The sequence below is a fragment of the Micromonospora sp. DT201 genome, assembly GCF_049841575.1.
In the GTDB taxonomy this organism is placed as follows: Bacteria; Actinomycetota; Actinomycetes; order Mycobacteriales; family Micromonosporaceae; genus Micromonospora.
Genome location: NZ_JBNCKP010000002.1, coordinates 280218 through 336363, shown reverse-complemented (window position 1 = coordinate 336363; position 56146 = coordinate 280218). Strand labels below are relative to the sequence as shown.

56 protein-coding genes, 1 tRNA gene and 1 riboswitch (1 of these 58 running past the window's edge) are annotated in these 56146 nt (G+C 70.0%); of the genes, 32 read left to right on the top strand and 25 right to left on the bottom strand.

All coding sequences use genetic code 11. The features are described from left to right. On the top strand, positions 1-380 hold the 3' portion of the coding sequence (locus ACLQ28_RS05355; protein WP_425685063.1) for a GTPase. Its footprint begins 1306 nt before the window's first position; the window shows 380 of its 1686 coding nt (coding positions 1307-1686); its start codon lies off the left edge, out of view; its stop codon occupies positions 378-380. A 56-nt stretch (positions 381-436) separates the two neighbouring features. Next, entirely contained in the window at positions 437-1660 is a 1224-nt protein-coding gene (locus ACLQ28_RS05350) for a hypothetical protein (protein WP_425685062.1), read from the top strand. A gap of 82 nt (positions 1661-1742) precedes the next feature. Here the strand turns inward: ACLQ28_RS05350 and ACLQ28_RS05345 are convergent, their stop codons facing one another. Then, complete coding sequence (locus ACLQ28_RS05345) at positions 1743-1946, bottom strand: phosphatase PAP2 family protein (RefSeq protein WP_425685061.1); 204 nt, start codon at positions 1944-1946, stop codon at positions 1743-1745. A 29-nt stretch (positions 1947-1975) separates the two neighbouring features. Further along, the gene (locus ACLQ28_RS05340; RefSeq protein WP_425685060.1) at positions 1976-2365 is read right to left on the bottom strand and encodes a hypothetical protein; all 390 of its coding nucleotides are present in this window, start codon (positions 2363-2365) and stop codon (positions 1976-1978) included. 523 nt (positions 2366-2888) lie between these two features. Between ACLQ28_RS05340 and ACLQ28_RS05335 the strand changes: the two genes are divergently transcribed. The 8 genes from ACLQ28_RS05335 to ACLQ28_RS05300 all read left to right on the top strand — a co-directional run bounded on the left by ACLQ28_RS05335 (position 2889) and on the right by ACLQ28_RS05300 (position 13525). Next, a complete protein-coding gene (locus ACLQ28_RS05335) occupies positions 2889-3161 on the top strand; it encodes a hypothetical protein (RefSeq protein WP_425685059.1) in 273 nt (90 codons plus the stop codon). Positions 3162-3803: 642 nt separating this feature from the next. After that, positions 3804-4979 carry a pyruvate dehydrogenase (acetyl-transferring) E1 component subunit alpha gene (pdhA, locus tag ACLQ28_RS05330; protein ID WP_425685058.1) on the top strand — a complete coding sequence of 392 codons (1176 nt, stop codon included), beginning with the start codon at positions 3804-3806 and terminating at the stop codon, positions 4977-4979. Next, on the top strand, positions 4979-5968 hold the full coding sequence (locus ACLQ28_RS05325; protein ID WP_425685057.1) for an alpha-ketoacid dehydrogenase subunit beta: 990 nt from the start codon (positions 4979-4981) through the stop codon (positions 5966-5968). Before pdhA ends, ACLQ28_RS05325 begins: the two co-directional genes overlap by 1 nt. Positions 5969-5973: 5 nt before the next feature. Then, complete coding sequence (locus tag ACLQ28_RS05320; RefSeq protein WP_425685343.1) at positions 5974-7446, top strand: dihydrolipoamide acetyltransferase family protein; 1473 nt, start codon at positions 5974-5976, stop codon at positions 7444-7446. Between the two features lie 217 nt (positions 7447-7663). Then, the gene (locus tag ACLQ28_RS05315) at positions 7664-7801 is read left to right on the top strand and encodes a hypothetical protein (RefSeq protein WP_425685056.1); all 138 of its coding nucleotides are present in this window, start codon (positions 7664-7666) and stop codon (positions 7799-7801) included. Positions 7802-8145: 344 nt separating this feature from the next. Continuing rightward, a complete protein-coding gene (locus ACLQ28_RS05310; protein WP_425685055.1) occupies positions 8146-10908 on the top strand; it encodes an LppU/SCO3897 family protein in 2763 nt (920 codons plus the stop codon). An 85-nt stretch (positions 10909-10993) separates the two neighbouring features. Continuing rightward, positions 10994-11380, top strand: a complete 387-nt coding sequence (locus tag ACLQ28_RS05305; protein ID WP_425685054.1) for a hypothetical protein — start codon at positions 10994-10996, stop codon at positions 11378-11380. A gap of 306 nt (positions 11381-11686) precedes the next feature. After that, positions 11687-13525, top strand: a complete 1839-nt coding sequence (locus tag ACLQ28_RS05300) for an NHL domain-containing thioredoxin family protein (protein WP_425685053.1) — start codon at positions 11687-11689, stop codon at positions 13523-13525. A 33-nt stretch (positions 13526-13558) separates the two neighbouring features. Here the strand turns inward: ACLQ28_RS05300 and ACLQ28_RS05295 are convergent, their stop codons facing one another. From ACLQ28_RS05295 to ACLQ28_RS05285, 3 genes are read right to left on the bottom strand one after another with little or no spacing between them, the layout of a single operon-like run. Continuing rightward, positions 13559-14308 carry a LamB/YcsF family protein gene (locus ACLQ28_RS05295; protein WP_425685052.1) on the bottom strand — a complete coding sequence of 250 codons (750 nt, stop codon included), beginning with the start codon at positions 14306-14308 and terminating at the stop codon, positions 13559-13561. Continuing rightward, the gene (locus ACLQ28_RS05290) at positions 14292-15155 is read right to left on the bottom strand and encodes a biotin-dependent carboxyltransferase family protein (protein ID WP_425685051.1); all 864 of its coding nucleotides are present in this window, start codon (positions 15153-15155) and stop codon (positions 14292-14294) included. Before ACLQ28_RS05290 ends, ACLQ28_RS05295 begins: the two co-directional genes overlap by 17 nt. After that, on the bottom strand, positions 15152-15808 hold the full coding sequence (locus tag ACLQ28_RS05285; protein ID WP_425685050.1) for a 5-oxoprolinase subunit B family protein: 657 nt from the start codon (positions 15806-15808) through the stop codon (positions 15152-15154). Before ACLQ28_RS05285 ends, ACLQ28_RS05290 begins: the two co-directional genes overlap by 4 nt. 107 nt (positions 15809-15915) lie before the next feature. Here ACLQ28_RS05285 and trhA point away from each other — a divergent pair, with 107 nt between their 5' ends. After that, positions 15916-16593 (top strand): PAQR family membrane homeostasis protein TrhA, encoded by a 678-nt coding sequence (gene trhA, locus ACLQ28_RS05280; RefSeq protein ID WP_425685049.1) that lies wholly within the window; start codon positions 15916-15918, stop codon positions 16591-16593. Positions 16594-16664: 71 nt separating this feature from the next. Here trhA and ACLQ28_RS05275 read toward each other — a convergent pair whose 3' ends face one another. Beyond that, positions 16665-16952, bottom strand: a complete 288-nt coding sequence (locus tag ACLQ28_RS05275; RefSeq protein ID WP_425685048.1) for a DUF6458 family protein — start codon at positions 16950-16952, stop codon at positions 16665-16667. A gap of 112 nt (positions 16953-17064) precedes the next feature. Between ACLQ28_RS05275 and ACLQ28_RS05270 the strand changes: the two genes are divergently transcribed. Beyond that, positions 17065-17604 carry a SixA phosphatase family protein gene (locus ACLQ28_RS05270; RefSeq protein ID WP_425685047.1) on the top strand — a complete coding sequence of 180 codons (540 nt, stop codon included), beginning with the start codon at positions 17065-17067 and terminating at the stop codon, positions 17602-17604. A gap of 56 nt (positions 17605-17660) precedes the next feature. Here ACLQ28_RS05270 and ACLQ28_RS05265 read toward each other — a convergent pair whose 3' ends face one another. The 4 genes from ACLQ28_RS05265 to ACLQ28_RS05250 all read right to left on the bottom strand — a co-directional run bounded on the left by ACLQ28_RS05265 (position 17661) and on the right by ACLQ28_RS05250 (position 22142). Continuing rightward, positions 17661-17930, bottom strand: coding sequence for a DUF6458 family protein (locus ACLQ28_RS05265; protein ID WP_030487564.1), 270 nt, complete (start codon positions 17928-17930; stop codon positions 17661-17663). Between the two features lie 364 nt (positions 17931-18294). Beyond that, positions 18295-20151, bottom strand: a complete 1857-nt coding sequence (locus ACLQ28_RS05260) for an acyl-CoA dehydrogenase (protein WP_425685342.1) — start codon at positions 20149-20151, stop codon at positions 18295-18297. A 129-nt stretch (positions 20152-20280) separates the two neighbouring features. After that, positions 20281-21405, bottom strand: a complete 1125-nt coding sequence (locus tag ACLQ28_RS05255) for a PP2C family protein-serine/threonine phosphatase (RefSeq protein WP_425685341.1) — start codon at positions 21403-21405, stop codon at positions 20281-20283. A 104-nt stretch (positions 21406-21509) separates the two neighbouring features. Next, positions 21510-22142 carry a septal ring lytic transglycosylase RlpA family protein gene (locus tag ACLQ28_RS05250; protein WP_425685046.1) on the bottom strand — a complete coding sequence of 211 codons (633 nt, stop codon included), beginning with the start codon at positions 22140-22142 and terminating at the stop codon, positions 21510-21512. A gap of 187 nt (positions 22143-22329) precedes the next feature. On the opposite strand from ACLQ28_RS05250, the gene ACLQ28_RS05245 reads away from it, so the two are divergent. The 3 genes from ACLQ28_RS05245 to ACLQ28_RS05235 all read left to right on the top strand — a co-directional run bounded on the left by ACLQ28_RS05245 (position 22330) and on the right by ACLQ28_RS05235 (position 23840). Further along, the gene (locus ACLQ28_RS05245) at positions 22330-22881 is read left to right on the top strand and encodes a phosphoribosyltransferase family protein (RefSeq protein WP_425685045.1); all 552 of its coding nucleotides are present in this window, start codon (positions 22330-22332) and stop codon (positions 22879-22881) included. Positions 22882-22988: 107 nt separating this feature from the next. Then, positions 22989-23351, top strand: a complete 363-nt coding sequence (locus tag ACLQ28_RS05240) for a hypothetical protein (RefSeq protein ID WP_425685044.1) — start codon at positions 22989-22991, stop codon at positions 23349-23351. Between the two features lie 57 nt (positions 23352-23408). Continuing rightward, on the top strand, positions 23409-23840 hold the full coding sequence (locus tag ACLQ28_RS05235) for an ASCH domain-containing protein (RefSeq protein ID WP_184180261.1): 432 nt from the start codon (positions 23409-23411) through the stop codon (positions 23838-23840). 31 nt (positions 23841-23871) lie between these two features. Here the strand turns inward: ACLQ28_RS05235 and ACLQ28_RS05230 are convergent, their stop codons facing one another. Further along, a complete protein-coding gene (locus ACLQ28_RS05230; protein WP_425685043.1) occupies positions 23872-24753 on the bottom strand; it encodes an LLM class flavin-dependent oxidoreductase in 882 nt (293 codons plus the stop codon). 56 nt (positions 24754-24809) lie between these two features. Here ACLQ28_RS05230 and ACLQ28_RS05225 point away from each other — a divergent pair, with 56 nt between their 5' ends. The 8 genes from ACLQ28_RS05225 (at position 24810) to ACLQ28_RS05190 (ending at position 30063) form a co-directional block, all read left to right on the top strand. Next, on the top strand, positions 24810-25004 hold the full coding sequence (locus ACLQ28_RS05225) for a hypothetical protein (RefSeq protein ID WP_425685042.1): 195 nt from the start codon (positions 24810-24812) through the stop codon (positions 25002-25004). Positions 25005-25122: 118 nt separating this feature from the next. Continuing rightward, on the top strand, positions 25123-25827 hold the full coding sequence (locus tag ACLQ28_RS05220; protein WP_425685041.1) for a dihydrofolate reductase family protein: 705 nt from the start codon (positions 25123-25125) through the stop codon (positions 25825-25827). 145 nt (positions 25828-25972) lie between these two features. Beyond that, positions 25973-26731, top strand: coding sequence for a hypothetical protein (locus ACLQ28_RS05215; RefSeq protein ID WP_425685040.1), 759 nt, complete (start codon positions 25973-25975; stop codon positions 26729-26731). Next, positions 26728-27093 (top strand): transcriptional regulator, encoded by a 366-nt coding sequence (locus ACLQ28_RS05210; RefSeq protein ID WP_425685039.1) that lies wholly within the window; start codon positions 26728-26730, stop codon positions 27091-27093. The genes ACLQ28_RS05215 and ACLQ28_RS05210 overlap by 4 nt, the downstream gene beginning before the upstream one ends. 195 nt (positions 27094-27288) lie before the next feature. Continuing rightward, on the top strand, positions 27289-27792 hold the full coding sequence (locus ACLQ28_RS05205) for a SigE family RNA polymerase sigma factor (protein ID WP_425685038.1): 504 nt from the start codon (positions 27289-27291) through the stop codon (positions 27790-27792). Continuing rightward, the gene (locus ACLQ28_RS05200) at positions 27789-29183 is read left to right on the top strand and encodes a TolB family protein (RefSeq protein WP_425685037.1); all 1395 of its coding nucleotides are present in this window, start codon (positions 27789-27791) and stop codon (positions 29181-29183) included. Before ACLQ28_RS05205 ends, ACLQ28_RS05200 begins: the two co-directional genes overlap by 4 nt. A gap of 9 nt (positions 29184-29192) precedes the next feature. Next, positions 29193-29441: a hypothetical protein gene (locus ACLQ28_RS05195; RefSeq protein ID WP_425685036.1), complete on the top strand. Its 249-nt coding sequence runs from the start codon at positions 29193-29195 to the stop codon at positions 29439-29441. A 184-nt stretch (positions 29442-29625) separates the two neighbouring features. Continuing rightward, the gene (locus ACLQ28_RS05190) at positions 29626-30063 is read left to right on the top strand and encodes a GyrI-like domain-containing protein (RefSeq protein ID WP_425685035.1); all 438 of its coding nucleotides are present in this window, start codon (positions 29626-29628) and stop codon (positions 30061-30063) included. 12 nt (positions 30064-30075) lie between these two features. On the opposite strand, the gene ACLQ28_RS05185 is transcribed toward ACLQ28_RS05190, so the two are convergent. Next, the gene (locus tag ACLQ28_RS05185; protein WP_425685034.1) at positions 30076-30879 is read right to left on the bottom strand and encodes a hypothetical protein; all 804 of its coding nucleotides are present in this window, start codon (positions 30877-30879) and stop codon (positions 30076-30078) included. Then, positions 30876-31463, bottom strand: coding sequence for an RNA polymerase sigma factor (locus ACLQ28_RS05180; protein WP_425685033.1), 588 nt, complete (start codon positions 31461-31463; stop codon positions 30876-30878). The genes ACLQ28_RS05185 and ACLQ28_RS05180 overlap by 4 nt, the downstream gene beginning before the upstream one ends. 136 nt (positions 31464-31599) lie before the next feature. Here ACLQ28_RS05180 and ACLQ28_RS05175 point away from each other — a divergent pair, with 136 nt between their 5' ends. Together ACLQ28_RS05175 and ACLQ28_RS05170 are read left to right on the top strand one after the other, a co-directional pair. Next, the gene (locus ACLQ28_RS05175; RefSeq protein ID WP_425685032.1) at positions 31600-32544 is read left to right on the top strand and encodes an ATP-binding cassette domain-containing protein; all 945 of its coding nucleotides are present in this window, start codon (positions 31600-31602) and stop codon (positions 32542-32544) included. Continuing rightward, positions 32541-33290 carry an ABC transporter permease gene (locus ACLQ28_RS05170; protein WP_425685031.1) on the top strand — a complete coding sequence of 250 codons (750 nt, stop codon included), beginning with the start codon at positions 32541-32543 and terminating at the stop codon, positions 33288-33290. The genes ACLQ28_RS05175 and ACLQ28_RS05170 overlap by 4 nt, the downstream gene beginning before the upstream one ends. Here ACLQ28_RS05170 and ACLQ28_RS05165 read toward each other — a convergent pair. The 4 genes from ACLQ28_RS05165 to ACLQ28_RS05150 form a co-directional block, all read right to left on the bottom strand. Then, positions 33274-36411: a BTAD domain-containing putative transcriptional regulator gene (locus ACLQ28_RS05165; RefSeq protein ID WP_425685030.1), complete on the bottom strand. Its 3138-nt coding sequence runs from the start codon at positions 36409-36411 to the stop codon at positions 33274-33276. The genes ACLQ28_RS05170 and ACLQ28_RS05165 overlap by 17 nt on opposite strands. 185 nt (positions 36412-36596) lie before the next feature. Then, positions 36597-37700: a DUF6461 domain-containing protein gene (locus ACLQ28_RS05160; protein WP_425685029.1), complete on the bottom strand. Its 1104-nt coding sequence runs from the start codon at positions 37698-37700 to the stop codon at positions 36597-36599. A 330-nt stretch (positions 37701-38030) separates the two neighbouring features. Next, complete coding sequence (locus tag ACLQ28_RS05155; RefSeq protein WP_425685028.1) at positions 38031-38456, bottom strand: NUDIX domain-containing protein; 426 nt, start codon at positions 38454-38456, stop codon at positions 38031-38033. Between the two features lie 320 nt (positions 38457-38776). Next, complete coding sequence (locus ACLQ28_RS05150; protein WP_425685027.1) at positions 38777-39070, bottom strand: DUF7336 domain-containing protein; 294 nt, start codon at positions 39068-39070, stop codon at positions 38777-38779. A 298-nt stretch (positions 39071-39368) separates the two neighbouring features. Between ACLQ28_RS05150 and ACLQ28_RS05145 the strand changes: the two genes are divergently transcribed. From ACLQ28_RS05145 to ACLQ28_RS05125, 5 genes are all read left to right on the top strand, one after another. Next, positions 39369-41156 carry a carboxypeptidase regulatory-like domain-containing protein gene (locus ACLQ28_RS05145; protein WP_425685026.1) on the top strand — a complete coding sequence of 596 codons (1788 nt, stop codon included), beginning with the start codon at positions 39369-39371 and terminating at the stop codon, positions 41154-41156. Between the two features lie 491 nt (positions 41157-41647). Beyond that, on the top strand, positions 41648-42145 hold the full coding sequence (locus tag ACLQ28_RS05140) for a SigE family RNA polymerase sigma factor (protein WP_425685025.1): 498 nt from the start codon (positions 41648-41650) through the stop codon (positions 42143-42145). Then, on the top strand, positions 42142-43200 hold the full coding sequence (locus ACLQ28_RS05135) for a hypothetical protein (RefSeq protein ID WP_425685024.1): 1059 nt from the start codon (positions 42142-42144) through the stop codon (positions 43198-43200). The genes ACLQ28_RS05140 and ACLQ28_RS05135 overlap by 4 nt, the downstream gene beginning before the upstream one ends. Before the next feature lie 328 nt (positions 43201-43528). Next, entirely contained in the window at positions 43529-44065 is a 537-nt protein-coding gene (locus ACLQ28_RS05130) for an alpha/beta hydrolase (protein ID WP_425685023.1), read from the top strand. A 151-nt stretch (positions 44066-44216) separates the two neighbouring features. Next, a complete protein-coding gene (locus ACLQ28_RS05125) occupies positions 44217-44552 on the top strand; it encodes a tyrosine-type recombinase/integrase (protein WP_425685022.1) in 336 nt (111 codons plus the stop codon). An 89-nt stretch (positions 44553-44641) separates the two neighbouring features. On the opposite strand, the gene ACLQ28_RS05120 is transcribed toward ACLQ28_RS05125, so the two are convergent. Both ACLQ28_RS05120 and ACLQ28_RS05115 read right to left on the bottom strand, forming a co-directional pair. After that, positions 44642-44715: transfer RNA gene (locus ACLQ28_RS05120), tRNA-Gly, on the bottom strand. A gap of 134 nt (positions 44716-44849) precedes the next feature. Next, positions 44850-45407, bottom strand: coding sequence for a pyridoxamine 5'-phosphate oxidase family protein (locus ACLQ28_RS05115; protein WP_425685021.1), 558 nt, complete (start codon positions 45405-45407; stop codon positions 44850-44852). A gap of 99 nt (positions 45408-45506) precedes the next feature. Between ACLQ28_RS05115 and dcd the strand changes: the two genes are divergently transcribed. Continuing rightward, positions 45507-46085 carry a dCTP deaminase gene (dcd, locus tag ACLQ28_RS05110; protein WP_425685020.1) on the top strand — a complete coding sequence of 193 codons (579 nt, stop codon included), beginning with the start codon at positions 45507-45509 and terminating at the stop codon, positions 46083-46085. Positions 46086-46144: 59 nt separating this feature from the next. Here the strand turns inward: dcd and ACLQ28_RS05105 are convergent, their stop codons facing one another. After that, positions 46145-47122 (bottom strand): NlpC/P60 family protein, encoded by a 978-nt coding sequence (locus ACLQ28_RS05105; RefSeq protein WP_425685019.1) that lies wholly within the window; start codon positions 47120-47122, stop codon positions 46145-46147. A gap of 76 nt (positions 47123-47198) precedes the next feature. Continuing rightward, positions 47199-47334, bottom strand: a riboswitch (cyclic di-AMP (ydaO/yuaA leader). Between the two features lie 234 nt (positions 47335-47568). Between ACLQ28_RS05105 and ACLQ28_RS05100 the strand changes: the two genes are divergently transcribed. Next, the gene (locus ACLQ28_RS05100; RefSeq protein ID WP_425685018.1) at positions 47569-49551 is read left to right on the top strand and encodes an N-acetylmuramoyl-L-alanine amidase; all 1983 of its coding nucleotides are present in this window, start codon (positions 47569-47571) and stop codon (positions 49549-49551) included. Between the two features lie 54 nt (positions 49552-49605). Here the strand turns inward: ACLQ28_RS05100 and ACLQ28_RS05095 are convergent, their stop codons facing one another. The 5 genes from ACLQ28_RS05095 to ACLQ28_RS05075 all read right to left on the bottom strand — a co-directional run bounded on the left by ACLQ28_RS05095 (position 49606) and on the right by ACLQ28_RS05075 (position 55937). Beyond that, complete coding sequence (locus ACLQ28_RS05095) at positions 49606-50619, bottom strand: NlpC/P60 family protein (protein WP_425685017.1); 1014 nt, start codon at positions 50617-50619, stop codon at positions 49606-49608. A gap of 167 nt (positions 50620-50786) precedes the next feature. Then, the gene (locus ACLQ28_RS05090) at positions 50787-51788 is read right to left on the bottom strand and encodes a hemolysin family protein (protein ID WP_425685016.1); all 1002 of its coding nucleotides are present in this window, start codon (positions 51786-51788) and stop codon (positions 50787-50789) included. Then, complete coding sequence (locus ACLQ28_RS05085; RefSeq protein ID WP_425685015.1) at positions 51781-53106, bottom strand: hemolysin family protein; 1326 nt, start codon at positions 53104-53106, stop codon at positions 51781-51783. The genes ACLQ28_RS05090 and ACLQ28_RS05085 overlap by 8 nt, the downstream gene beginning before the upstream one ends. A gap of 103 nt (positions 53107-53209) precedes the next feature. Further along, positions 53210-55465, bottom strand: a complete 2256-nt coding sequence (locus ACLQ28_RS05080) for a (Fe-S)-binding protein (RefSeq protein ID WP_425685340.1) — start codon at positions 55463-55465, stop codon at positions 53210-53212. Between the two features lie 208 nt (positions 55466-55673). Next, positions 55674-55937 (bottom strand): cell division protein CrgA, encoded by a 264-nt coding sequence (locus ACLQ28_RS05075; RefSeq protein ID WP_425685014.1) that lies wholly within the window; start codon positions 55935-55937, stop codon positions 55674-55676. Positions 55938-56146: the final 209 nt, after the last annotated feature.

The following is a 56146-nucleotide window of genomic DNA, read 5'->3' as shown; positions in this document are numbered from 1 at the left end:
GCCGTCGACCGCTGTGGTGGCGGGTCGTCGGCGGTGTGCAGTGGTTGGTCACCCTCGCTGCCGTGGTCGGGCTGGGCTGGCTGGTGCTCGGCTACGCGCTGCGGGCGCTCGGCCTGCCTGCGCTGGACAACCCGATGGTCGGTCAGGTGCCGCTGCCCACCCTGCTGCTGCTCGGTGGCCTGTTGGCCGGGCTGCTGGTGGCGGCGCTGACCCGGCCGGTGGTGCGCTGGGCTGCTCGGCGCGCCCGGGCCCGCGCCGAGGAGCGGCTGACGGCGAAGGTCGCCCGGGTGGGCGAGGAGTACGTCCTGACACCGGTGCGGATCGTGCTCGGCTCGTACGCGCAGGCGCGCGACGCGCTGCGGGACGCCGGCCGCCGCTGACGCCCCCGCGACTCGCTACCGCTCTCCGTACGCCCTGGGCGGCGTAGGGTCGAAGCATGGCCACGCCTGAGACCCCCTACGACGCGGTGCTGCACGCCGCACGCGACGTGACCAAGCTGGAGTCCGCCCTCGACGCCGAGATGCTCGGCAGCGCCCTACTGGGCAGTGTCTATGCGATCGCGGAGACCGACCGCGACACCGCCGTACGGGAGTTCGTCACCGGGTTCCTCGCCGCCACCGCCCGCCGCCGGATCGCGGCGGCGACCACCATCCGGCAGGTCTTCGCCGCGCTCGTCCCGGACGCCGACGGCACCGAGCGCGTGCGTCCGGGCAGCCAGGCGCCCGCCTGGTCCGGGCAGCTCGGCCGGGTGCACCTCACCGGCACCTGGGCGTACGGCGACGTGTACGGCGACCAGACCTCCTACCTCGCTACCTTCGCCTACGACGACGCCTCCGGCGGTGCCGAGCACGCATTGGTGGCCCTCGTGGACCACAACATCGGGATCACCAAGGACATCTTCGTCGGCGGGCCGGCGGAGAGGATCCTGGACCAGGTCCGACAGATGTGCGCCGACGACGAGTTGACCTGGTTCCGTGCCGAAAACCCGGCCCGGCTCCGTGGCGAGGTGGCCCGCCACCTCGCGGTGACCGACGACCTGAGCGAGCTACCCGACGAGGGTTCCCTCTCGACCGACCGGGCGCTGGTCGGTGCCCGGCTGGCGATGCTGCCCACCGCGGCCGGCCCGACCGGCCCGGCCGAGGTCGAGCCGCTCTCCGCTGCCGAGCGCACCGACCTGGTCCGGCGGTTCCTAGCCGCACCGGAGGCCGCCCGTTTCGGGCTGGACACCGTCGACGGCCCGGAACTGGCCTCACTGCACTTCTGTCTGAGCCTGGTGCTGGACCACTCGGCGAGCTTCCCGGACGGCGACCCGATGCGCTGGAGCCCAGCCGTGTCCGGGCTCTTCCTGCTCGACTGGGTGCACCGCCGCGCCGTGCTGGACATGGACGACGCGGCGATGCTGCCCCGGGTGCTGCGCGCCTGGGCACGGTACGCGTCCCGCCAGCGCGGGTTGCCCGAGGCGGCGGCGACGCGCACCGACGAGGCGATCGAGGAGATGGTGCCGGAGTTCGCCCGCCTCTACTCCACGGGTGAGCGGCGTAGCCCGGCGACCGCCGCGGTGGCGCAGCTGATGGCCGACGGGGTGGACCCGGACGACCCGGCCGCCCTGGACGCCTGGATCGAGGCGAACCGGCACCGCCTCGCCGACGACGGGGCCTGACGATGTCCGGGGCGGGCGGCACCGCGCCGCCCACCCCGGGCCCGCCCAAACGCAGCGGGCCTCGATAGAGAGCTGGCCTCGGTCAGCGCAGCGCGCCGAAGACCGTTGCGGCGATCAGCGCGCCGAGCACACCACCGGCGAGCACCTGCGGCACCGTGTGGTCCCGCAGTCGCACCCTGGACCAACCGACCAACGCCAGCAGCGGCGCTGCGACGACCAGCCGGGGCCCGAAGGTCAGCATCAGGATGACCAGCGCGCCGGCGGCCACTGCCGAGTGGATCGACATTTTCCACCAGTGGCTCACCGACACGGCGACTACGAGCCGACCATCCCGGCCACTGCCAGCGCCAGCAGCGGGCGGGGCCCGCCGAGCACGGCGAGCACGGCGAGCCCTCCCGCGACCGCAGCGAGGCCGACCAGCAGCGGCGCCCGGCGCTGTTCCCGGCGGCCGACGTGGTGATCGGTGAGACGGCCACGGCGTACCCCGCCGACGATGTAGGCGAACGGAATGCCGGTGACGACGAGCGTGGCGAGCAGACCCCAGACAAGGCCCTCACCCGGACGGCGTGCGCTGTGCCAGCTCACGGTGAGGATCAGCAGTGACACGAGCACGGCCGGAGCGGTCACCTCGGTCACCAGCCGGGCGATCCGCAGCCCTGGGCCGGGCCGGGTGGTGACCGGGCGGAGTTCCGCACCGCCGCCCACGCCACCCCCTCCGGTATGCGCCTACCGCCGAAACACCGCCGGCACCGGATGAGCCGTGCCTGATCGTCACCGTACCGTCGGGGTCACCGTGGGGTGCGTTGGTCCGTCCAGTGGGGACCCGCTCACCGTGGGCGTTGAAGGGTCGGCCGGGGGCGACGGGACTGCTGGGCTGGGCCGTCTGGTCGGTGCAGCCGGGGTGGCGGGCGGTGCGGGTGTGACGACCGGCACGGACGGGGCACTGCTCGGCACAGCGGTCACAGTCGGGGCGCCCGTCGGCGAGGGTGTCGGGTCCGCCGTGGGCGTCGGGTCCAGCGTGGGCGTCGGATCCGCTGTGGGCGTCGGATCCACCGTCTGGGTCGGGCTCGGCTCGGGTTCCGCCGTGCCAGGATCCGTCGGCTGAGGATCCGCCGGGTCGGTCGGCGGTGGTGGGTCGGGCGGGGGGAAGGCGGGTGTGGTGCCCCGGGTGGGCTTCGGTGCCAGCGGCGGGTAGGTCGCAGGCCAGACGGGCTCCCGGTCGGTCCCCGTGGGCTCCAACGGCGGCCCTCCCGAGGTACGCCGGGGAGCAGCGGGCAACCACCCGCTGGCCGGGCCGACACTGGGTGTGCCCGGTGGCGGGAGCGCCGGCTGGCTGGTCACCGGCAGCGGGATCACGACCGGCCCGACCGACGGGGTCGGGATGAACGGGGTGCTGCTGTCCGGCAGCGCGGTGCTGCCCGGGGTGGCCGAACCCGCGCTGATCGCGGCGAGAATGGGCATCGACGCGGTGCCGGCCAGCAGTGCGACGGTGAGCAGGTAACCCTTGGTGGGACCGCCTGCGCCGGGGGCACGGTGGACACCGACCACCCGGCGGTAGCCACCGGCCGACCGGTGCCGGCCGAGCGCTGGTGTGCCGGGACCGTCGCCTGGCTCGTACACCACTCACCCCTTGTCGTCGGCCGCCGGAGGACATGGATGGACGCCGCTGGGCAGAAAGCCGGCATATGACCCGATAGGCGCGATCCTGCGGGAATCAGCCTGGCCCAGTCACCCTGCGTCAGCCAACCTCCACCGCGTGTCGACACGCGGAGCTGACCGAACGGTGACGAATCGTCACCGGAACGCCCTGGCAACGCAGGCCGGCATGATGGCGACAAACAGCGTCAAAGGGTGAGCGGTCGGAATGCGGGGCAGGCGTACTGTGGGCGCGCTCACCTGCTCTGCGAATATGGAGCACGACGGCAACGCAGCCGTGACCTCCGTGCACCCTCGCGGCAGGCGCGGTTGTGCGCCGGCGCTCCCCGATCCGGTTTCGGCCAGAACCCGGGTCACGCCGTGCGGCAACCCCCACCGGGGCTAGGCGCGGCCGCCAGGAACCGGTCCGGCAGCAGCCGGACAGGCGCACGAGTTGCGTGGCCGGGTGACCCCCCGGTGCCGACGCAGACACGACAGGGAGAGACCGATGGCAAAGGGCGACCCCGGGGGCACCACCCGCAGCAGGCGGGCGACACCCCGCTCCAAGAAGGGCGCGACCGGCGACCCTGACCTGGTGCAGCTACTCACCCCCGAAGGTGAGCGGATCGAGAGCCACACCAGCCCGGACGGCACCGAATACCGCGTCGATTTCACCGACGAGGAGTACCGCGGCCTCTACCGCGACTTGGTGCTGGTCCGCAGGCTGGACGCCGAGGCGACCGCTCTCCAGCGCCAGGGCGAGCTGGGCCTCTGGGCCAGCCTGCTCGGCCAGGAGGCCGCGCAGGTCGGGTCGGGGCGGGCGCTGCGGGCGCAGGACATGGCCTTCCCGACCTACCGGGAGCACGGCGTCCTCTACTGCCGGGGCATCGACCCGATCATGCCGCTCGGCCTGTTCCGTGGTGTCGACCAGGGCGGCTGGGACCCGAACGAGTTCAAGTTCAACATGTACACCATCGTCATCGGCGCACAGACCCTCCACGCGACCGGCTACGCCATGGGGATCACCATGGACGGCAAGACCGGTACCGACGACGGCGAAGCGGCGATCGCCTACTTCGGCGACGGGGCCACCAGCCAGGGCGACGTGAACGAGGCGTTCGTCTGGGCGAGCGTGTTCAACGCCCCGCTGGTCTTCTTCTGCCAGAACAACCAGTACGCGATCTCCGAGCCGCTTGAGCGGCAGACCCGCGTCCCGCTCTACCAGCGGGCCGCCGGCTTCGGCTTCCCCGGCGTACGGGTGGACGGCAACGACGTGCTGGCCTCGTACGCGGTCACCCGCACGGCGCTGGACAACGCCCGCCACGGGCAGGGCCCGAGCCTGATCGAGGCGTACACCTATCGGATGGGCGCGCACACCACCTCCGACGACCCGACCCGCTACCGAATCGCCAGCGAGGTCGAGGCGTGGCAGGCCAAGGACCCGATCACCCGGGTCAAGGCCTTCCTGGAGAAGCAGCAGATCGCCGACGCGACCTTCTTCGCCGAGGTCGAGGAGCAGGCCCGCCGCGAGTCGGTGCACCTGCGCGAGCGGGTGCTCGACATGCCCAACCCCGAGCCGGTGACGATGTTCGATCACGTCTACCCGAACGGGTCTCCGCTGCTCGACGAGCAGCGTGCGAAGTTCAGCCGCTACATGGAGTCCTTCGAAGGGAGCGCCCACTGATGGCCACGGAGACGCTCACCCTCGGTAAGGCCCTCAACACCGGCCTGCGCCGCGCCCTGGAGAACGACCCCAAGGTCATCATCATGGGCGAGGACGTCGGCAAGCTCGGCGGCGTCTTCCGGATCACCGACGGGCTCCAGAAGGACTTCGGCGACCAGCGGGTGATCGACACCCCGCTGGCCGAGTCCGGCATCATCGGCACCGCGGTCGGTCTCGCCATCCGCGGCTACCGGCCGATCTGCGAAATCCAGTTCGACGGCTTCGTCTACCCCGCGTACGACCAGATCGTGTCGCAGGTGGCGAAGATGCACTACCGCTCCGGCGGCAAGCTCAGCATCCCCATGGTGATCCGGATCCCGTACGGCGGCGGCATCGGCGCGGTCGAGCACCACTCCGAGTCGCCCGAGGCGTACTTCGCCCACACGGCCGGCCTGAAGGTGGTGACCTGCGCCAACCCGCAGGACGCGTACGTGATGATCCAGCAGGCCATCGCCTCGGACGACCCGATCGTCTTCCTGGAGCCCAAGCGGCGCTACTGGGAGAAGGGGCAGGTCGACCTGGACGCGCCGCTGTCCGAGGCGTACCCCCTGCACTCGGCTCGCGTGGTGCGGCCCGGCACGGACGTCACCGTGCTGGCCTACGGCCCGATGGTGCGGACCTGCCTGGAGGCGGCGACCGCCGCCGCCGAGGACGGCCGGGAGCTGGAGGTCATCGACCTGCGCTCGCTCTCCCCGCTGGACCTGGCGGCGGCGTACGAGTCGGTGAAGCGCACCGGCCGCGCGGTGGTGGTGCACGAGGCGCCGTCAAACATCGGCCTCGGCGCCGAGCTTGCCGCCCGGATCACCGAGGAGTGCTTCTATTCCCTCGAATCGCCCGTGCTGCGGGTGACCGGCTTCGATACCCCCTACCCGGCCTCCCGGGTGGAAGAGGAATACCTGCCCGACCTCGACCGGGTGCTCGACGCTGTCGACCGCACCTTCGGCTGGTGACCGACATGTCCCGGATCAAGGAATTCAACCTGCCCGACCTGGGCGAGGGGCTGACCGAGGGCGAGATCCTGGCCTGGCTGGTGAAGGTCGGCGACACGATCGAGCTGAACCAGCCGATCGTCGAGGTCGAGACGGCCAAGGCGGCGGTGGAGATCCCGGCGAAGTGGGCCGGGCAGGTGCAGGCGATCTTCCACCCGGAGGGCACCACGGTCGAGGTCGGTACGCCGATCATCGCGATCGACACGGACCCGGGTGCCGGCCCTCTGGAGGCGCTGTCGACCACGGCCACGGCCAGCGGCAACCTGCCCACCCCGTCGGCGGCGTCGCTGGCGGCGGTGGAGGTGGCACCGGCCGAGGGCATGGTGGAGCCGGGACTGATCGGCGGCCCGGCCCCGGGTGGTCGGACGGCGGTGCTGGTCGGCTACGGCCCGCGGACGACCGCCGCGAAGCGTCGCCCCCGAAAAGGCACCGTCCCCACCCAACCCCCTGCCCCCACCCCGGCGGTCGATCATGGAGTTGTGGTGGGTGACAAACCAGCCGCAACCTCCACGATTCCGGCACCACAACTGCATGATCGACGCGATGGGGCGAGCGGCGGCCCGGTGCTGGCCAAGCCACCGGTGCGCAAGCTCGCCAAGGACCTCGCGGTCGACCTCGGCACGTTGACCGGGTCCGGGCCCCTGGGCTCGATCACCCGGGAAGACGTGCAGCAGGCAGCGAGCGGTGCCGTGGCCGTGGCCGAGCCGATCGTGGCGACGGCCGCCCCCAGCTTCGGTGCGGACCGGGAGCAGCGAATCCCGGTCAAGGGGGTCCGCAAGCTCACCGCCGAGAACATGTCCCGCTCGGCGTTCACCGCCCCGCATGTGACGGAGTTCCTGACCGTCGACGTGACCCGGGCGATGAAGGCACTGGACCGGCTGCGCGGCCGGCGGGAGTGGCGCGACGTACGGGTCTCGCCGCTGCTGCTGGTGGCGAAGGCGGTGTTGCTGGCGGTGAAGCGTCACCCGATGGTCAACTCGACCTGGGCCGGCGACGAGATCGTGGTGAAGGATTACGTGAACCTCGGCATCGCGGCGGCCACCGAGCGTGGCCTGATCGTGCCGAACGTCAAGGACGCCGGCCGACTCTCGCTGCGGGAGTTGGCGGACTCGCTGACCGACCTGGTGCAGACGGCGAAGTCCGGCCGTACCTCGCCGGCGGCCATGTCGGGTGGCACCTTGACCATCACCAACGTCGGCGTGTTCGGGGTGGACACGGGCACGCCGATCCTGCCGCCGGGTGAGTCCGCGATCCTGGCCTTCGGCGCGGTGCGGGAGATGCCCTGGGTGCACAAGGGCAAGGTCAGGGTGCGTCAGGTCACCACGCTGGGGCTGAGCTTCGACCATCGGATCATCGATGGCGAACTGGGCTCGAAGTTCCTGCGCGACATTGGTGACTTCCTCACGGATCCGGAGGCGGCGCTGCTCGCCTGGACCTGATCTTCGAGACGCCAGCCACGGCCGGTGTGCCACGGGTTAACGCCCGGCACACCGGCCGTGTCGTTCAGGCGACGGAAGCGTCGGCCAGATGACCTCTTGACCTTTGATTGTTAGGCAGGTGTCCCAGCTCACCTAATAATCGATGGAAGTTGGCGGGGTTCTGCGGTTGAATAGACGCATCAGGGGCTGACAACCGAATAGCTAGGGGGACCCACCAATGAGCATGATCGAGCGAATCCGCAACCACCGCGACGCCACCCGCCGCGCCCGTGCCATCGAGCACGCGCTGCGCTCGGCGAACTCGCCGGCAGTTCGCGAGGAACTCCTCGTCATCGCCCAGCGTCACATGGGCTGACGCTCCACAACTTTCTTCATCTCCTCCAGATCGATGGCCCGCCCGGCCCACCGGGTGGGCCATCGGCGTTTCCCAGCCACCCGCCACCGGGATTCCGCCCTGCCGCAGCGCCCGGTACGGTGGGCTTCGGTCACCGCCCGCCGACCCGGCAGAGGCCGAGCCGACTAAAGCAGCTCGACACCGACCGGCCACGGGGAGTGACGACCAGTGCTCCTTGGACGTGCCGTGCCACCACCCGATACCGTGCGGGGAGCCGGCACAGCGGTACGCCGGTGACGCCGGCAGCCACGCCGAGGAGACCGATCGGCACCGGCGAGCCGACATGTGATGGAGGAGGCGCACCCATGACGTCCGAGGGCCCGCACCGCACCGGCCAAGAGCCGGACGAGGTGTCACCGGGCGCCGGCGGACCGGCGCCGTACGGCGACCGCCCGGCGCAGCCGGACAACACCGCCGGCCCCGACCTGGGCTGGGCGCCCCCACCACCGGCGCGACCCAACCCGTCGACGCCTGCGTGGGCTACCCAGTCCGAGCAGCCGGCGGCCCCCGCCTGGGGTGCCGCCGCTGCCCCGCAGCCCAACGACCCGGCACAACCCGCCTGGGCCGCCGGCGGTGGCGCAAGCGAGCCGCCGCAGCAGCAGCCCGGCACATGGCCCGGCAACGATGGCGCACCAGCTCCGGCGCAGCCGGCTTGGGCCGCACAGCAGCAGGGCTGGACGCCTGCCGAGCCGAGTGCACCCGCACCCACCTGGAACCCGAGCGGCGCTGAGCAGCCCGACTGGGTGCAGGCCCAGCCGAGCGCACGGGGCGCCGCGCAGGTGGCTCCGGCCACCGCCGCCTGGCCCGCCCAGGAAGACCCGGCCCGCTCTGGCGGCTGGGGTGGCCCGGCGCAGGCCAACCCGTCCGCCGGAGACTGGCGCGGGGCCGAGTCGCAGCAGCCCGAGCCGCAGCAGGCTGCCAACTGGTCCGGCGGCGCTCAGCAGGACGACGCGTCCGGCAACGGTGGCTGGCCCGCCAGCGCCGCCGCGCGCGACGACCAGCCCGTGTGGGCCCCGGCGGAGCAGTCGCCGCCGACCTGGGGCCAGCCAGCCGAACCGGCCGAGCAGCCCGCACCCGGGTGGGGGCAGGCCGCCCAGCCCAACGCCGCCCGTGGCGCGGCCCAGGTGCCGGCACCGACGACGAACTGGCCCGCGCAGGACGACCCGGCCCGCTCCGGTGGGTGGGCCGCACAGCAGCAGGCGCAGCCCGCAGGGTGGGGCGACGGTGACGCGCGACAGGACCAAGCCGCGCAGCCGGCCGCCTGGGGCGATGCCGATAGCCGTCCGCAGCAGCCCGACTGGGTGCTCGCGCCGCAGGACCAGCCCACCGAGCGTCCGGACCCGGTGGGGTGGACCCCGGCGGAGCAGAGCGGCCCCCCCGCCCGCGCCAGTGTCAGCGTGCCCGGCAACGACGGCGCGCCCGGTTGGCCCGCCAGCCCGGACAACGCCGCGCAGGGCAACACCGGCGTGCCGGAGGTCGAGCCGTGGGCACCCGGTGAGGTGTGGGGTCGTGCCGAAGCGGAAGCTTCCGCCCAGTCCCGCGGTGGTTGGGAGGCAGACCGGGGCGACGAGGCGCCGGCCTACCAACCCGGGCCCGCGCCGGGCATCTCGCCGGCGAACGCGGTGCCGCTGCCTCCGCAGGAGCAGCGCGTGCCGGGCGCCAGCCTGGCCGCAGCCCCGCCGGCCGACTACGCCCCCCAGGCCAAGTTCGCCCCGATCCCGGAGCAGCCCGCCTACGCCGAGCGGGAGACCCCGGACACCGCCGCGCAGTACGAGGCGGACCCGGCCGGCTGGGGCCGCGCCGAGGATGCGCCCGCGAGTGGCGCGTTGGTGCCTGCCCCGCGTACCTCTCCGGAGTCCGGAGCGGGCCGCGCGGTCGTGCCGGTGTCGGACGCCGAGTCGGCAGCCGGCGCGGCGGCCCGGGCCACGGCGAGCGCTTCGGTGCCGTTGGCCAGCCGGGTGATGCCCCCGACCGACCAGGCCATCCGACCGACTGGCACGGCCACACCACAACCCCGGGTGTACGGCCGTCCGGCTCGACCTGAGCCGGAGAATGAGCCGGAGCCGGAGGCATTCCAGGTCGACCCGGGTGCCGAGCGCCAAGGTGCACCGGAGTGGCAGAACGACGCGCCACGCCAAGGTGCACCAGAGTGGCAGAACGACGCGCCACGCCAAGGTGCACCGGAATGGCAGGACGACGCGCCACGCCAGGTCGTACCCGACTGGCAGAACGAGCCGCAGCGGCAGGTTGGCCCCGGCTGGGGTGGCGAACCCGCCGCCGAGCCCCGCTTCGACGACCGACAGCTCGCGCCGAACGCGTTCAATGAGCCCCCGTCGGCACCTCCGGCGTTCCCGCCTGGCGTGCCGTCCTTCGTCGACGCGCCGGCCAACAACCGGCCGTTGAACGGCACTCGGCCGCACTCCGGCGCCGAGCGGCCGGTCGACCAGTTCGGCGGCCCCGGGTCGCCTGCCGCCGGTGCCGCCACGGGAAACGGGACGTCGACCTTCGGTGGCCCGAGCTTCGGCGGGCCGGGTGCCGTCGGGTCCGGCTTCGGCGGGCCGGGTGCCGCCGGGTCCGGCTTCGGCGGGCCGGCAACCGAGTCGGTGCCGGGCGGCGGCTTCCCGCCGGCCTTCCCGCCACCGCAGCAGCCCGCGCCGTCTTGGGGCCAGGAGGCCGGGCAATCGGACCAGGGCCGGTTCGACGCGTTCAAGCCGGACGCCGACGAGCCGAAGGCGGAGCCACCGACGCCGAAGGTACGCAACGGCCGGGTGCTGGCCGCGGTGCTGATCGCCGCAGTGCTCATCCTGGCGGTGCCGCTCGGCCTGCTGATGCTGCTCGGCAAGTTCGGCGGGGACGACTCGCCGGCCTTCGACCCGGCGGTCGGCACCTGCGTCAAGCAGTCCGGCGAGGGTGGCGCCTCTGCGGCTGACTGCGGCGAGGCGGACGCTTTCACGATCGTCTCGAAGGTGGACGCGAAGGAGAAGTGCACCGACCCGACGCAGCCCCACGTGGTGCTGACGGGTGACGGCACCAACCGGGTGCTCTGCCTCAAGAAGGCCACGAAGTAGCTCCACCGGAGGCGGGGTCACGGACAACCGTGGCCCCGCCGCCGTCGTACCACTCGGGCATCAGCATCTCGGGCACAATCCAGTTGTGGAACGTGAGTTGGCGGCGGCGCTGGAGCCGATCCTGGCCGATCTTGGGCAGCCTGGCGGGGTGCCGCCCGATCTTCGCGATGAACCGTGGCGAGAGGACCCACAGACCGCCAGCGCCTTCCTCTACGCTTCCGACGGTTCCGGCCAGGGAATCTCGATCGACCTCGGACTACCCGCTGTGACACAGGTCGTCGCGCTCGCCGACCAGGTTCAGGACTGGGCGGTGGAGGCACTTTGGTCGCTGGGCCGTGCAACCAACTGGCCGCCCTGCCCCCACCATCCCGAGAGCCATCCCCTGGCAGCGGTGGTGCGCGCCGACCGAGCGGTCTGGGCCTGTCCCACCCTTGGGACCGAGATCGGCGAAATTGGGACGTTAGCCAGCTAGGGCCTGTGTCCGAGTCCTCGGTCGAGCAGAGGCGAGTCCAGATGTCGGTCCGGCGTCGTGACTCGCCCCTTGATCGTTGGCAGCTGAGCAACTCGACACGCCGAGCACCGCCCTGCTGAGCTGTCAACGATCGCCACGACGATCCCGAGCAAGGTGAACAGGCTTGCCGATGGGTTATGGCGAGTCATGTCGGCCGCTTCCTCGGGCACGAAGGTGGCGCGGGCTAGAACGGGGCTGGAACTCTCCCTGTTCGTCTGTCGTCCGGGTCACGGCGGCTGAGCCTCGGGGCGTGGCAGGCTGACAGGCATGGGAACGACAGCGCGTGTACGTGCGCCCGAGCTACACGGCCGGCAGTGGCTCAACACCGGCGGACGCGACCTCAAGCTCGCCGACCTTCGTGGCAAGATCGTGGTGGCAGATTTCTGGACATTCTGCTGCATCAACTGCCTCCACGTGCTCGATGAGTTGCGCCCGCTGGAGGAGAAGTACGGCGACGTGCTCGTCGTGATCGGCGTGCACTCGCCGAAGTTCGAGCACGAGAAGGACGCCGACGCGCTCGCTGCCGCCGTCGAGCGGTACGGGGTGCACCATCCCGTACTCGACGATCCCGAAATGGACATGTGGCAGCAGTACGCGGCCCGGGCCTGGCCGACCCTGTCGGTGATCGACCCCGAGGGTTACGTGGTGGCCACCATGGCCGGCGAGGGCCATGCCGAGGGTCTGGCCCGACTGATCGACGAGTTGATCGCCACCCACGAGGCCAAGGGCACCCTGCACCGGGGTGACGGCCCGTACGTTCCGCCGCCGGCGCCGGAGACCGCGCTGCGCTTCCCGGGCAAGGCGGTGCTGCTGCCGAACGGCAACCTGTTGGTCTCGGACTCGGCTCGACACTCCCTGGTCGAGGTGGCAGCGGACGGCGAGACGCCGGTGCGCCGCATCGGCTCGGGCGAGCGGGGCCGAGCCGATGGGCCGGGTGGTGCGGCGACGTTCTCCGAGCCGCAGGGGGTATGCCTGCTGCCCACAAATGTCGCCGAGGTCGCCGGCTACGACCTGGTGGTGGCAGACACGGTCAACCACCTGCTGCGCGGCGTACGGCTGGATTCCGGCGAGGTGGTCACCGTGGCCGGCAGCGGTCGGCAGTGGCGCGCCGAGGTCGACGACCACGCGCACGACGCGCTCGCCGTGGATCTCTCATCGCCGTGGGACCTGGCCTGGTACGACGACAAGCTGATCATTGCGATGGCCGGCATCCACCAGCTCTGGTGGTTTGACCCGATCAAGCGGACCGCCGGAATGTACGCCGGCACCACGGTCGAGGCGCTGCGCGACGGCCCGCTGGCCGAGGCGTGGATGGCGCAGCCGTCGGGGCTTTCCGTCTCCGCCGACGGCACCCGGCTCTGGATCGCCGACAGCGAGACCAGCGCCGTCCGGTTCGTCGAGAACGGTGTGCTGGGCACCGCCGTCGGGCAGGGCTTGTTCGACTTCGGGCACGTGGACGGTCCGGCGGAGTCGGCACTGCTGCAGCACCCGTTGGGCGTGTGTGCGCTTCCGGACGGCTCGGTGCTGATCGCGGACACGTACAACGGCGCGGTGCGTCGCTTCGACCCGGCCAGCAACCAGGTCTCTACCGTCGCCGACGGGTTGGCTGAGCCGAGCGACCTGGTGCTCACGCCGGCCGGTGAGGTGCTGGTGGTGGAGTCCGCCGCCCACCGGTTGACCCGGCTCGCCCCGGGTGCCCTGTCGGCGGCGGGTGCCAGCACGGTGGACGGCCCCCGGCACCGCACCGAGCGCAAGCCGACCGACGTCGCGGCCGGTGAGGTCACCCTGGACATCGTCTTCACCCCCGCGCCGGGGCAGAAGCTCGACGAGACGTACGGGCCGTCGACCCGGTTGGTGGTTTCCGCCTCTCCGCCGGAACTGCTGGTGGAGGGTGCTGGCACGGGCACCGAACTGTCCCGTCGGCTGGTGCTCAGCGGCGACGTCACCGCCGGGGTGCTCCAGGTGACCGCCCAGGCGGCGACCTGCGACGCGGACGTCGAGCACGCGGCGTGCCACCTGACCCGGCAGGACTGGGGCGTACCGGTCCGGGTGGTCGACGGCGCGGTGACCCGTCTCCCGCTGGTACTCCGCGGCTTGGACGCCTGACTGTCCCCCAGGGGCCTCATGAGGCCCCTGGGGTCACGCGAACGGGGCCAGGGGGATGTTGGCGTCGATCAGGGTTGCGCGGACCAGTTCGGCGGCGGAGACCGCACCAGGGGTGTCGCCGTGCACGCAGATCGAGTCGACCGAGCAGGGGATGACGGTGCCGTCCACCGCCACCACTGTCCGCTCGGTGGCCATCCGCGTCGCCCGTTCGGCCACCTGCTCCGGGTCGGTGATCACCGCACCGGCGGTGCCGCGCGGCATCAGCGCCCCGTTGGGCAGGTAGGCGCGGTCGGCGAAGGCCTCGGCGACGACCGGCAGGCCCGCGCCGACGGCGAGTTGAGCGAGGGTCGAGCCGGGCAGGCAGAGCACGGGCAGCTCGGGGTCGTAGCCGGTGACTGCGGCGACCACCGCCGCCGCCTGGGATTCGTCGGTGCTGGCCGCGTGGTAGAGCGCGCCGTGCGGCTTGAGATAGCGGACCCGGGTGCCGAACAGCTGGCAGAACGCGTCCAGCGCCCCCAACTGGTAGGTCACCTCGTCGCGTAGTTCGGCGAAGTCGTACGCGATGCGCCGCCGGCCGAAGCCGGCCAGGTCCCGGTAGCCGACCTGCGCGCCCACGGCGACCCCGCGCCGCGCGGCGCCCTCGCAGACCCGCCGCATGGTGGACGGGTCGCCGCCGTGGAAACCGCAGGCGACGTTGGCGGAGGTGACGAGGCTCAGCAGCGCCTCGTCGTCGCCGAGCCGCCAGATGCCGAATCCCTCGCCCAGGTCAGCGTTGAGGTCCATGGAATCTGACGGTAGTCCCTGGCCGGGCCTGCGCGAGCGGGGTCACGTCGGTGACCACCCCGATGACGGGGTATCCGCCGGTGGTCGGATGGTCGGCGAGGAAGATCAGGGGTTGTCCGTCCGCAGGCACCTGCACCGCTCCGAGCACGATGCCCTCGCTGGGAAGTTCGCCGGCGACCGCGCGGGGCAGCGTCGCGCCGGCGAGCCGCGCGCCGACCCGGTTGCTCACCGGGCTGACGGTGTACGCGGTGCCGAACAGCCGGTCGAGTGCGGTCGGCGTGAACCAGTCGTCGCGAGGGCCGGGACGCAGCATCAGGTGCAACTCCGGCTCCGGCGCGCGGCTGACGGCCAGGTCCACTGGCGCGGGTGCGCCGAACGGCTCGCCGAGCGGTAGCTGGTCGCCGTCGCGCAGCGGAGACGGGCCGAGCCCGGACAGGGTGTCGGTGGCCCGGCTGCCGAGCACCGGCGACACGTCGATGCCGCCCGCCACCGCCAACCAACTCCGTACGCCCCGTCGGGCGGGACCGATCCGCAGCACCGTCCCGGCCGGCACGCTCAGCGGGCGTCCGGTGTCACCGGGCCGATCGCCGGCGTGGATCGTCACTTCGGCGCCGGTGACCGCCACCGTGGTGGCCCTGGTCAGCCGCAGTGTGCAGCCGGACAGAGTGATCTCCAGGCCGGCGGTGTGCTCCGGATTGCCGACGAGCCGGTTGGCCAGCCGCAGAGCCGACGGGTCGAGGGCACCGGACCGGGGTACGCCCAGGTGCGCCCAGCCGGGGCGGCCCAGGTCCTGCACCGTGGTGAGCGCGCCGGCGCTGAGCACCTCGATGGTGGCCGGGTGGGTCATGCCGCCGCCATCCGGACTGAGGTGCCTGGACCGAGTTGGGACGGCGGGTCGGCGTACACGTCGAAGAGGACCAGGTCGGTCCGGCCGACCAGCAGCCAACCGCCAGGGGATGCGCCCGGGTAGATGCCGGCGTACGGGCCGGCCAGTGCGACCGAGCCGGCTGGCACCCGGGGGCGGGGGGTGGCCAGCCGGGGCAGCGCCAACTCGGCGGGCAGCCCGGTCAGGTAGGGGAACCCGGGGGCGAAGCCGCAGAACGCGACTCGGAACCGGGTGCTGGTCAGCCGATGCAGCACGGTTGGCACGGCCACGCCCCAGTGCTCGGCAACCGTCGGCAGGTCCGGCCCGTCGAACTCGACCGGAACAACCACCTCCGTGCCGTCGCCGCGCTCGCCGTCGATGGGACGGACGGTGGCGGCGTTCGGGAATCCAGACGCCCATCGGGTCAGCTGCTCGGCCGTGGCGGTCGGGTCGGGCAGGCCGTCGAGCAGGACAGTGCTGGCAGCCGGCACGATCTCTACGGCGATCAGTTCGCCCTGCTCGCGACGCCGCCACAGCTCGGCCCGCCACGCTTCGACCAGCGCCGCTTCGGCAACGTCGGTGGGGGCGGTGCAGTCGAGAAGCAGGGCGTGCGCCCCGACGGGTCGGATCCGCATCCGCTCATCCTCGCCGATGTCGTGCCGATCTGGCGTTCACGATGATGGTGCCAGGTGTCATCAACGCCACTACTTCTAGGTAACCTACGGTGCCGTAGCCTGACGGGGTGAGCACCTCCGCCCCGCTTCGCCTGAAGCCGGTCGACATCGGTAAGCCCCGGATGCGCGGCTGGCTACACACGTACGCCTTCTTTGTCGCCCTGGTCTGCGGCATCGTGCTCTGCTCGATCGCCGCCAACCGGCCGGGGTGGGCACCCCTCGTCAGCTGTCTCATCTACAGCCTGACGGTGTGTGGGCTCTTCGGCACGAGCGCGCTGTACCACCGTCGTGTGTGGTCAGAGCGCGGCTACCAGGTGATGCGCCGGATGGACCATTCGATGATCTTCGTGTTCATCGCCGGCACGTACACGCCGCTCTGCACGATGCTGCTCAAGCCCCGGCCGGCCACGGTGATGCTGGCCCTGGTCTGGGGTGGCGCTCTGGCCGGCGTGGCGATCAAGGTGGTCTGGCCGCATGCGCCGCGCTGGGTGTCCGCGCCGCTCTACCTGGCGCTGGGCTGGGTCGCGGTGGCCATGCTGCCGCAGATCCTGCATGGAGGTGGCGTCGCGGCACTGGTGCTGCTGATCGTCGGTGGCGCGATGTACAGCGTCGGTGCGGTCTTCTACGCGTTACGTCGGCCCAATCCGTGGCCGACTGTCTTCGGTCACCACGAGTTCTTCCACGCCTGCACGCTGCTGGCTGCGCTCTGCCATCACATCGCGATCTACTTCGCGCTGTTCGCCTGATCTTCAGGCCGGATGCAGATGCGAGCCGGGGCCCCGCGACGCTGCGGGACCCCGGAGTGTGTGAAGGCGAATCAGACCGGCCGGCCCGGCCGACGCACCTCGCGGACCTCCCGCACGACCTGGTCGTCCTGCACCGGCACCACCCGGTCGGCCACCACGCGCTCCGCACGGACCGGCGCGGCGACCACCGTGCGACGGCGGCTGTTCCAGAAGTAGAGGGTGGCGAGCAGACCGGCGACGCCGGCCAGCATCAGCACCCAGCCGACCACGGACAGGTCCAGCCAGCCCAGGTCAGCCTCCACGGCGAATGCGAGGATCGCGCCCAGCGCGATCAAGAAGATGCTGCCACCAATGCCCATGTCTCGCTCCTCGGCTCTAACCTGGCGTACGACGCGCCGCGGCCGTCGGTAGGGGTGCGGCATCCATCGACTTACCCCGGCACAGAGATCGCCAATCGGGCAAGCTGAGGACATGACGGACGCCCACCCCGAGACACGGACACTGGTGTTGCTGCGGCACGCGAAGGCCGAGCAGGGCAGCGACTCGGCGGATGATGCCGAGCGGCCGCTGAGCGCACGCGGGGAAGCCGACGCGGCAGCGGCCGGTGCGTGGCTGGCGCAGCACGGGTTGCTACCCGACGTGGTGATCTGCTCGACGGCCAGACGTACCCGGCAGACCTGGCATCAGGTGGCGGTGGGGATGACCGGTTCGCCGCCGGAGGGTGGCCCGTCCGGTCCTCGCCCGACCGTGCGTTACGAGCCCGGCGCGTACGACGCCCACCCCGAGGAGTTGTTGGCGCTGGTCCGCACGGTCGACCCGGCAGCCCGCACAGCGCTGCTGATCGCCCACAATCCGGGCATCTCGCTGCTCTCCGCCCTCCTCGACCCGGAGGGGGCGACCGAAGAGGGTCTGCGCACCGCCGAACTTGCGGTGCACCGTTGCCCGCTCGACTGGGCGGAGCTGAGTCGGTCGGGAGCGCCGATCACGGCACGGCACACCGCACGCGTCTGAGCCACCCGTCGTCCCTCGACGGGTGGCTCAGGGGTACGCGCCGAGCCCGTGAAGGGCTAGGACGGCGGTGCGGTCGGTGGCGGCGGGTCTGGCGGTGGCGGCATCATCGCCGTCGGATGAGAGAGCCGGTTCTCCTCGACGATGAGGGTCCGTGCCCGCTTGCGCCGGTCCTGCCAGAACCAGACCGTGGTGAGCAGTACGGCCAGCCCGGCCAGGATGAACACCCAGCCGACCGCCCGCACGTCGATCCACCAGACGTTGGCCCTCAGTGCGAAGGTCAGGATCGCGCCGATCGCGATGAGAAAAATGCCGCTTCCTACACCCATGTGCGCTGCACTCCCCCGTGCGGTGGCTCTGGGCGTTCCCTTTCGAGGTCACGTGACGGTTACCCGCCACGCCGCCGGCATACCCGGCCCGGCTCGCCGAATGCGCGGCGCGAGGCAGGGCCGACCGGTGGTCCTTGCTGCCCTTTGCTCTGCTTCAACCCAGGCAACAGTTTTGACCCGGGACTGTTGCCTGGGTTGAAGCAGAGCAAAGGGGGGCGGAAGGGGGTGGCAGGGTTGGAAGCCGGAAGCCCGGGCAGGCCCACCCTCAGACGCGGCGACGGCCGGCGGGGCAGGTGCCCCGCCGGCCGTCGGGTTCGGTCCCAGGTGGTGCGACCCGGAACCGGCCAGCCGTGCCGTGGCACGGTCAGAAGGCCTCCTCCGGGAGGTCCATGATGTCGAGGTCGGCACCCTCGATGATCCGCCGGTCGGCGCCGATGCGGGGCAGCACCTCGCGGGCGAAGAACCGGGCGGCGGCCACCTTGCCGGTGTAGAAGGCCCTGTCGCTGGCGGAGACTTCGCCGCCCAGCGCCTTCAGCGCCACGTCAGCCTGACGCTGGAGCAGCCAGCCGACGATCAGGTCGCCGATCGCCAGCAGGAACCGCCGGCTGCCCAGCCCGACCTTGTAGAGCGAGCGGGTGTCGCCACCCTGCGCCTCGCCCAGCCAGCCGGTCAGCACGCCGAGGATGGTCTGAATCTCGGCCAGCGCCTTGCCGAGCGCCTGCCGCTCCTCCTTGAGCTGGCCGTTGCCCGCCTCGGAGGAGATGAACTCCTGAATCTCGCCGGCAACTGCCAGCATCGCCTTACCGTTGTCCCGGACGATCTTGCGGAAGATCAGGTCGAGGCTCTGGATGGCGGTGGTGCCCTCGTACAGGGTGTCGATCTTGGCGTCCCGAACGTACTGCTCCAGCGGGTAGTCCTGAAGGAAACCGGAGCCGCCGAAGGTCTGCAGGGCCTCGTGCCCGAGCATCTCGTACGCCCGCTCCGAACCGACACCCTTGACCAGCGGGAGCAGCAGGTCGTTGACCCGCTTGGCCAGCTTGGTGGCCTTCTCGTCACCGGCAGCCTCGGAGATCGCGACCCTGTCCTGCCAGGTGGCGGTGTAGAGGACCAGGGCACGAAGACCCTCGGCGTACGACTTCTGCAGCAGCAGCGAGCGGCGCACGTCCGGGTGGTGGGTGATGGTGACCCGCGGGGCGGTCTTGTCCGCCTGCTGGATCAGGTCGGCGCCCTGCACCCGGTTCTTCGCGTATTCGAGGGCGTTGAGGTAGCCGGTGGAGAGGGTGGCGATCGCCTTGGTGCCGACCATCATCCGGGCGTACTCGATGATCATGAACATCTGCCGGATGCCGTCGTGCTTGTCGCCGAGCAGCCAACCCTTGGCGGGCACGCCGTGCTCACCGAAGGTCACCTCGCAGGTGTTGGAGACCTTCAGGCCCATCTTGTGCTCGACGTTTGTGGCGTAGACGCCGTTGCGCTCGCCCAGCTCGCCGGTGGTCTCGTCGAAGTGGAACTTCGGCACCACGAAGAGCGACAGGCCCTTGGTGCCGGGGCCGCCGGCACCCTCGACGCCCACCGGGCGGGCCAGCACGTAGTGCACGATGTTGTCGCTGAGGTCGTGCTCGCCCGAGGTGATGAAGCGCTTGACGCCCTCAATGTGCCAGGAACCGTCCGGCTGTTGGATCGCCCGGGTGCGGCCGGCGCCCACGTCCGAGCCAGCGTCCGGCTCGGTGAGCACCATCGTGGAGCCCCACTGCTTGTCGATGAAGAGCTTGGCCCACTGCTTCTGCCGCTCGTTGCCCTCGACGTGCAGGACGTGCGCGAAGGACGGGCCGGAGGCGTACATCCAGACCGGGGCGTTGGAGCCGAGCACCAGCTCGGCGAGTGCCCACCAGAGCGCGCGTGGCGCGTTGGTGCCGCCCAGCTCCGGCGGGAGGTCCAGGCGCCAGAACTCGGAGTCCATGAATGCCTGGTAGGACTTCTTGAACGACTCCGGCAGCGGCGCGGTGTGCGTGGCCGGGTCGAAGACCGGGGGGTTGCGGTCACTGTCCGTGTAGCTGGCGGCCAGGTCCTCGCGGGCGAGGCGGTCGACCTCCGCAAGGAAGCTGCGGGCGGTGTCGGTGTCGAGTTCTGAGTACGGCTCCTGGCCGAACGCCCGGTCCGCCCCGAAGACCTCGAACAGATTGAACTCGAGATCCCGGAGGTTGCTCTTGTAGTGGGTCATGCTCACTAGCCCCGCTTCCGGACAGGTATTACCGATCAGTAACCCCGACTGTATTACTCACGGGTAGGCAGCGACAAGCGGATCACCCAAGTGACGGCGATTACACACACGCTCGCAACAAGGCGTGGGTCAGCTCTCGGCGGCGCCGACTTCCCAGCTCGGGACGGCCGCCGTCGCGCCGGTACGGGCACCGACGTACTCCATGAGGACCAGGGCGATGTCGTCGTCGAGCCGTCCGTGGACCCACTCGATCAGGGCGGTCTCCAGCGAGGCCAGCCCGTCGGCGACCGTGCCGTGGCCGAGCAGTCGCCAGGCCCGGTCGGCGGTGGGGAAGAATTCGCCGTCCCGCCGTGCCTCACCGAGGCCGTCGGTGAACAGCAGCAGCCGGTCCCCCGGCTCCAGACGTTCGACCCGGGGGCGCACCACCGGCATGAACCCCAGCGGAGGCGCCGGCGCTGGCGGCTCCAGCGGGATCACCGCACCTCGGCGCAGCAGCAGCGGTGGCGGATGCCCGCAGTTGACGATCGTGAGGGTGCCGCCGCGCTCCTCGACCAGGGCCGCAGTCACGAAGTCCTCGTCACCGACGTTGCGGGCCACCGCGCGGTCCAGGTCGGCGACGACGGCGCGCAGGTCGGACCGCTCGTACGCCACGTGCCGGTAGGAGCCGAGGACGATGCTCGCCAGTCGGACGGCGTCCAGGCCCTTGCCACGAACGTCACCGATGATCATGCGTACGCCGTAGGGCGTGTCGATCGCCTCGTACAGGTCTCCGCCGATCTCGGCCCTGGCGGTGGAGGAGATGTAGCGCCCTGCAACCGAGAGTGTCCCGACCTGCGGCCCGAGCGGACGCAGCACCGCCTGCTGGGCCACCGAGGCGAGCTTGGTCAGCTCGACGATCTGCTCCGCCTGCCGCTGCCGAACCGACGCCACCGCCACCGCCAGCCCGGTGGCGAGCGCGACCGCGACCACGTTGACCGAGGTGACCAGCGACATGTCCGGCTCGACCACGGCGAAGCCAGCCCCGGCCAGGGTCGCTGCGACGCCCACCCCCAGCACGACCGGCCAGGACGCAACCGCGGCGGCCAGGAACGGTACGGCCGCCAACAGCGCGACGTAGTGTGCCAAACGGCCGTCCGCCGCCTCCAGTGCCGACACGATCGCGAGCAAGACGAGGGCCGCGCCGAGGCCGGCGCGGGATCCGGGGCTCAGCGGGCGACGGCCCGACTGGAGGAGTCGCGTGGATACGAGGGACAGTTTGCCTGATCCGCGTGAACCGGTGAAAGAACCTGACCCGTCGTCCGAGAAGGTTCTGTCCGGCCGGCCCGGTCGACCGACCGAACCGGCGTAATCCGCCCCGGTCAGCCGAGGACTTCGTAACGGACGGTGAGCGCGCCCACGTCAACCGAGGTGATGGTGGCGAACGCGGCCCGGGAGAGGTCCAGGCAACGGCCGTCGATGAACGGGCCGCGGTCGTTGATCCGCACCACGACCGACTTGCCGTTGGCCGGGTTGGTCACCCGGACCTTGGTGTTGAACGGCAGCGTCTTGTGCGCGGCGGTCAGCGCGTTCGGGTTGAACGACTCACCGTTGGCGGTGAGTTGCCCGTCGGAGTAGAACGAGGCGCCGCACGAGCCGCTCTCCAGCACCTTTGGCGATGCCGTGGTCTTCTTCGCGGTCGGGCTCGGCTTCGGCGACGCGGTGCGGGCCTTGCCCCGGGACGCGGCCTGCTGCGACCGGGTGGCCGACGGGCTCGCGGTCACGCTCGGCGAGGCGCTGGCACTCGGGGAGGCTGCCGGGGAGCTGGGGCTGAGGCTGCTCGCGGCGGTGGTCGGGGTGAGGTCGAGAGCCTCCTGCCCCGACTGCGCAGAGCCGGAGGTGAGCTGCACGGCACCGACCGTGCCCCCGACGGCGAGGGCGACGCCGACCGCCGCGGTGGCCACGATGCCCGCCGGGGAGGAGAAGATGCGGGTACGCGAGTGCTTGGCTGCCACCGGCCCGGTCCTTTCGTCGTCTGAACAAACCGGGTCGGACCGTAACGAGAGAAGCACTTCCGAAGTCAACGTGATCATTGTGGTATGCCCGGATTTGCACTGGTACGTGTAGCCGATCATCCGATCCGGGGTGGGCCGGCCGGCCCAGGTGCCGACACGCCGACCGTGCGTGCCGCAGGATGGGCGGATGCCCGCTGAGCTGACCGAACGTCTGGCCACCCTGTTCCAGTGGATCGACCCCGGCCCGGGCACCAGTCACCTGGTCAGCGACATCTCCGGCTGGTGGCGTGACCCGACCGTCCTCGCCGAGCTGGGGCCAGCCCTGGTGGCGCCGCACCGGGCCGCCCGGCCGACCGTGGTGCTCGCCCCGGCAGTCACCGGGCTGCTACTCGGGCCATTGGCCGCCACTGCCCTCGGGGTCGGCTTCGTGGCCGCCCACAAACCCGGCGATGGGCGACTGCCGGCCGGGCCGCTCACCTGGGCGCAGAGCCCACCGGACTACCGGGGCCGGCGGGTCGACCTGGCCGTACGGGACCGGCACCTCGGCCCCGGCGACCGGGTTCTGGTCGTGGACGACTGGGTGCGCACCGGAGCACAACTCCACGCTCTCTACGACATCTGTGCCGCCCGCGGTGCCGAGGTGCTGGGCACCGCCGTCGTGGCCGTCGACTGCCCACCCGAGGTCGCGGCGGAGCTCCGGATCACCGGCCTGATCAACGCAGCGGATCTACCAGCTTGACTTGAACCATGCTTCAGCTCCGACGATCGACGCATGAGTGACGACATCCTCGATCTCCAACCACGGGCCGAACGCCGGCCGAGGCGGAGCGAGGGCTCACCACGCTGGTGCACCGTGCCGGCCTCGACTACCTGCGCTTCGGGCATGTCGAGCCGGTCATGCTGGTGCACGCGGTCACCGCACCGACCGCGGTGCTGCGTACCCTGCCGGCACTCGACCAGGCGCTGTGGGCGCCGAGCCTCGCCGCGGCCTGGGCCGCGACGGCGGCCATGACCTCGGTGTACGCCCCGGTCGACGGCCTCGCGCCACCGACCGTGACGGCCGCGACCCCGGCGGAGGTCTTCGCCCGCGCGGCCCGGCACGGCGACGAGCACGTGGTCAAGCTGGCCGATGCGGTGCTCGACGCGCACGCGGCCACCGGCGACGACCGGCTGCTCACCGCCGCCGGCTACGCCGGGCAGTTGATCTGAGCAGAGCCCGACGTATTGCGGCGGCGGCGTGGGCCGCGCTGGCCTAGCCTCGGCAGGATGTGGCCTCGGATCGGTGAACTGCGCGCCCTCGCCCTCGGAACCCCCGGCGAGCTACGGGAAACCCTCAACACCCTGGTGCTCGCCGGTGTGAAGACCGCGACGGCCGGGCGGCTCGCCGAGTACGCGGAAGAGGGCGAGGAGTTGGAGCACGTCGGCGAACGGCTGGCCCTGGTCGACGACGACAACGCCCTGGCCGGCGTGGTGGAGATCACCGGAGTTGAGATCGTCCGCTTCGCCGACGTGCCATGGGACTTCGCCCGCGCCGAGGGGGAGGGTGATCGCTCGATCGAGGAGTGGCGGGCCGGGCACTCGGCCTACTGGGCGCGGCTCGGCACCCCGGTCGACGGAGACACCCCGATCGTCTGCCTCCGCCTACGGCTGGTCTCCGGTGGCGAGGGCGGCGTGGCCAGCGGCGACCTCGGCACCTGATCCGGTTGGTCGGCTCCGCTGCGGTGCCGGTTCAGCCGCGCAGCTCCGGCAACAACCGGGTCGCCACGTCCACCAGGACGGCCTCGTCGCCGGCGTACCAGCTGCTGGCGCGCGGCCAGTGCGTCACCACGTCGGTGAAGCCGAGGTCGGCTGCCCGGCCGACCTGATCGGCGAAGAACTGCGCGCTGCTGAGCGAGAACACCGGCGCCGCGTCCAGTGAGAGGTAGCGGTCCAGCGTGGCCGGGTCGCGGCCAGCCTCGTCCAGCGTCCGGTCCATCCGCGCGGACAGCGCCGACACGCTGTCCCACCAGCTCGCCAGGTCGTTGTCGTCACCGGTGCCGGTGGTCACCCACCCCTGACCGAAGCGGGCCACAAGCCGCATCGACCGCGGCCCGTTGGCGGCCACCACGAACGGCACCCGGGGCTGCTGGACGCAGCCGGGGTTGTTGCGGGCGTCCACCGCGCTGAACCAGTCACCGCGCCAGGTGGTGCCGTCCTCCCGCAGAATCAGATCCAGCAATTCGGTGAACTCGGCGAACCGGTCGACGCGCTGACGCGGCGGGAGCGTCTCGCCGCCCAGCACGGCCGAGTCGAAGCCGATGCCGCCCGCGCCCAGGCCGAGCAGCAGGCGACCGTCCGAGACGTCGTCCACCGTGGTGATCTGCCGGGCGAACGCGGCCGGGTGCCGGAAGTTCGGCGACGCGACGAGGGTGCCCAACCGGATCCGGGACGTCACCGTGGCGGCGGCGGTCAGCGTGGTCATCGAGTCGAACCACGGGCCGTCGACCAGGTCCCGCCAGCCCAGGTGGTCGTAGGTCCAGGCATGGTCGAAGCCCCACTCGTCGACCTGCCGCCAGCGACGCTGCGCCTCCGCCCAACGCTGGTCGGGCAGGATCACGATGCCAATCCGCATGATCGCCAGCCTAGCTGGGGGCACCACCGACTCCCGGCTATCGCTACCGTTCCGCTGTGGACCTACCTTCGGGGCGAGCCGCCACGGTACGAGCCTTTGGCACCATCTCGCTGGTGGCGGGCTTCATGACGTCGGTGCTCAGCATGATGTCCAGCTACGACGGGCTAAAACCCCAGATCCTCGCCGCCTTCCTCATCCTGACCGGCATCGGTCTGCGGATCGAGGCCGCGATCGTCGACCGCATGCAGTAAGTCCTGCCAACGTGTGGCCCGCATCACACCGTCGCCCTGTAGGGCTGTCTCGGTCGGGTCCGACTCCTCCATGAGCAGGCACCCGAGAGGTGCCGCCCGAGGAGAGGAAAGACGCGAGATGACGAAGGTGACCGCGCAGCTGTCGGTGTCGGTGGACGGGTTCTACGCGGGCCCACAGTTCGACGGCGGCGGCGACTGGATCGACTCGGCGGAGAGCGCAGCTTTCTTCCGGGTCACCCGCTGGGTGACCGAGGCGACGGCCTGGCGGGAGCGACAGGGCTTCACCGGCGGGGAGCAGGACGCCAACTCCGACGTGGTTGCCGAGTCGTTCGGGGCCGCCGGCGCGTACGTGATGGGACGCCGGATGGCCGACGGGGGTGAGGTGCCCTGGGGTGACGAGCCGCCGTTCCGCGCGCCGGTCTTCGTCGTCACACACCGCCCCCGCCAGCGCCTGCTGCGGCAGGGAGGCACCAGCTTCACCTACGTCACCGATGGCGTGGCCAGCGCCGTCGAGCAGGCACGCGCCGCGGCCGGTGGCAAGAACGTCGCCGTGGCCGGGGGCGGCAGCCTGGTGCGACAGGTGCTCAAGGTCGGTCTGCTCGACGAGTTGGAACTGCACGTCGTACCGGTGGTGCTCGGCACCGGGCTCCGACTGTTCGACGCGGACCTCGACCTCGGCGACAAGGAGGCGGTCGAGCTGACGCCGACCCGCGTCATCCACACACCGCAGGTGACCCACATCCGGTACGAGGTGCGCGGTCGCGCACCGCTCGTGCTCGACGACCGTGGCAGCGGTGGTGGCCCGACGGTAACCGCGAACTGAAGCACGGCCCATCGAAGGACCCGCGCGGATCCAGCGGGAACCACCGCGGTCGATCCCGCGGGCCCGGCCGTCCCACTGAACCCTTGCGCAGATTGATTTGCAATGCAAACCTATTGGTAGTGCAGGATCAATCCTGGAGGGCATCGTGTCGGAACAATCGAGCACCGCACCGAACAGCAAGGACACACCCGGAGAGCTGCTGGCGTCGGTGACCGCCCTCCAGCGGCGTACCCGGGCCGCCCGACACGCCTACTGGCTGCCGCTACTGCTGTTCGGTCTCCTGATGGCGATGGCCGCACCCCTGTACGTCGAGTCGGTCGAATCGCCCACCCTGCGCGCCACGCAGGACAACCCCGCACTGACCGGCCTCGGTGGGGACTTCCTCGAACGCTCAGCGGCCCTCGGCTGGTACTGGCTGGCGGCGCTCATCGGCGGCTACCTGCTCAGCCTCTGGTGGTATCGGTGGCATGGTTTACGGGTGGGCGTCCAGACCTCGGCTCGGCCGTACGTCATCGCCGGCATCGTGGGCACCCTGGTCGGGCTCGTGTTGCCGATCGTGCTGCGGTTCCTGTTGCTCAACACGGCGGCGGCGATTTCGAGCGGGACCAGTTGGGCGACCACACCGCTGTTGGGCGTCTCCAATCGCGGCATGCTTCCGCATCTGGTCATCGCGGTGGGTCTTCTGGTCCTCGCCCGCCTGGAGCGCAGTCGCGGCCTAACGGCCGTGGCCGTCTGCTACGTCGTCGCGGTCGTGTTCATCAACATCTACTTCCAGACCACGGACTTTGAGCCGGGGGACCTGAGCCGCTACAGCTTCATGCTGGCGGCCCTGCTGCCAGCACCGATCCTGCTCGTCGGCGGCATCGTCGCCCTCCTCACCACGAACAAGAAGAGGTTGGCGTGAGCAGTGCGGATGGCGCCGACGCAGCGGCCAACGGCCCCGCCAACGGTGGGCATCCGACGAACGGGCTCAGCGACACCGTCCACCAGCGCAACCGGCTCGGCATCCTCACCATCGCCGCGGAGGCCGAGCGGGTGGAGGTCGCCTATCTCCGCGACGCACTCGAACTCACCGCCGGCAATCTTTCCCGACATCTCGCCGTACTCGAAGAGGCCGACCTGATCCAGATCGAGCGGGGCTACCACGGCCGCAGACCCAAGACCTGGATCAGGATCACCCAGCAGGGGCAGGCCGCGCTGGCTGCCGAAATCAGCGCACTACAGGAACTCCTCCGACGGCACCAGAAGTTCCGGGCCTCCAGCTGAGCGCAGTGGATGGGTTGGCACAAGGCCAAGTTTGCTCATGGTTCCGTGCGGCGGAGGCCAGCAAGGACGAGGGTGACGACGCCGGCGCCCACGTCGTCGCGGATGCTTCCGGTCTTGGGCTCCGCGACCTGAACCGGTGGCCCAGCCTCAACCATTTCCGTGACGGGTGGCGTTCTACCTGGCGAGGGGGTGGGGATGACCGAGACGTTCCACGAGTTCGTGGTGCACCGCACGCCGGCGCTGTCCCGGACGGCCTACCTGCTCACCGGTGACCACCAGCTCGCCGAAGATCTGTTGCAGAGCGCCCTGGCCCGGACGTACCGGCACTGGCGGCGGATTCACGGCGGCGACCCCGAGGCGTACGTGCGGCGGGTGATGTACCACCAGCAGGTCTCCTGGTGGCGGCGTCGCCGGCTGGCCGAACGGCTGGAGTCGCACCCCACCGAGCGGCCCGGCGACGACCACTCCGAGGCGACCGCGCTGCGGCTGAGCCTGGTGAACGCGCTGCGCCGGCTCACCCCTCGTCAGCGCGCCGTGATCGTGCTGCGGTTCTACGAGGACCTGACCGAGGCCCAAGCCGCCGAGGTTCTTGGCTGCTCGGTCGGCACCGTCAAGCGGCACGGCCACGACGCCATCCGCCGGCTGCGCACGACCGCCCTCGACCTGGTCGACACGACGGTGGAGAGGAGCCAGCAGTGACCGCCCGCCTCCGTGAGACGCTGCACGCCGCCGCGGCCGACGTCCCCGCCTACCCGGTCTACGAACGAGCGCTCGCCACCGCCCGCCGCTCCCGCCGCCGAGCCGTCCTCGCCGCTGTCGCCGCGCTGGTGCTCGTCGCGCTGACCGGGGCTGTGCTACCGCTGACGCGTACCCCCGCCGTCGATCCGGCGGCCGGCGCGGATGCCGCGCTGCCCGACCGGATCGCCCTGCCACCGCTCGGGGCGCTGCACGCCACCGACCGACCCCGGCTCGGGCCGGCGTCGGTCATCTTCAGCGGTCAGGCGGCACGCCTTCAGGGCTGGGACGAGGACGGGATCGTCGGTGTCGTCGGCGCCGACTCCGACCGCTACCGGATCTTCTCGATGGGGTACGAGGCACCGGTCGGCGAGCAGGTGGTCCTCTCCCCGGACGGCCGGTACGTGGCCCGGCCCGCCGGCCTGTACGACGACCCCCGGTTCGACGTCATTGACCTCGTCGCCGGCCGCACCCGGCAGATACCCAGCGCGGTCGCCGACAGCGTGGGGACCACCCCGTTGGCCTGGTCACCTGACGGCGAGCACCTGGTGGTCAACGACACCGTGCCGGCCAACCCGGAGGGCAGCAGCTATCGGCAGGTGCTGAGCATCGTCACGGTCGACGGCAAACGCCGGACCCGGTTGACCGACTGGATTGAACAGCCGATCTTCGGCTCGTCCGTTGCCTTTGCTCCCGACGGGGGGCGGCTCGCGTACCAGATTGGCCGGACCGTGACGGTTGCCGACCCCGACGGCCGGGCGGTGTCCTCCTTCCAACTGCCCGCCGAGAGCTGGCTGGCCGGCAAGGGCGCATGGACCACGGACGGTGCGTTGACGCTTGTCAGCCGGAAGGCCGGCACCACCGACTGGAGCCTGCGCCGGGTCGATCCCGCCACCGGCAGGGACACCGCGCCGCTGCCGCTGCCCGGCGTCTCCGGCGTGACCGCGATCCGACTGCTCGGCTGGGGCCCGGACGGGTCGGCGATGGTGGTCGCGTACCAGCCCGAACCCCTAAGTCCGGACCGGTTCGACCAGCCGCTGGAGATGGACCAGCGCACCGCGTACCCCAATGTGCGCAGCGTACGGGTGCTGGCGCTGACGCCCGGCGCCACCGCGCCACGGACCATGTTGACTGCCCCGGAGCAGGTCCTTGCTGTCGACGTCGCCGACAACGTGATCAGCGCCGGCCGCACCCGCGACGCGAGCCCACCTGGCGGAGTGGGTGGCCGGTTCTGGTTCTGGACCATCCTGATCACCGTCCTGGTCAGCGGTGTCGCCGCGTACCGCGCTCGTGAGGGACTGGCACTCTGGCTCGATGATCGGCGGGTGCGGCGCACGCGGGGCCCAGCCGGGTGATTCTTGCCCTTGGGCTCGCCTATTGCCCCAGCGCTCGACGAGTTGGAGCTGCACGTCGTACCGGTTGTGCTCGGCACCGGGCTCCGACTGTTCGACGCGGACCTCGACCTCGGCGACAGGGAGGCGGTCGAGCTGACGCCGACCCGCGTCATCCACACACCGCAGGTGACCCACATCCGGTACGAGGTGCGCGGTCGCGCACCGCTCGTGATCGACGACCGTGGCAGCGGTGGTGGCCCGACGGTAACCGCGAGCTGAAGCACGGCCCATCGAAGGACCCGCGCGGATCCAGCAGGAACCACCGCGGTCGATCCCGCGGGCTCGGTCGTCCCACTGAACCCTTGCGCAGAACTCCTCAAACGCCACCAACAGTTGGGCGGTGCTTCGCGGCCACTCGGGCAGAAGCAGTGACCTGTCGCACGGGCGGCGTAGTTTGCCAGTCATGAATGCGTCGATGGCGGCACCGGATCCGATCACCCGGCTCGTCGAGCGCCCGGAAACACCAGTCATGTTCATCTCGACGGCCGACGAGCAGGACGCGATCACGGAGGCGTGGGCCCGCCTGGAGGAGATCGTGGGGTCACTTCATGGGCGGAAGTTCTTCGGGGTCTTCGGCCCGCCCGATGGGTCGTACCGCGTCTGCGTGCAGGTCCAGGACGACGGCGACGACGCGTTGAGCGGGCTCCAGTCCGGGTCGATCCCCGGCGGCCACTACCTGTCGACGACCGTGCAGGGTGAGCCGCCAGAGATCTACTCACACATCCCCATCCGATACGCGGAGCTGGAGCAGGTTGCCGACCACGATTCGACGCGTCCCAGCATCGAGTTCTACCGTCGGCGCGACGAGATCGACCTGCTGATCCCGGTGAACGCCCGATAGCAGCGGGCTTACCTACTGCCCCCAGCGCTCGGCGGGCCGGCAGTCAGCTCCCGGCTCGCCGTAGACGAGGGTGCCGGAGGAGTCGACGTAACAGTGGTCGAACTCGTCGGACGGACGGAACAGCAGCCGGCGGTCGATCTCAGCTCCGGTGGCGTCATAGGCGACCAACTCGGCCTTCTCGTTGACGGTGGCACCCTCGCTGAGCAGGCCGAACACACCGTTGGCCAACCGCGCCGTGGTCGTGTGCCCGTCGCCGTGTTCGAGCACCAGCCGATCCACCCGAGCACTGACCCGGCCGGTCACCGCGACGTCACCGCCGTCCCAGTCGGTCGACGAGAGCACGAACCGCTGCATCGGGCCGGGCAACCAGTTCCGTTGTGGCCAGACGCGTTCACCGCTGGTACCCCCACTGGCCTCCTCATGGGGCGGCCTTGAGACATCACAGGTGAAGTACCCGGTCTCCGTTATGAACAGCGCCACGGCACGGTGATCCTGCTCGGCGGCCACGGCCAACTGGTCCATCGACACCGGAAGCCGCTCGTGCTGCGCGTTCCACGACAGGCACTGCTCCATTGCTTGGTGCAGCGTCGGTGACAGTTCACTCGAACCCATCGCCAGGTTCCGCACACCGTCTCCGTTCGGCACCATCGACACACCGGCCACCACGGCCGCAGCCGTCGCCAGGGTGGCGATCCCGAGTCGTACCGCCCTGCGGCGCCGAGGCCGGCGGATCGACGTCATCAGGTCCACCCGCATCGTGGCCGCCTTGCCGGGGGGCAGATCCCGCTCGGCAGGCGTGTCGAGAATGTCCTTCATCGCTCCTCCTCCTGCTTGTTGCCGTCAGTGACCATCCGTGCCAACCGAGCCCGTGCGCGACTTACGCGCGAACGGAGCGCGCCTTCGCTGATGCCGAGGACTGTCGCGGCCTCGCCGTACGGCACGCCGGACCACAGGCACAGGGCCACCGCCTCCCGCTCCGCGCGAGGTAATCGGCGGACCACCGCCAAGATCCTGGTCATCTGCCGCTCGTCATCGAGCCGCGCGACTATGTCGCTGGCCGGGTCCGCGTCCGCCTCCCGCTCGGGTGGCAACCTCCGCAGGGCTGCCAACCACCGGCGGGCCGAGCGCCACTCGGTGCGGGTCGTATTGGTGGCGACCACCAGCAGCCACGGCAACACCAACCCGTCGACCAGGGCTGCCGCCTCACCGCGTCTCCGCCACGCGACCAGGAAGGTCGACTGGGTCACGTCTTCCGCGAGCGTCCAGGAGCCGGTCAGCCGGAACACGTGGTTGTAGACCGCCCGGGCATACCTGTCGAAAAGTCGGCCGAAGGCGACCTCGTCACCGGCAGCGATGGTCGACCACAGATCTTGGTCGGACGGTTGTATCTGGCTCGTCACACCTGACTATTGCCGGCCGGGGCGAATCTGTTGCAGTTCCGCTCGAAGTCGGGGCCGGACGAGGTGGGACACCGTGTCAGTGGTCGTGTCAGGGCCATGGCAGGGGGGTGACAGCCCGGCCGCCGATGGTAGGTGCATGACGAGTTCAGCGATTGCAGTCACCGGGCTGCGAAAGGCATACAAGGACAAGGTCGTGCTCGATGGCATCGACCTGGATGTCCCCGCCGGCACGATCTTCTCCCTGCTCGGCCCGAACGGGGCGGGCAAGACGACGACGGTGAACGTGCTGACCACGTTGGTGAAGGCCGACGGTGGGACCGTACGCATCGCCGGACACGATGCCGCCACCCAGGCCAAGGCAGTCCGCGCGACGATCGGGGTCACCGGCCAGTTCGCGGCCGTGGACGAGCTGCTGACTGGCCGAGAGAATCTGCAACTGATGGTGGACCTGAGCCAGGTGCCCGCCAAGGACGGCGAGCGGGTCGTCGCCGAACTGCTGGAGCGGTTCGATCTGACCGAGTCTGCGCAGAAGCCGGCGTCGACCTATTCCGGCGGTATGCGCCGCAAGCTGGACCTGGCGATGACGCTCGTCGGCGACCCGCAGATCATCTTCCTCGACGAGCCGACGACGGGCCTGGACCCGCGCAGCCGCCGCACGATGTGGTCGATCATCCGGGACCTGGTGGCCGACGGTGTGACGATCTTCCTCACCACCCAGTACCTCGAGGAAGCCGACCAACTCGCCGACCGGATCGCCGTACTCGACCAGGGGCGCATCGTCGCCCAGGGCACGCCCGACGAGCTCAAGCGCCAGATCCCCGGCACCCACGTCCGGCTCCAATTCACCACCGTCGCCGAACTCGACGCCGCCGCCCGGGTGCTCAGCGACTCCACCCGGGACGACGAGGCACTGACCCTGCGCGTGCCCAGTGACGGCGGAACCGCCTCGCTGCGGGCCCTGCTGGACCGGCTCGACGAGTACGCGATCACCGCCGAAGGGTTCTCCGTACAAACGCCGGACCTCGATGACGTCTTCCTCGCCCTGACGGGCACCCGCACCCCGGAGGTTTCCGCGAAATGAGCACCAAGTCCCACTCGATCGTCATGCTGCGTCGCAACTTCAAGCACATCTCCCGGAACCCGACCTCGGTGTTCAACGCGGTCCTGATGCCGATCGTGATCATGTTGATGTTCGTGTACATGTTCGGCGACGCCTTCAACGTCGGTGTCGACTACATCGACTACGCCACTCCGGGGCTGATGCTGTTGGCGGTCTGCTACGGGCTGGGGGCCACCGCGACGGCGGTGAACTCCGACATGACGAAGGGCATCATCAACCGGTTCAAGGTCATGCACGTCTCCCGAGGTGCGGTGCTGACCGGTCACGTCGTCGCCAGCGTACTGACCAACCTGGTCGCCATCGCGGCCCTGGTCGGGGTGGCCTTCCTGCTCGGATTCAGCCCGTCGGCGAGTCTCCTCGGCTGGCTCGGCGCGATCGGCCTCATCGTGCTGCTCGGTGTCGCCGCCGGCTGGCTCACGGTCGCCCTGGGGCTTTTCGCGAAGTCTCCAGAGACGGCGGGCCTGGCCTCCGTACCCCTGGTCATGCTGCCGTTCTTCAGCAGCGCGATCGTGCCGGCCGACAAGATGGGCCCCGGGCTCCGGGAGTTCGCGGAATACCAACCCTTCACGCCGATCATCGAAACCCTGCGCGGGCTCCTCACCGGCACGCCATCCTCCAGCGACGCGATCACCGCCATCGCCTGGTGCGTCGGCATCGCCCTCGTCGGCTACCTGTGGGCGCGGTCCACGTTCACGAAGCGAGCGTGACCGCGACCAACTCACTCCAGCTCGTCCGAGTGCCTTCCAGCGCCGCCTCCGCGAATCTCACTTCGCCGAGGCGGCGCCGCACTGTCCCCTCGATCCGGGCGACATCCGGCTGGGAATGATCCTGCCGTCCGCGCACGGCGGTGCTCGCGGCGAGCAGTCGCGCGGCCTGCTCGTACTGATCACGGCGGAGCGCCAGGTCCGCGACTCCGACGAGCACCTGCGCGATCGACGGTGCGTGCCCCAACTCGGCTGCGGCGGTGCAGGCCGAGGAGTGGTGGCTGCGCGCCTCGTCGAGATCCTCGGCGACATACCCGAGCAGGTCGTGTGTCAGCACGCGGATGTGCGCCTGCTTCGCCTCGTCGCGCAGCAGGGTCGTCACGACACCGACCTGCCGGGCCACCTCGTCGGCGTCGCCACGCCAGCGAGCGAGTTCCGCCTGCGACAGGGCCAGCACGGCCAGCGCACCCGGCCACGTGACCCGTTCCGCGGATCGCCGCGCTGCGGCGACGGCAGCCGCGCTGGACTCCTCATCACCCAGCAGCCAGTAGAGCTGAGCCTGCCGCGACCGCATCCGGATGATGTCTTCGACGGTGCCGACTTCGGTGACGACCGCGATCGCCTCTTCGTAGTGCTCGCACGCAGCGGCGAAGTCACCGCGTACGGCAATCAACTCCGCCAGCTCGGTGAGGGCGAAGGAGATCCCGAACCGTTCACCGAGCACCCGGAACTCGGCGAGCGCCGACTCGAGGTGCACGTCCACGTCCCGGCCGTCCTGACCGAGCAGGATCCGCATCTTGCCGAGTTGCAGCCGGGCCAGTGCGCGTACCCAGGGATCCTGCTCGTCCAGCAGCGGTTCCCATGCGGAAAGGACCGCGCCCGGGCCCTGCAACATGCCTTCCAACGGCACGACGAGCGCCGTCCCCGGGTGGCCGGAGTGACTGCGCTGGCTGAACTCGTACGCCCTGTGGATCCACTCCGCCGCCTGGCGCTCGTCGCCCGGCCCCGAGTTCAGGAAGAGCACGACGAGCGCGTACACCGTGGCCCGGATCTCGTCGGTCACCTCTCCTGGCGTCTCGGTGGCCGCCGTGATCAGCTCCATGCCCTCGGTCCGGTGGCCGCCGAGCCACCAGTACCAGCCGGCACCCGCGGCCAGCCGCATCGCCGCGTGCGCTTCGCCGGCCGCGAGCGCACCGCGCATCGCGGAACCGATGTTGTCGTGCTCGACTTCGAGAGTGGCGAGCCAGGTCACCTGGTCCGCGCGGCGAAGCTGCGGCTCCGCGGTCTCGGTGAGTTCGGTGAAGTACGCGAGATGCGCGTGGCGCGCCAGGTCCGATTCCCCCGCCTCGGCGAGCCGGTACGCGGCGTACTCCTTGATCGTGCCGAGCATCCGGTAGCGCGGGGCCTCGTCGCCTTCCGCGACCAGCAGCGACTTCTCGGCCAGCGCGGTGACCAGCTCGAGCACGTCCTCCTGTTCGACCTCGTTGCCGCTGCAGACCCGTTCGGCCGCTTCCAGGCTCACCCCGCCGGAAAACACCGAAAGCCTGCGCAGGACCGCTCGTTCGGCGTCGGTCAGCAACTCCCAGCTCCAGTCGACCACCGCGCGCAGTGTTCGGTGCCGGGGCAACGCGGTACGGCTGCCGCCGGTCAGCAGGCGGAACCGATCGTCGAGCCGCCTGGCGAGCTGGTCGACGGACATGGTGCGCAACCTGGCCGCGGCCAGTTCGATCGCCAGCGGCATTCCGTCCAGCGCCCGACAGACCCGCGCCATCGTCGACAACGTGTGTGCGTCGACCGCCAGATCCCTACGCACCGCGCCCGCCCGGTCCAGCAGCAACCGGACGGCGGGAGAGGATTCGATCTCGTCAGGGCCGGCGTCGACGTCCGGCAAGGCCAGCGGCACGACCGGCCACAGCGCCTCACCGGTGATGCCGAGCGGTTCCCTGCTCGTCGCCAGAATCCGCAGCCGCCGGCACTCCCCGAGAAGTCGATGGGCGACCGCCGCCGCCGACTCGATCACGTGCTCGCAGTTGTCCAGAATCAGTAGCGTCTCTCGCTCGCGGATCGCGGAGACGAGCCGGTCGATCAACTCCATGCTCGGTGCCTCGCCGAGCAGAGCGTCCCGGAGCCCGAGCCCGGCGAGGGTCGCCTGCACCACGTCACCGTCGGCGCCGATGGCCGCGAGCTCCACCAGCCAGGCGCCGTCCGGCAGGTCGTCGAGCATCCTGCGCGCGGTCTCCGTGGCCAGCCGGGTCTTTCCCGAGCCGCCCGGCCCGATCAGGGTCGTGAGCCGGTGTCCGGCGACGAGCGCGCCGACCTCGGCGACAGCTTCGTCCTTGCCGACGAAGCTGCTCAGCTCGGCTCGCAGGTTGGTCTTCCGGTTATCCTCCCGCTGTCCCAACTCGCCCCGCAGCAGCGCGACGTGCAACGCCGAGAGCTCCGGCGAGGGGTCGACGCCCAGCTCGTCGGCCAGGGCTTCGCTCGTACGCTGGTACACGAGTAGCGCCTCGTTGTCCCGACCGCTCGCGGCGAGGGCACGCATCAATGCGGTGACAAGCCGTTCCCGCACCGGGTGCGCGGCCACCAGGTCGGTCAACTCCGCGACCAACTCCGGACCGTGGCCGAGGCTGACCTCCACGTCGAAGCGATCCTCCATGGCGGACAGGCGCAGCCTCTCCAGCCGGGTGACGGCCGCGTCAAACGCCGCGCTGTCGGCCAGACCGACGTCCTGCATGGCCGTACCGCGCCACAGGGCGAGGGCCTCGCGTAACCGCCGAATCCGCTGCGGGCCCTCGTCATCGCGCGCCTGGGCGACGAGGCGTTCGAACCGTACGGCGTCGACGACGCCGGGTTCCACCGTCAACCGGTAGCCGTCCGTCTGCCCCTCGATCGACCCTTCCGGCAGCACCTTCCGCAGCCGGGAAACCAGGCGGTGCAGGGCGTTCGCCGCATCGGAGGGTGGGTGTTCGCCCCAGATCCAGTCGACGAGAGTCGCCTTCGGGACCACCTGCCCCGGGTTGAGCGCGAGGGCGGTCAACAGGCCGCGCAGCCGCGCGCCCGGCACGTCGGTGAAGGCCCCGTCTTCCGTACGAACCTCGAATGGACCAAGCATCCCGACCTGCACCTGGCACATCTTGCCATGAGCGTGAGAAAGATCCGCATTGCCGATCAGCTGGCTGTGGCGTACACGTGGCCGTGGAATGTCGAAGCCTCCGAGTGCCGCCAACAGGGTGCCGAGCACCGTGGCGAATCCGGTGGACCTGCACCCGAAGCAGTCACGGCATAACGTCGTCCGTCGAGTGCGCCGCGCTACCGGTACTGACCCCTACATCGGGCACGCCACGGAAACTTGTCCTCACCCATGTGATGATCGCCAATAGCACCAGCAGCATCGCGCCCCCAGCACCGATGAGGACTGCGTACGGTGCGGCGGCGTCCGTCGCGCTGATCCAGCTCGGCACCCCGGCGTCGTGGACGATGCCCAGTCGCTTTGGATCGCTGCCGTCGTTCGGCGCGGCCAGCGCCCCGACGACGCCGTACGCGGCGAGCAACCCGCAGACCGGCCCGATGATTCCGGGCGACCGCGATCCGGCGACGCGTGTGCGCCTTGAGGTAGACGATCCTCGACCGGGCATCCTCGTCCAGGGTCAGGCCTCGCTCGACGGCCTCCACCGCCCGCCTCACCAGATCGTCATCGCTGAACCTGAATCGCTTCGTCACCGCTCGCAAGGCAAGCGCCAGTGCCGCCCGCCGCACCGGCTCCGACGCGGCCCGCAGTCGCGCGTCAAGATCGGGCTCGTAGTGACCGAAGCTCGATGGCGGCCTAGGGTCAGCGGGAAACGAGCCAAGCCGCACCGTCACCCACGGCCCGGCTTCCGGGTCGGCCCCCTCGTCGCTCATCCACTCGGCCGGCAGCCGCACGCCGGTCCGCCGCTCGACAAACGCCATTACCGCAGGTGTCACGTACTCCGTCCCCTGCGCGGCGCGTACGTCCTCCAGATCGTCGGCGAAAACGGACGGGTCATCGCCATGCCGCCGGTCAGGATCGTTCATGTCCATCCAGGCAAGCACCTTGCCGTACACCGCGTAGGTGACCCCGCCGTTGCCGTTGATGGTCCAGTCGACCGTATGCACCCGCATGCCGTCACTGAGCCAGCGCAAGACTTCAGGCCGGCTCAGCGCGCAACCGTTGTCCTGGAACACCACCACATTCGGGCCAATCTGAGCCAGGTCGGCGAACTCGCCGGGGTTGTTGTCACCCGACTCGACACGCCTGGCCCGCAAGCGCTTGATTACCCCGTCGATAGTGGCCTCGGCACTGGCCGGCTGAACCACCGCCCAGCTCAGCCCTTCGGCGAGCCAGTCCCGATCGGCCAGGAAATCGTCGTAGTAGCGCACCGTGTCCGACACCATCGAAAAACAGTACGACGATCACCGCCCCCGGTGGTGTCCCAGCTATAGGCCACCTCCACGGGGGTGAACGACATCCCGGAAGCGCCCGTCTTCACCGCCGAGAGCAGGCAGCCGAGCTGGTCGGTCGCCACGCGGAGCTTCCGGATCAGCGCGAACTGCCAAGCGTGCAAGAGGTGACGGTCGAGCAGGTGGCATCCCCGACCGGCGAGCGGCGTTGCCACATCGTGAGCTTCGGATGGCCCGTCCGGGTAGCTGTCGACGAGGAAACGGGCGACGCGGACATTCTGCGGTGAAGGGCGGATCTGCCGATGACGCCGTGCTCGGCCATGATCAGGCCCGGTGCTCGGCAAGGACTCTGCTGAACATCGCAAGGTAGCTGTCGTGAGCCAAGGACAAATCTCCGAGTGCGTCTTCCGTGAACCACGCAATGGCATCGTGTTCGTCTGGCGCAACGTTGACCGGGGACCCCGTCCACGCTTCGATCAGCCAGATTTGCATGTCGAACGTGTCGGTGTGAACTTCTCGCAGGGGCGGACCCAACGGCGCCGCGACGTCGATGCCCAATTCCTCTCGGAGCTCTCGAGCAAGTGCCCGGCCGGGAAGTTCGCCGGGCTCCACGTGGCCACCGGGCAGATCCCAGACGTCGGGGTACCAACGGCGCTGGGGAGATCGGTGACAAAGCAGTAGCCGGTTGCCGTCCCGCAGTAACGCGGCGACGATGCGGGCCTTGGGAGAGTCGTCCACAGAGATTGACACTGGTGTATTCTGCCACCCCTCGTGAGCCGACACTGTGCCGTGCCGAACGGCGGCCGCACTGCTCGACGAAATCGAGGCACCCCGCCACCACCGCGCCGCCGTGAGTGTCCGGGGGGTGTGATGCTCGAGCCGCCAACGCAGGGCCAGCCTGAGTTACCAGATCTGCGCTCGCTCGTCGACGAACCGGGGCGGCTCGCCAAGGAAACAGCCGACCGGGACGGGTCCGTGCGCGATGTCGACCCCTGCCTCTGCACTGTCAGCCCCGGACACCACCGTGGCCCGTGGTCGGCCCGGCTTGCGCTCCGCGATGAACCTGCCCTTCAGTCGGCCTGACCGTCGGCGGCGATGGAAACGAAGCCGTCGTTCCACTGGTCCTCGTCGAGGCTGTAGCGGTTGAGGTAGAAGCAGTCGGGCTCGTCGCGGAAGCCAGGCAACTTCCTGGCTCGCTGTATCCGTTCCTCCGCTCGTGCCTCCGACGAGTACACCCCCAGAATCTTGAGATCGTCGCCGTCTTCCTCGTCCCAGACCAGCTCGCCGGCTTCGTCCCGGTGCGTTGTCGGTCGCCCGTCGAGCCACCGGGCGTGGCGGACGTGCCAGAGCAGGAAGACCTCCATGCGGGCGCACGCTACCCGCCACCGCGCTGTCTGCTGGGGGGCCGCGTGACCGATCCGCGACACGGGCGCGCTGCCCGAGACAACGCAGCCGTACGCATGAAGACGCTTTCTTGCACCCCGGTGCGACGTCACAGGACCGGCATCGGTCCCACCCGGGTGACCAGCCGGCGGATGGCCTCCCCGCCGTCCGGGGGAGCAGCCGGCGACCCCGGCCACTGATACGGTCCTGACACCAGCCATGGAGCGTGATGAATCCGATCGGCAAGTCGGACTGGACTCCTGGCAGAAACGGGGAAACATGAATAGCAGGGTGCTGCGCGCACTAGGCGCCGCAGCGATGGCCGGGCTGATGGCCGTCATGGGCCTCACCGGGCCGGCGCAAGCGGCGGAGGCCGCCGGGTTGGACGGCACGATCACCAACAAGTTGACCGGCGAGCCCGTCGCCGGGGCGGGGATCGTGATCCAGCAGCAGGACGGTTCCAACTGGAACTTCACCAACAGCGACACCGACGGGCGCTTCGCCTTTCCGGACACGCCGGCCGGCGAGTACACCGTCCAGGTCAACGCGAACGGTTACGTCGAGGAGTACCTCTACGGCCACCAGAACAGCTGGGAGGCCGACCTCATCACGGTCCCGGCCACCCTCCAGATCCCTTTGATGCCCATCCAGTACGGCGACGTCGCTGGCCGGGTGGTGGACCAGAAGGGTGCGGGCATCGCTCACGTCGGGGTCCAACTGCGACGCGGCGCCAACTGGGTGGCCGACACGGTGACTAACAACCAGGGGCGGTACCGCTTCGAGCGGATCGAGACCACCTCCAACTACACGGCACAGTTCACCTTCCCGAGTGGCCAGGTGCTCTTCAACGGCGGAGTCGAGTCCGAGTACGACGCTCCCCCCTTCACCGTGACGGCGAACAAGACGACCACCGTCAACCTCACCCGGCCCCCGGTCGGGAACCTCATGGTCCGCGCGGTCGACAAAAAGACCGGCGCCGCGATCGCCGGCTACTGCTGGTACCCGCAGGACGGCCCGTTCTCGTTCCACACCACCTGCACCGACAAACTGGGCCGGGCCCGGTTCCAGGACATGCCGGTCGGCACCTACCGCGGCGGCGGCTACGACCCCAACAAGGTCTACGTCAACGGCCTGTTCGGCCCGGTGACCGTGACCGAGAACGAGACGACCCGGGCGACCATCAAGCTGGAGAAGTCGGTAAGCCTGCACGTCGACTTCGTCGACGCGGCCACCGGCGACCCGGTCAACGGCGCCTGCGTCACCCTGGCCGATCCGGTGTTCACCGACGTCGGCCAGAACGGCAGATGCGGCTCCGAGGTGGACTACGACAACCTGTTCGCCGAGGAGCATTTCCGGCTCTTCGTCGCTCCGTACGACGAGGAGCACGGGGCGCAGTGGGTCTCGAAGACCGGTGGCGGCACGGGCGACCCGGCGCAGGCCAAGGTCTTCAAGCCGGTGCCGGGCGCGCGCATCCGGGTGACCGTCAAGCTGGACGGCGCCGGCAGCGTGACCGGCGTCGTGCGGGACGCCGCGACGGGAGCCGCCGTGCGCGACGTCTGCCCGACCCCGACCGGACCGGCCTTTTCCTACACCGAGGGTCCCAACGCCAACTGCACCTACGACGGCGGTCAGTACACGATCCGCAACCTCGGCCCGTACCGATGGAAGCTGGCCTTCCCGGCGTACGACGGCCAGCACGCCTGGGCCTGGTCGGGCAACGCGGTGAGCCGAGCGTCCGCGACGCCGGTGCAGGTGGTGGCCGACGAAACCGTCACGCTGGATGCGGCGCTGCCGGCCACGGGCACGATCAGCGGCACCGTCACCGTGCCCGACGGCACCTGCCTGACGTGCGTGGGCATCACCGCTGTCGACGCGACGACCGGCGACTGGGCAGGCATCCAGCCGTCGGTCCGCTCGGACGGCACGTTCACCATGAAGGGCCTCAACACGCAGGACGTGCGGCTCCTCTACAGCGTGGGCGACGGCCGGGTGGCGTACCCGAACCTCATCCACACCACCGCGGGTGAGGCCGTCACCGGCATCACGATCACCGTGCCGGCGGCGTAGCGCCGGAGAGGCAGCGGGCACGACAAACGCAAGAAGCGATAACGACGACTGAAGCCCCAGCCAGGAAACCGGTCCCTTGGGATCTAGCGGTCCTCGCAACACCCAGACCTTCTGGGAGTTGCGAGGACCGTGTCCGTTTCGGCTGAACTCAAGGAAAAGTTCTTCGAGATCTTTGATCGCGTTGGCAGTGCGACCACCGCTGCGTGTTGGAGCGGGTGACGGGAATCGAACCCGCACTGTCAGCCTGGGAATTGCCGATGTTCGCCCGTCTGCTGGCTTGGCGACCTGGTCTCGGTGGCCTGTCGTGGCCTCGCCTGGCCCCTGCTGTCCTCGCCCAGTAGCACGCTAATGGCGTGCCCATCATGCGGCCTCGGCCACCGACACCTGGCGGTCCACCTGGACGATGCGTCCGTCGAGAAGTTCGCGCGTGGAAGCAACCTTCAGAAGCCCCGGTCGGGTAGTAGCCGGTGACCCCGTTCGAAGGAGAGCCGGTGGCATTGAGCGACACGTTCGCTGAGTTCGTGACGGCGCGATCACCCCGTCTTCAGCGCACCGCCTATCTACTCACTCACGACTGGGCGCAGGCAGAGGATCTGCTGCAAACGGCCTTGGTCCGCGCATGGAGCGCGTGGGGGCGGATCGACGGAGATCCAGAGCCGTATGTGCGGAAGATTCTGGTGAACGTTTACGCCTCGTGGTGGCGGCGCAGATGGCGCCAGGTCGAGCTGCCGGCGTCGCAGCTGCCGGAGCAGGCGGCGGCCGACCACATCTCGCGGGTGGACGAGCGGGACGAGGTGTGGCAGGCGCTCGGGAGGCTGCCCCGCCGACAGCGGGCGGTGTTGGTGCTGCGCTACTTCGAAGACATGACCGAGGCGCAGATCGCGGACGCGATGAGCATCTCGGTGGGCACCGTCAAAAGCCAGGCCAAGAAGGCACTGGAGAAGCTGCGACTGGACAAGTCGCTGACGTTGGAGGCGTTGCACCAGTGACCGACCTCAAGGACCTCATGGATGAGCGTTCCGCTCACGGTGTGCCGTCGCCTGGACGGTTGATCGAGGTGCAGCGCAAGATCAGCGTACGGCGGCGTCGGCGCGTCGTGGCCGCAACGGTGGCAGCAGCGGCAGCGGTGGCAGCGCTGGGATCCTTTACCGTCGTTCTCGGCGGGGAGCCGACGCAGCCCTCGGCCTTCACCGCTGGATCGACGACCCCGTCAGCGGGGCCGGCCAGCGCATCGGCTTTTCCGAAACCAGTGGCGGGCCGCAAGATCGGGCCCTTCGCCGAGTACGCCCGCGGATACCGGGTGGTTGCCGTCGGCACGGCGCCAGTGAGTTCAAAGAAGGTGCAGCTCAGCTGGACGGTCAACTCGACGGACGTCCAGTTCTTCAGCTACTGCCCCGGTCTACCGGACAACCGCACACTTGACGCCGAGATTGCGATCAATGACGAACCCGCCGCCATCTCGATGAACTGCAATTCGGAGCTGCACCAGGACCCGACGGGATCGGAGTCCCGTGGGGTGGGAGCAAGCGTCGGCGACACAGTATCGATGACGTACACGGTCACCGGCGCCCAGAGCGCTGGGCGCCGGATGTCGTTGATCCCCACCCAGGGCACCCTGCACTTCGCCGTAGCCGAGAAGGTGCCGTTCACTCAGTACCCCCTGCCAGCCCGACCAGCCAAGCTGAATCCGCCAAAGCCGGACGGCATGGCCAGCGAGCCCGGCACCAAGGTCCTCCACAGCGAGCCGGCAGATCCCAACAGAGCGGTCAGCACGACGATGACCTGGCATCGCGGTTACGACTTCACCGTGGTCCCGCAGACGCCTGGCATCTACCGCATCTCTGTCAATGGTGTGAGCGTGCTCACCGGGGAGGTCTATGACTACTCCGGTAATGGTCCGAACGCCAGCTGCCAAGTCGAGCGGAACGATCAGGGATTCTGCGTGCCCGAGCTACGGTCCGTGAAGGACGGCGACAACGTCACGATCACCGTCACCGCACAGTACGCCACGGGCCCCTGGCTGGCTGAGCTTCGCTCGCAGTAGCAGAGCCCATGACCGGGGCTAATGGCACGTTAATGGCACACGGCATGAGCGCTGACCTCGGAACGTCGAAGGCCCTGGTGGGACTCGCGTCCTGACCAGGGCCTTCGCATTGGAGCGGGTGACGGGAATCGAACCCGCACTGTCAGCTTGGGAATTGGACAACGTTGGACCTTGGACCAGCGTTTCCCCTTGCCGGCAAGGTCTCACCTGGCCTGGTGTGCCCCCTGCTGACACCTCGTTGTGGCCCGTGAATGGCCTGACAATGCCGCCCCTGTCGCACGCGGACTGCACGCTGGACCTGTCTTGACCGGTAGGTAAGGTCGTCCGCATGGCTGACGCTGTCGTGATTCCCGGCGGTAGGTTCGGACCGGGCGCTCCCCTGCTGATGTATGCCGGCGATGTGGCGGAGCAGCGGGGCGCAACAGTACATCGATACTCGTGGTCCCAGGAGTTTCCGAAGCCTGATCAGCCAGAAATCGAGAGCTGGGTTGGCGGTGAGATCGTTCCACTGATCGACACCATTGGCGGTCGCCCACTGCTGATCGGCAAGTCGCTCGGCACGAACGCGGCAGCGATTGCCGCCGAAAGATCCTTGCCCGCCGTGTGGCTCACGCCCTTGCTCACCCTGCCGTGGGTGGCTGACGCGTTGGGCCGCGCAACCGCGCCGTTCCTGCTCGTGGGTGGCACTGCCGACAAGCTATGGGACGGTGACATCGCCCGCCGGCTGTCACCCCATGTGCTAGAGGTGGAAGGCGCGGACCACGGTATGTACGTACCCGGCCCGCTTACCGAGTCGATCGCGGTGCTCAGTCAAGTCGTGGTCGCCGTGGAGGAGTTCCTCGACGCTATTGGCTGGCCGAGCTAGTCACCTGGTCCCGCATCGCTGCTGGTACCTAGAAGCGGATCTCCTCGTCGGGCAGTCGTAGACCGTCCAGCCTCCCCGGACGGGGACAAGGTGGAGCGCCCTACCGGACGAACGACCTTGGCCCCGTCCGGGGAGGCTGGTAGCCCTTGTGGTGCCCGGTGAGGTGATTCGTGGCGGCATCGGCTGGTCGGCGGCGGTCGGCAAGCTCAACGTGCCGGGTCTGCACTTTCACGACCTACGGCACACGGGCAACACGATCGCGGCGCGGACGGGTGCGAGCACGCGGGAGCTGATGGCCCGGATGGGTCACGACTCGTCGCAAGCGGCCATGATCTACCAGCACGCCACCTCGGAGGCGGATCGAGCTATCGCCCAGGCGGTGAGCGACGCGGTGAAGGTCGAGCGCAAGAAGGCCAAGAAGCCGGCGGGCGGCTCCTCGGACAAGGCCAAGGGCAAGAGCAAGAAGGCCGGCAAGAAGCGTGGCTAGTGGCCTGTGAATGGCCCGACAGGCGCTCGTGGCCCAAGAAACGTCGAAAGCCCTGGCTGGGACTCTCGTCCTGGCCAGGGCCTTCGCATTGGAGCGGGTGACGGGAATCGAACCCGCACTGTCAGCTTGGGAAGCTGATGTTCTGCCATTGAACTACACCCGCAAGCGGCACCACTGTACCCGAGTCGCCCAGCCTGTGCACCCAGGCACCCCTACATGGTGCTCTTGCGCGTACACCCGGTGCCGGCCCCGTCACGACGGAGCCGGCACCGACGTCTCGGCTCGGTTCGGCTGCGGTCAGGCCGCTGTGTACTGGACGTCGCGGCTGAGTCGGGTCGGACGCGACTGCGGTGCGGCGAGCGGCGAGGCCGCCGCCGACGGGGCGTGCGGGTCGAGCCAGACCCGAACAGCCGGCCGGCCCGGCGTGAGGCCCGGGATGCCCGCGATGTGCTGCTCGCGGCGGGTCAGCATCGCCACGTCGACGGTGAACTCGAACAGCTGCCAGTCGACCTGCGGCTCGGCACGGGCGCCCTGCGCCAACCGGGCCACCCGTGCGGGATCGGTGACCGGACGGGCACGCCCCGCCACGTACGCCTCGTCGTCGCTCTCCTCCGGGGGGAACGAGTGCAGCGCGTAACGGCCGTCGCGTTCGAGGTCACGGCGCTTTGGGGAGTCGATGATGAAGCAGAACAGGCCTTCGTCGGTGATGACCGGCGAGACCGGATGGACTCGGGGCCCGCCGTCGGCGCGGACCGTGGCCAGGTAGCCGAAGCCCGGCCCGTACTGCTGGATGAGAACGCGGATCCCGTCGGCGAGTCGGGGCTCGTCAGCGGCGAATTCGGACCAGGAAGCCATGTGGGCATTCTATCGAACAAATGTACGAGCAGCGACCTCGACGCGCTGGTCACTGGCACCGATTCCTAGGGCTTTGGGCACCGCGGCTATGGTGGTCCGATGCTGCTCTCCGACCGCGACCTGGTCTCCGAGATCAAGGCCGGCACGCTGGGCCTGGAGCCGTTCGAGCCCACCCTGGTCCAACCTTCCAGCATCGACGTGCGGCTCGACCGACTGTTCCGGGTCTTCAACAACCACCTCTACACCCACATCGACCCGGCGATGCAGCAGGACGACCTGACCTCGGCGGTCGAGGTGCCCGACGGCGAGCCGTTCGTGCTGCACCCGGGGGAGTTCGTGCTCGCCTCGACGCTGGAGGTCATCTCGCTGGGCGACCAGCTCGCCGGCCGACTGGAGGGGAAGAGCTCACTGGGTCGGCTCGGGCTGCTCACGCACTCCACCGCCGGCTTCATCGACCCGGGCTTCTCCGGTCACGTGACGCTGGAGCTGTCCAATGTCGCGAACCTGCCGATCACCCTCTGGCCGGGCATGAAGATCGGGCAGCTCTGCATCTTCCGGCTGTCCTCGCCGGCCGAGCACCCGTACGGCTCGGTGGTCTACGGCTCGCGCTACCAGGGCCAGCGGGGGCCGACGCCGAGCCGCGCCTGGCAGCACTGGCGCATCTGGCCCACCCGCTGAACCCATGACGACGAGGGCCCGCCGCGACGAATCGCGACGGGCCCTTCAATCACCCTCGATCAGCCTGGGCGGCCGTAACTGTGGATCGGGCCGTCGTCGACCTTCTTCATCTTGACCGGTTGACCGGCCTGCGAGGCGTGCACCACCCAGCCGTTGCCGACGTACATGCCGACGTGGTGGATGTCGCTGTAATAGAAGACCAGGTCGCCGGGGCGTAGATCCGCTCTGCTGACGTTCTTGGTGGTGCGGCTCTGCGCGGCGGCGTTGTGTGGCAGCGACACGCCCGCCTTCGCCCAGGCGGCCAGCATCAGGCCGGAGCAGTCGTACGAGTTCGGGCCCTCGGCACCCCAGACGTAGGGCTTGCCGATCTGGGCGCAGGCGAACTTGACCGCCGTGCCCGCGGCACCGCCGGGATAGCTGCCGGGGCAGGGCGCCGGGCGCAGCGGGCCGCCGCCACCGTTGCCGTACACCTTGAGGCGCAGTTTCTGCAGCTTGTCGATCTCAGCGTTGATCTGCTTCTTCTTCGCCGCCAACTGGGCCTCGGTGCGGGTCAGCTGGGCCACCATCTCGTCGAGCGGGGCCTTCTGCCCGGCCAGCTCGTTGCGGAGGTCGGCCACCTGCTGCACGTCCTGCTGCTGGTTGTGCGCGAACCGGTCGAGCATCTCAAGCTGGCCAACCACCTCACTGGGTGTCCGGCTGCCCAGCACCGCGTTCACGGTCAGGACGTTCTCGCCCTTGTACGCGCGCACGGCCAGGGCACTGACCTTGTCCATCGCGGCGTCGACCTGACGCTCCAGCGGGGCGATCCGGGCGGCCAGCGCGTTCGCCTGCTTGCGCTTGGCGGCGAGGTCGGCCCGCGTTGCGTTGTGCTGTTCGATGATCGGCTCGAGCTTGTTCCAGTCGGCGTCGATCTGGCGCTCGATCTCAGCGACGGACGGGTCGGCGTGCGCCGCCGTGGCGCTGCCGGTCAGGACGACGGCGACGCCGACCAGTGCGGCGAGGGCGGTGGTGAAGCGGGACCAGCGTGGGCGCGGCACGATCGACGTCAGATCGGCTGATGCCGACCGTCCGGACGACGGCCGCGGGGCATGGAGTGCCACCGGGGTTCCGTACTCCTTCTTCCTGACCGCCTACCGGGTTAGCTGACGGGTTCGGGCGGGAAGTCGGCGCCCTACCGCAGTGACTGCGGATTCACCCCGAGGGACCTGGGTCCCCGGTTCGCTCGGAAACGACTCGGCGGTGTCGGTCCGTTACCGCCCGGGCTGGGCGGAGCTGCTATCGGGCCGACGAATGACCAGAGTAGAGACGCCTGTTACCGATCCGCAACCCGTGGGGCCGTGACACTCCGTACCGATCAGGGAGGGTCACGGACCGTACGTGAAGATTTCCTTCTGGACACGTCGAGATATGGAAAGGTATTGACGCAGACTCCCGGGCGGCGCGAAGGTGACCTCACCTTTATCCATGGAATCTAGGGGGTTCGATGCACCGTCCGACCCTGCCCGCCAGCCGGCGCGCACTGCTCGCGGCCGCCGTGGTCGCCGCCGCGACAGCGGTACCGCTACCCGCCGGCGCGGCCGCCGCCGCACCCACCGCCGACCGCCAGCAGCAGTACGCCGCAGCAGCAGCCGAGTACGGCGTACCAACCGACGTGCTGCTCGGCGTCTCCTACCTGGAGTCACGCTGGGACAGCAACGCCGGCACACCGAGCACCAGCGGCGGCTACGGCCCGATGCACCTGACCGACGCCCGGCATGTGGCCGCGCTGCCCGGGGGCGGCCACCACGACGCCGGCACCGAGGACCCGCGCGGCGACGGATCCCGCCTCGCGCTCGCACCCGCTCCCCGACCGGCCGAGGACCCCGCGCCGCCCGCCGCCGCGTTGCAGACCGTGGACGCCGCCGCCGCACTGACCGGTGCCGCTCCCGACTCGCTGCGCACCGACGCCGACGTCAACATCCGGGGCGGGGCGGCGCTGCTGGCCTCGTACCAGCGGGAGTTGGGCGCGCCGGTCGGTGCCGCCACCGACCCGGCCACCTGGTACGGCGCGGTCGCCCGCTACGCCGGCGCGGACAGTGCCGACGCCGCAGCGGCCTTCGCCGACGAGGTCTTCACCACCATCGGCGCCGGCGAGTCGCGGGTGACCGACGACGGCCAGCGGATCACGCTGCCGGCCCGGGCCATCCGGCCGGAGCGTTCCTGGCTGGACCGGCTGGGCCTACGCCGCCTCGCCCGCCCGGACGGGCTGGAGTGCCCCAACACCATCTCCTGCGAATGGCTTCCGGCGCCCTACGCGGCGTTCGGCGACGGGGACTACGGCAACCACGACCTCGCCAACCGGCCCGCCGGGCAGAAGATCGAGTACATCGTCATCCACGACACCGAGGCCAGTTGGGCCACCACCCTGAAGCTCGTTCAGGACCCGACCTACGTGAGCTGGCACTACTCGCTGCGCTCGGTGGACGGGCACGTCGCCCAGCACGTGCAGACCAAGGACGTCGCCTGGCACGCCGGCAACTGGTACGTCAACGCCAAGTCGGTCGGGCTGGAGCACGAGGGCTTCGCGGCGCAGGGCACCTGGTACACCGAGGCGATGTATCGGACCTCGGCGAAGCTGGTCCGGCACCTTGCGCTGCGGCTGGGCATCCCGCTGGATCGCCAGCACATCATCGGCCACGACAACGTGCCCGGCACCACCGCCGCGACCGTACGCGGGATGCACTGGGACACCGGCCCGTACTGGGACTGGACGCACTACTTCGAGCTGCTGCACGCGCCGCGGCTGGACACCGGCACCCCGGCCACCGGCCTGGTCCGGATCGACCCGGACTTCGCCACCAACCAGCCGGCGTTCATCGGCTGCGTCACCGCCGGTGTGCCGTGCGCGCCGCGCGGCTCCTCGGCTGTGGTGCTGCGCTCCGCGCCGTCCGCGGACGCGCCACTCGTCAACGACATCGCGCTCCGCCCCGACGGCACCCCGAACACCATGGAGGTGTCGGATCACGGCGCCCGGGCCTCCGCCGGCCAGACGTACGCGCTGGCCGGCCGGCAGGGCGACTGGACGGCCATCTGGTACCTCGGGCAACGGGCCTGGTTCCACAACCCGGCGTCCGCGCCGACCGCCAGTTGGACCGTCGGCCTGGTGGCCACCCCGAAGCCCGGACGGGCCACGATCCCGGTGTACGGGCGGGCGTACCCGGAGCAGGCGGCCTACCCGGCCGGCGTGCCCTACCAGGAGATCTCGCCGCTGCAGTACACCCTGGCCGCCGGGCAGCGGTACGCCGTCGGCGCGGTACTGGCCGGCGAGTACTACCGGGCCAGCACGGTCGACGGCTCCTCGCCCGGCGACTGGACGGTGATCCGCGGCAAGAACCGGTACGTGCAGATCCAGTTCGGCCACCGCATCATGTACGTCAACCTGGCCGACGTGCAGTTGCTGCCGTCCCCGCTGGGCGCCCCCCGCTGAGAAACCACGACGGCCCCCGGTCGGTGACCGGGGGCCGTCGTCGTGCCTGGGTGATCAGCCGGGTCTGCGGAACCCGGCGACCGGCATGGTGTTGATGCTGGACACCTGCACGGGTTTACCGGCCCGAGGGGCGTGCACCATCTGGTTGTTGCCCAGATAGAGCCCGACATGACTCAGGCCGGAGAAGAAGAAGACCAGGTCACCGGGGCGGGCATCGGCTCGTGAGACGGCCTTGCCCTCGTTCCACTGGTCACCGGTGAAGTGGGTGAGGTAGATCCCGGCCGCCTTGTAGGCGTACTGGGTCAGCCCCGAGCAGTCGAACGAGTTCGGGCCGGTGGCGCCCCAGACGTACGGCTTGCCGACCTTGCCGCAGGCGGTCCTGATCGCGGTACGGGCGGCCGAGCTGACCACGCCGTTGATGGTCGGGCAGGCCGCGGTCACGACCGTGGTCTTGGGCATCGACGCCTCGAGCTGCTTGATCTCGGCGTCGATCTGCTTCTTCTTGGCGGCCAGCTCGTTCTGCTGCTTGGTCTGGGTGGCGATCAGCGCGTCCAGCTTCTGCTTCTCGCCGTCGTACTTGGCCCGCACGGCCAGCACGCCCTCGACCTCCTTGTGCTCCTGCGCGGCCAGCCGGTCGAGGACGGTGAGCTGCTCGGTGAGCGTGTCCGGCTTGGCGCTGACCAGCAGCGCTCCGATGTCGTGCGACGGGCCCGACATGTAGTAGCGGGAGGCGAGATCGCCGACCCGGTTGAGCGCCAACTCACTCTGCAGCGACAGCGGCTCGATCTTCTTCTGCAGGTCCGTCGACTTCTGCCGATTGACCTTCAGCTGCGCCCTGACCTTGTTGTACTGCTCGATGGTGGGCTCCAACTGCTCCCACTTCTTGTCGATCTGCGCCTCGATCTCGTCGACCGAGGGCGCGGCGTGTGCCGGCGCGCTGAGCAGACCGGCGCCGACTGCCGCGGCGGCGACCAGGACGAGCAGGCGATGGGCAGCGCGGCGCAGGCCGCCCGGCCGAGCAGACATTTTCAGGTCGTGACGATGAGGGGGCATGGTTGCCACCGGCACCGACTCCTTTGCAACCGACCGCCGGGCGCCTCGCGTGAGGGAAGGGCCGAGGCAGACGACCCACAGCGGTCGGTGCCTCACATTAGGGAAGCTTGGAGCGGTAATCAAGGCGAACTAGGTCACCATCACTGTCGTGCAACCGCTTGCACACCAAGGGTATTGGCACATCACCCAACGATTGCGGTCAATACATCATCGAGTGTGACCACACCGAGAGGGCGCCGGCCATCACTGACCAGCACCATGTGCCGCCGCTCGCGGCGCATGGCCAGCAGCAGGTCAGCCAGCGTACGCTCCGGCGGCACCACCGCCAGCGGTCGGTAGACCTGGGCCGGCACCGGCAGCCGGCGACCCTGCCCGGCATACCCGAGCACGTCCTTGACGTGTACGAAGCCGAGAACCCGACGGGTAGACCGCTGCACCACCGGAAAACGGGACCGGCCGGTCCGCGTCGCCAACACCTCCAGCGACGCTGGCGACACATCCTCGGCCACCGTCACCACCGTCGACCACGGCTGCAACGCGTCCGCCGCGGTGCGGCTGTGCAGGGCTAGCGCACCGGTGATCCGAACGTGCTGCTCCTCGTCGAGCAAACCCTCGGTACGCGCCTGCGACACAAGCCCGGCCAGCTCCTCGGCGGTGAACACCGTCTTCACCGACTCGGACGCCTCGATCCGCCAGAGCGCGAGCACCCGGCGGGCCGCCCACTTCATCGCGAGCAGCAGCGGTTTCGTGGCCACACAGAACGCCAGCATCGCCGGGCCGAGCCAGAGTGCGGAGACCTCCGGACCGGCAAGCGTGATGTTCTTCGGCACCATTTCGCCGACGACCGTGTGCAGAAAGACCACCACGCCCAGGGCGAGCACGAACGCCACCGGGTGCACCGCCCGCTCGGGTAGGCCAGCCGCGTGGAACGGCGGCTCCAGCAGGTGCGCCAACGCCGGCTCGGCGATCGCGCCCAGGCCCAGCGAGCAGACCGTGATGCCGAGCTGCGCCCCAGCGATCATCAACGGGATCTGGTTCATCGCCGACAACGCCCACCGGGCACGCTTCGATCCGGCGGCCAGCGGCTCGATCACCGTCCGGCGGGACGCGATGAGCGCAAACTCACTGCCCACGAAGAACCCGTTGCCGAGCAGCAGCAGCACGGTCACCAGCAGCTCAGTCATCGTCGTCCGGCTCCGCCGGGCGCAACACCCGGACCTGCTCGATCCGGTGCCGCTCCACTTCCACCACGGTGAACTCCCAGCCGCCCGCCTCGACCGTCTCGCCAGCCAGTGGGATGTGCCCGAGCCTGGCCATCAGGAACCCGGCCAACGTCTCGTACGGCCCGTCGGGCAGCCGGAAGCCGGTCTGCTCGGCCAACTCGTCGGAGCGGAGCACCCCGTCGACCAGCACGGTGCGTTCACCGTCGGGCACGGTCAGCTCGACCGGACCGGTGTCGTCCACGCTCGCCGGGTCGAACTCGTCGGCGATCTCCCCGACCAACTCCTCGACGAGGTCCTCGATCGTCACCACGCCGTCCGTGCCGCCGTATTCGTCGACCACGATGGCCAGGTCGGCCCCGGCCGCCTTCAACGCCGCCAGCACGCCGTTCAGGTTGAGGCTCTCCGGCACGTACACCGGCTCGCGGGCCACCGAACCGACAATTGTCGACGCCCGGTCGGCCAGCGGCACGCCCAGCGCGTCGGGCACACCGGCGACGCCAGTTACCAGGTCCAAGGTCTCCTCGTAGACCGGAAAGCGGGTTCGTCCGGTCTGCCGGGACTGCTCCAGCAACTCGGCCACGGTGGCCGTGACGCGCAGCGCAACCACGTCCACCCGGGGGGTCATCGCCTCGGCGGCCCGCTTGTCACCGAACCGGATGGTGCGGCGCAGCAGCATCGCGGTGTCCGTCGGCAACGCACCGGCCCGGGCCGAGATGGCCGCCAGCAGGCCCAACTCCTCCGGCGAGCGGGCACTGGCCAGCTCCTCCTGCGGTTCCACGCCGAGCGCCCGGACCAGCCGGTTCGCCGAGCCGTTCAACCCCCGGATCACCCAGCCGAACGTCCGGGAGAAGGTGTGCATCGGACCGGCCGTGGCGAGCGCCGCCGGCATAGGCCGGGCCAGCGCCGCGTTCTTCGGCACCAACTCACCGAAGAGCATGGAGATCAGCGTGGCCAGGGCCAACGCGAGGAACGGGGTGAACCGCTCGGAGTCGTCGCCGACCATCGGGCGCAACAGTGGGGCGAAGAGCCGGGCCAGGGCCGGCTCGGCCAGGTAGCCGGTGAGCAGCGCAGTGATGGTGATCCCGAGCTGCGCACCGGAGAGCTGGAAGGAGAGTTCGCGCAGCGCCGTGCGTACCGTCAGGGCGGCCTGGTCGCCCGCGGCGGCCCGCCGGTCGATCTCCGCGCGGTCGACGGTGACCAGGGCGAACTCGGCCGCGACGAAGAACGCGTTGCCCGCGGTCAGCGCAACGAACCCGACCAGGGGCAACAGCGTCGTCAAGAGCAGGCCGTCGATGTCGCCTCACCTCGGCGCGATTCTTGCACGACGACGGCGGCCCGCACCGGGCCGCCGTCGTCGATGAACAGATCCCAGGTGTACGCCCTCAACCGCCGATCGACGCGGTCTCCTTGCCGCCCTGCGGCTGCTCCGGCTTGACCGAACGGAGCAGCACGCTCGCCACGTCGACCACCTCAACCTGCTCGCCGGCGCCCTTGCCGTTGACCCCGTCGTTGAGCATCGTCGAGCAGAACGGGCAGCCGACGGCGACCGTCCTGGCCCCGGTGGCCATGGCCTCCTCGACCCGGTCCACGTTGATCCGCTTGCCGATCTTCTCTTCCATCCACATCCGGGCACCGCCGGCACCGCAGCAGAAGGAGCGCTCGCTGTTGCGCGGCATCTCGACCAGGCCGCTGTCGCGGCCCGCACCGGAAACGATGGCTGCGCCACCCTGGCCATCTCCGGCTCCGCCTGCGATGGCACTCCCAAGGACCTCGCGGGGTGCCGCGAAGATCCGGTTGTGTCGACCCAGGTAGCAGGGGTCGTGGTAGGTGACGCCGCCGTCGACCGGCTGCACCGGGGTGAGCTTGCCGGTGGCGACCAGGTGGGCCAGGAGTTGGGTGTGGTGGACCACCTCGAACTCGCCGCCGAGTTGGCCGTACTCGTTGCCCAGGGTGTTGAAGCAGTGCGGGCAGGTCGCGACGATCTTGCGCTTGGCCTTCTCCCGGCCTTCGAACGCCTCGTTCAGCGTCTCCACGTTCTGCTGGGCGAGCATCTGGAAGACGAACTCGTTGCCGATCCGCCGCGCCGGGTCGCCGGAGCAGGTCTCGCCCTCGCCCAGGATCGCGAACTTCACGCCCGCCTCGTTGAGCAGCGTGGCCACCGCGCGGGTGGTCTTCTTGGCTCGGTCCTCGAATGCGCCGGCGCAGCCGACCCAGAACAGGTATTCGAAGTCGTCCACCTCGCCGACCCGGGGCACCTCGAAGTCCAGGCCCTTGGTCCAGTCCTCGCGGGTGTTCTGCGGGGCACCCCACGGGTTGCCCTTGTTTTCCAGGTTGCGCAGCATCACGCCGGCCTCGGAGGGGAAGCTCGACTCGATCAGCACCTGGTAGCGGCGCATGTCGACGATGTGGTCGACGTGCTCGATGTCCACCGGGCACTGCTCGACGCAGGCGCCGCAGGTGGTGCACGACCAGAGCACGTCGGGGTCGATGACGCCGCCCTCCTCGGCGGTGCCGATCAACGGCCGGTCCGCCTCGGCCAGGGCCAGTACGTCGAGGTGGGCGAGCTGCGCCTGGGTGGCCTTCTCCTCGCCGGTCAGGTCCTTGCCGCCACCGGCCAGCAGGTAGGGCGCCTTGGCGTACGCGTGGTCGCGCAGGCTCAGCACGAGCAGCTTCGGCGACAGTGGCTTGGCGGTGTTCCAGGCCGGGCACTGCGACTGGCAGCGACCGCACTCGGTGCAGGTGCTGAAGTCGAGCAGGCCCTTCCAGCTGAACTGCTCGACGTGGGCGACGCCGAACTGGTCGGACTCCGGGTCGGCCTCCTCGAAGTCGAGCAGTTTGCCCTGGCTCGTCATCGGGCGCAGCGCGCCGAGGCCGGAGCCGGCCGGCCGGGCCGGCTCGCGCTTGAAGAAGATGTTGGGGAACGCCAGGAAGCGGTGCCAGGCAACACCCATGGTGACGTTCAGGGAGATGACGATCAGCCAGGTCATCGAAATGATGATCTTGACGGCAGCGGCGACGCTGACCCCGTCCTCCCAGGCCGGCAGCACCGCGCCGACCGCGTGGCTGACCGGGGTGGCCCAGAACGGGAACTCGAAGTGGTCGGTGGCGACCTTGAAGCCCCGGATCACGAAGCCGAAGATCAGAACCAGCAGGACGATCCACTCGACGAAGTAGCCCTGCCACATGGTCGAGCCGGTGAACCGGGACCGCCCGCCCGGCCGGGTCGGCCGATTGCGCAGCCGGATCGCCATCAGCACCAGGATGCCGACCAGACCCAGCACCCCGATGATCTCGGTAACCAGGCCGAAGATCGTCCAGTGCCCGATGATCGGCAGGCCACCGCCTGTGGTGACCACCTCGAAGTACGCCTCGAGCACCAGCAGTGACAGCACGATGAAGCCGACCATCACGAACCAGTGCGCGGCACCCACCACGCCCCACTTGAGCATTCGGGTGTGGCCGGCAGTCTCCACGAGCATGGTCCTGGCCCGGGTGGCCTTGTCGCTGAACCGCTCCGGTGCAGGCTGCCCGAGCCGGATGACTGCCACCATCTTCAGGACCGCACGCACCGCAAGCCACACCGCAACGGCGGTGATGGCGGCCGCGAGGATCGTGGTGACGATCTGGACGCTGCCCATCGAGTTGGCCTCCCCGGTCTGCTGCCTGATGACCTCGCTCTGCTCGGTCATGCAGTGCAGCCTACGCGAAGGTTACCCAGCAGTAACGTGAGTCATCTCGCAGTAGGCCGCGCTGCCTGCGGACACCATAGGGGGCCCCACCCGATCCTGCTGGGCAGGGGCTGGGTGGGGTGACCTGGCGCCGTCGACGCGACAGCGCCGAGCCGGCTCAGCGCCAGCGGGAGAGCAACCCCAGCGAGGCGACCATCGCGCCAAAGCCAACGGCGAGGTTCCAGTAACCCCACGCCATGACCGGGTACTCCTGCTCGGACAGGTAATAGAGCACCAGCCAGCCGATTCCAACGACGATCAAGGCGACCGCGGTGATCGGCAGCCACACCGGGCTAGGCTTGCGCGTCGACGCCGCCGTCGTCGGACGGACGTCCGTCGGCGGGGTGTACACCTTCTTCTTGCGGACCTGAGACTTGGGCACGACGCTCTCCAGAGGGGTGACGACCTCGTCCGGCCTGACAACCGGGCGCGGGGGCGACGGTCCATGGCCAATAATGTTCGACAGCTAGCGTAGTCCCGATTGCCCGTCCGGACCACGAATGGGGTCAGGCCGGTGCAGGGCGTGACCGAAAAAGGCGGGACTGTTCGCATCACCGGCCCGGCCGGGGCGGACCGATCCACGACACGCGG

Excerpts from the sequence above, each read along its gene's own strand:
- ACLQ28_RS05350 (WP_425685062.1), top strand. The coding sequence starts at position 437 with ATGGCCACGCCTGAGACCCCCTACGACGCGGTGCTGCACGCCGCACGC.
- ACLQ28_RS05345 (WP_425685061.1), bottom strand. The coding sequence starts at position 1,946 with ATGTCGATCCACTCGGCAGTGGCCGCCGGCGCGCTGGTCATCCTGATG.
- pdhA (WP_425685058.1), top strand. The coding sequence starts at position 3,804 with ATGGCAAAGGGCGACCCCGGGGGCACCACCCGCAGCAGGCGGGCGACA.
- ACLQ28_RS05325 (WP_425685057.1), top strand. The coding sequence starts at position 4,979 with ATGGCCACGGAGACGCTCACCCTCGGTAAGGCCCTCAACACCGGCCTG.
- ACLQ28_RS05320 (WP_425685343.1), top strand. The coding sequence starts at position 5,974 with ATGTCCCGGATCAAGGAATTCAACCTGCCCGACCTGGGCGAGGGGCTG.
- ACLQ28_RS05315 (WP_425685056.1), top strand. The coding sequence starts at position 7,664 with ATGAGCATGATCGAGCGAATCCGCAACCACCGCGACGCCACCCGCCGC.
- ACLQ28_RS05310 (WP_425685055.1), top strand. The coding sequence starts at position 8,146 with ATGACGTCCGAGGGCCCGCACCGCACCGGCCAAGAGCCGGACGAGGTG.
- ACLQ28_RS05300 (WP_425685053.1), top strand. The coding sequence starts at position 11,687 with ATGGGAACGACAGCGCGTGTACGTGCGCCCGAGCTACACGGCCGGCAG.
- ACLQ28_RS05295 (WP_425685052.1), bottom strand. The coding sequence starts at position 14,308 with ATGGACCTCAACGCTGACCTGGGCGAGGGATTCGGCATCTGGCGGCTC.
- ACLQ28_RS05290 (WP_425685051.1), bottom strand. The coding sequence starts at position 15,155 with ATGACCCACCCGGCCACCATCGAGGTGCTCAGCGCCGGCGCGCTCACC.
- ACLQ28_RS05285 (WP_425685050.1), bottom strand. The coding sequence starts at position 15,808 with ATGCGGATCCGACCCGTCGGGGCGCACGCCCTGCTTCTCGACTGCACC.
- ACLQ28_RS05275 (WP_425685048.1), bottom strand. The coding sequence starts at position 16,952 with ATGGGCATTGGTGGCAGCATCTTCTTGATCGCGCTGGGCGCGATCCTC.
- ACLQ28_RS05270 (WP_425685047.1), top strand. The coding sequence starts at position 17,065 with ATGACGGACGCCCACCCCGAGACACGGACACTGGTGTTGCTGCGGCAC.
- ACLQ28_RS05265 (WP_030487564.1), bottom strand. The coding sequence starts at position 17,930 with ATGGGTGTAGGAAGCGGCATTTTTCTCATCGCGATCGGCGCGATCCTG.
- ACLQ28_RS05260 (WP_425685342.1), bottom strand. The coding sequence starts at position 20,151 with ATGACCCACTACAAGAGCAACCTCCGGGATCTCGAGTTCAATCTGTTC.
- ACLQ28_RS05245 (WP_425685045.1), top strand. The coding sequence starts at position 22,330 with ATGCCCGCTGAGCTGACCGAACGTCTGGCCACCCTGTTCCAGTGGATC.
- ACLQ28_RS05235 (WP_184180261.1), top strand. The coding sequence starts at position 23,409 with ATGTGGCCTCGGATCGGTGAACTGCGCGCCCTCGCCCTCGGAACCCCC.
- ACLQ28_RS05230 (WP_425685043.1), bottom strand. The coding sequence starts at position 24,753 with ATGCGGATTGGCATCGTGATCCTGCCCGACCAGCGTTGGGCGGAGGCG.
- ACLQ28_RS05220 (WP_425685041.1), top strand. The coding sequence starts at position 25,123 with ATGACGAAGGTGACCGCGCAGCTGTCGGTGTCGGTGGACGGGTTCTAC.
- ACLQ28_RS05205 (WP_425685038.1), top strand. The coding sequence starts at position 27,289 with ATGACCGAGACGTTCCACGAGTTCGTGGTGCACCGCACGCCGGCGCTG.
- ACLQ28_RS05190 (WP_425685035.1), top strand. The coding sequence starts at position 29,626 with ATGAATGCGTCGATGGCGGCACCGGATCCGATCACCCGGCTCGTCGAG.
- ACLQ28_RS05185 (WP_425685034.1), bottom strand. The coding sequence starts at position 30,879 with ATGAAGGACATTCTCGACACGCCTGCCGAGCGGGATCTGCCCCCCGGC.
- ACLQ28_RS05175 (WP_425685032.1), top strand. The coding sequence starts at position 31,600 with ATGACGAGTTCAGCGATTGCAGTCACCGGGCTGCGAAAGGCATACAAG.
- ACLQ28_RS05170 (WP_425685031.1), top strand. The coding sequence starts at position 32,541 with ATGAGCACCAAGTCCCACTCGATCGTCATGCTGCGTCGCAACTTCAAG.
- ACLQ28_RS05160 (WP_425685029.1), bottom strand. The coding sequence starts at position 37,700 with ATGGTGTCGGACACGGTGCGCTACTACGACGATTTCCTGGCCGATCGG.
- ACLQ28_RS05150 (WP_425685027.1), bottom strand. The coding sequence starts at position 39,070 with ATGGAGGTCTTCCTGCTCTGGCACGTCCGCCACGCCCGGTGGCTCGAC.
- ACLQ28_RS05145 (WP_425685026.1), top strand. The coding sequence starts at position 39,369 with ATGAATAGCAGGGTGCTGCGCGCACTAGGCGCCGCAGCGATGGCCGGG.
- ACLQ28_RS05130 (WP_425685023.1), top strand. The coding sequence starts at position 43,529 with ATGGCTGACGCTGTCGTGATTCCCGGCGGTAGGTTCGGACCGGGCGCT.
- ACLQ28_RS05115 (WP_425685021.1), bottom strand. The coding sequence starts at position 45,407 with ATGGCTTCCTGGTCCGAATTCGCCGCTGACGAGCCCCGACTCGCCGAC.
- dcd (WP_425685020.1), top strand. The coding sequence starts at position 45,507 with ATGCTGCTCTCCGACCGCGACCTGGTCTCCGAGATCAAGGCCGGCACG.
- ACLQ28_RS05100 (WP_425685018.1), top strand. The coding sequence starts at position 47,569 with ATGCACCGTCCGACCCTGCCCGCCAGCCGGCGCGCACTGCTCGCGGCC.
- ACLQ28_RS05090 (WP_425685016.1), bottom strand. The coding sequence starts at position 51,788 with ATGACTGAGCTGCTGGTGACCGTGCTGCTGCTGCTCGGCAACGGGTTC.
- ACLQ28_RS05080 (WP_425685340.1), bottom strand. The coding sequence starts at position 55,465 with ATGGGCAGCGTCCAGATCGTCACCACGATCCTCGCGGCCGCCATCACC.